The organism is Pannus brasiliensis CCIBt3594, from assembly GCF_036688125.1.
Lineage (GTDB): Bacteria > Cyanobacteriota > Cyanobacteriia > Cyanobacteriales > Microcystaceae > Pannus > Pannus brasiliensis.
The window spans coordinates 1-54,700 of record NZ_JBAFSM010000012.1 but is presented as its reverse complement, the minus strand read 5'-3'; the positions used below and the strand labels follow the sequence as shown (position 1 = coordinate 54,700).

The following is a 54,700-nucleotide window of genomic DNA, read 5'->3' as shown; positions in this document are numbered from 1 at the left end:
TTTTTCAAGCTTAAATCTTTTTTCAGGGTGCTATCCGAGATCTCGATGATCCAATAGATATCTTCGGGATGGGGGTGACGATTTCTGTAGTTAGTAATAGGAAGACGAATTATCGCGATATCGGGTTCTGGTTCTGAATCCGGCAACGTGATGGGATGAGCTTCACTGATAATCGCCTGTTGTCCTAATAACGATCGTAAATAAGTAACACCACTCATATTCAGAAAATGGTGAAACGGACTCTCCGGACTCATGTCAATAATTTCTCCCTTCATTAATTCCACGGGACGATCTTCTAAAATTCCCGCTTCGATTATGCGGTGATAGTCTTCCACTGTCCATCGAGTTAGAGTGTACATCGTTGTCGGGGTAGGAGAAAATCGAAAGTAAAGCCCTAATAAGATTTTAAAAGAATTTTAGGGATTCGGTCAAGGCTGGAGGCGGCGATCGAGGGAAAAAACGGATCGGCAGAGTTTACCGTCACCGAACCCGTCACCCCGATCGCTTTTTGATAATTGTCAGGGTTCGCGTCTATCGATCGAGTGATTTACAAAGCGGTCGATCGAGTGCAAACCGCACAACTACAACCGATATGTCGGAAGATCGGGTTTTCCTCGCGATTGGCCGGGTTAAGAATCGCCATTTCTAGGCTTGTATTCATTCCCTGTAGATGAACCGGGGAAGATTCGGGGGAAGCCTGTACCGCGTTGGTCAAAATTAACAGCGATAATAGACTACTAGAGGCGGTGGATAGAACGAGCATTTTTCGGGTCATAGTTTCTCGGAAAATTCACGTTAATTTATCGCTAATTGTAACGTTAGTCGATGGAAATCGCCAGATCGCGCCATGAGTCGTTATTCCTTCACCGTCCCGGATTCGATCGAGTCCGCGAGAGAGATCCAGCAACAAGCTCGATCGCTCGTGATCCCCGAAGATCGGCTCGATCCGGTAGGATTGGTGGCCGGGGTCGATGTCGGTTTCGAGGAGAACAACACCATCACCAAAGCGGCGATCGTCGTGTTAAACTTCCCCTCGCTGGAAGTGGTGGAAACCTCGATCGCCCGAATGCCGACCGGTTTTCCCTACGTGCCGGGTTTCCTCTCTTTTCGGGAAATTCCCGCGATATTAGAAGCATTAGAACATTTAAAAACGAATCCCGATCTCTATCTCTGCGATGGGCAGGGAATCGCCCACCCGCGGCGCCTGGGGATCGCGTCCCATTTAGGGGTCGCGATCGATCGACCGACGATCGGCGTGGCGAAATCCTTACTGGTGGGCAAACACGCGCCGCTAGGGGAAGAAAAAGGCGCGTGGACACCCTTAATCGATAAAAAAGAAACGATCGGCGCGGTTTTCCGCTCCCGTACCCGCGTGAAACCGTTGTATATCTCGATCGGGCATCGGGTGAGTCTGGAAACGGCGATCGATCGAGTCTCGCGATGTCTGACGAAATATCGTTTACCAGAACCCACCCGTCTCGCGGATAAATTATCGAAAAAAGAGGGAGGAGAAGTCAGAAATCTAGGAACCTAGAAAGGCAGAATCTATCATCGAGGATCGAGTTTCCCCAATCAAGCCCTGTCCACTAACCTAGCGTTAAATATCCCCTGAAAGCTGGAAATCAAGATACTCGGTTTTGTAACTCTCGATCGAGTAATTTTCGTTTACTTTATTTTCTTAAATATATTCGATGAGTTCCTGAATTTACAGGGTGGTTCGATTCCTGTACGGACGGGTTGGGAAGCCCGCCCCTACCGTTCCTACCTCTGATAAACTTCTTCCCGTAACACCTCGCTCGGCTCGAAGCCGTAGCGGTCGCGCACGAGATAGAGAGGTCGTCCCTTGACTTCCTCGTACACCCGGCCGATATACTCGCCGATGATGCCCAGGGTGAGTAATTGAATTCCCCCGAGAAAGAGGACGGCTACCATAGTCGAAGCGTAGCCCGGTACGTCGATGCCGAAAACGATCGTTCGGGCGATCAAAAACAGCGCGTAGAGGAGAGCCGGACAAGCGATCGAGAATCCCACGTATGTCCAAACTTTTAGGGGGAGAAAACTAAAAGAAGTAATGCCGTCGAGCGCGAAATTCCATAACTTCCAGTAATTCCATTTGGTTTGTCCCAGATGTCGGGGTTGTCGATCGAAAAAAATCGCCGTCTGTTTATACCCCACCCACGCGAACAGGCCTTTCATAAACCGGTTGCGCTCCGGCATCTTCTTGAGCGACTCTACCACCTGTCGATCGAGCAGGCGAAAATCGCCCGTATTCGGGGGAATGGGAAAATCGCTCACTTTATTAATAATTTTATAAAAAGCGCCCGCGGTGAAGCGTTTTAACCAGGTCTCTCCGTTTCTCTCCCGACGGGACGCGTAAACCACGTCATAGCCCTCGCGCCATTTCTCGACCATTTCGGCGATCAATTCCGGGGGATCTTGGAGGTCGGCATCGATGGGAATGACCGCCAATCCCCGCGCGTAGTCGATTCCCGCCGTCATCGCGATATCCTTGCCGAAATTCCGCGACAGATTCACCACTTTAATACTCGGGTACCGGTAATGATAATCGAGCAACCCCGCGAGGGTATTATCGCGACTACCATCGTTGACGCAGACGATCTCGTAGCTCTTGTCGAGGCCGTCGAGAACCGAGAGAAGTCGCCCGAATAAAGCGTCGAGATTCTCTTCCTCGTTATATACGGGAACGACGACGGAGATTTCCACGAGGCCGGGAGAATATAACATACTTTATACCCAAGAGCTTCAAACAAATCTTAATGTTTTTCCCCGATCTTGGACAAGATGTTAGTGGCGATTTTGGACAATCCGTTACAAGCCTTCCACCAGAACTCTCTCGTATTCGGCTCCCGCCCGTTCCCAAGTATACTTTTCTTCGATTAACGCGCGACCGTTCCGGGATAGGGTTTCTCGTAAATCGGCGGATTCAAATAAACGGGAGATTTCCGTCACGTACTCGCCGACATTATTGGCTCTTAACGCCCGTAACGGTACGTTTTCCCCGTCTACGGCCAATCCTTCTAATCCTCGATCGCTCGCGACCACCGGGGTTCCCGCGGCCATCGATTCTAAGGTTTTAAATTTCATCCCGAAACCTGTCCGGAGAGGGAGGACAGCCACCGTCGCCCGATGTAAATAATCGGCGATCGAGGGAACCCGTCCCGTCACCGTCACACCGGGCGATTTTTCTAACTCCCGCACTTCCGCGGCAGGATTCGCCCCCACCAGCGTGACCGTCGCGTTCGGGTATTTTTCCCGCAAACGGGGTAGAATTTCCCGTGCCAGAAAACAGGCCGCGTCGATATTGACAAAATAATCGAGTCCGCCGACGAAAATTAAATGATGGCCGCCCGGATCGCGGGGACGGTAGGGAAATAGGTCGAGATCGACCGCGTTGGGGATGAGAAACACCTCGCCATCGGGGACGAATTCTTTCATCTGGCGCTCGTCGTCGTCGGTCGTCACCACGACGCGGGAGAATTTGCGCGCGCTATCGCGTTCGTAACGGCGCAGGAGGGGCAGATAGAGGCGATCGCGCGCTTCCCGGCTAGAAACGCCGATCTCTAGCTGATTTTTGCAGGTTTGATACACGGAACTATGGATATCGATCACGGTGCGAATCTGTCCTTTCCATTCCGGGCGCACGTAGATCTCGTTGACGCTATGCTCGCTGGTAATCACCGAAAACCGCTTCTCGCGAACCGCGGTATCGATCCAGTCCTGCATTTCCCGCGAGTAGCCGAAAAGAACGTTCGGAGGGGTTCCTTTCTGTACAAACCGCCCGAACCGACCGATTTTTGCCAAAACACTGTTATTAACTCCCGTCGGACGGGGAAAAACGACGAGATCTTCCACGAAATGACGTAATTTTTCCACTTCCTCGTCGGTCACGTCGGGGGCGCGTTGTACCAGTAGGGTGATCGCGTGATTTCGGGCGAGGATATTGAGTAAATTAAAGGTTCGCCCGTGGGTTCCTCCCTTGGTCGGCGGGTAGGGAAAGGTAGAACTGAGCATTAAAAGGTTCATAATGACTTCTCCTGGCGAGTTTTGACCATTTCGCGGACGATATCGGGCATGGTATACCGCGCCTGCCAACCGAGTTTTTCCCTCGCTTTGGTCGGGTTGCCGCGGCTGATGGCGAGATCGGTGGGACGGAGGAGACTTCGATCGCTAATGACGTGATCCTGCCAGTTCAAGCCCACGTTCGCGAAAGCCTCGGCGACGAAATCCTCTAATCGGGAACTGACCCCGGTGGCGATCACGTAATCGTCGGGTTCGTTTTGCTGGAGCATTAAATACATGGCGCGGGCGTATTCCGGCGCCCATCCCCAATCTCGTTGAATCTCGATATTCCCTAGATGTAGGGTTTCCGGGCTACCGTCCGCGATCCGGCAGGCGGCGGCGATGATTTTCTGGGTGACGAAACGTTCGGGACGCAGGGGGGATTCGTGATTGAACAGGATGCCGGAACAGGCGAAGAGTCCGTAGGCCTCGCGGTAGTTAGCGACCTCCCAGAAGGCGGCGGCTTTGGCGACCGCGTAGGGACTGCGGGGACGGAAGGGGGTGGTTTCGTCCGCGGGTCGATCGCCGATATCGCCGAAACACTCGCTCGATCCGGCGTTGTAGAATTTAATGGCCGCTCCCGTGAACCGGATCGCTTCGAGAAGGTTCAAGGTTCCGGTGGCGATACTTTCCAGCGTCTCGACCGGTTGCTCGAAGGACAGGCCGACGGAACTCTGTCCCGCGAGATTATACACTTCATCCGGTTGGATTTTTTTCAAGACTTGGAGGACACTGCGGAAGTCGTTGAGCGCCATCGATTCCAGTTTGACCCGTTCTTTGATGCCGAGACGGGTTAGATTGGAAAACGAGGACATGGCCGCGTCCCGCGAGGTTCCGCAGACGGTATAACCTTCCTGTAAGAGGATTTCGGCAAGATACGCCCCATCCTGCCCCGATATACCACAAATCAACGCCTTTTTACTCATTCATTTACAAATATTTATTTTTTAGCCGTGAATAAAGATTTAACGACCTCGCCTAGATAACCGACCTGACCGTAGGCGTAGAGGAGGTTATCGAAGCGTTCCGCGGGTTCGTTGATAAATTTCAAGGATTTATAGAGACCGCGGGCGAGACGTTCACCACCTCGTTTAAATTGAATGAATCCCGTTCTTCCCGCCACCTCCTCGCGATAGTGTTCGCTAACTCCCTGCCACCAACTGCGCTCGATAAACCATCGCGGATGGGTTCGTTCCGGGGCGACATTGTGTTCCACGAGCGCGTCGGGAAAGTAGGCTACCTGCCAACCCCGATCGAGCGCCAGTTCGGTCATGTATAATTCCTCGTTGGAGAGGAGCCTTTTGCCGATCCGTCCTAAATTCGGGTCGAAACCGCCGACTTGTTCCAGGAATTCCCGCCGTATCGAGTAATTCACGCCTCTAGGGGTAAGATTGGCGTTCGTGATATAGACTACCTCGTCACCGAGATCGAAAGCGCCCAAACCGTCGGCCAGACTATCGGAGAGCCAATCCGGTCGCGGTTGTCCCGGCGGCCAGATCAGGGTGACTCTGCCGCCGGCGATGGCTAGTTTGTCGTTGGACTCGTAGGCGTTTACAAGGATCTGTAACCAGCCTGGACTGGCCACGGCATCGTCATCGAGATAGGCGAGAAAGGGAGCGGTCGTTTCTCTCGCGCCGCGGTTGCGGGCGGTAGAGAGTCCTAAAACGGGTTCGTAGACGTATTGAAGACGGGAATCGCCGAGACGGGCCTCGACTACCGAACGGGTGTTATCGGTCGAGGCATTATCGACGACGACGATCTGGAAATCGGCACAATCTTGCGCGAGAAGACTATCGATCGCTCCCGCTAGATAATGATCCCGATTATGGGTGCAGATAATCCCGGCAATTTTCGGCGACATGGATATCGAGGTTGTCGGTGAACACCCTAAAACTTACCATCCCTGACCGCAAAAGAGAAGGGCGAGCGGGTATCGATCGCCGGGAGTCCCGTTTTAAATATTCCGCCAGTACCAACGGGTCACGTCGGTCAAGCGCCGTTTGACCCCGCGAGGTAGGGTAAACGTTACTCCCATCCATTGATAGGGTAATTCCCCGATCACGTGATATTTGGAAGAAATCGTCATATTGGACGGTAGTTCCATTTTCCAGCGCTTGAAACTGGCGACGCAATTTTCCGTGATCTCCCCCCGACTGGTGCTTTCTCCGAAAACCACTAAATTGTTTTCCACCATGAGTTGTTTTTCTCCGGGGAGTTTCGGCAGATCGAAACTATCCATCGTTTTGGCGACAAACGGGCGATCGGGAAAACTTTCAAAAATTCTCCGTATCCCTTTCACCCGGATAAATTGATGCGACCAGGTATCGGGTAAATAGGTGCCATCCGAGTACACGGTCTCTCGTAAAATCTGTCCTTTGGGGGTTAAAATTTCTACGCCTTCTTTAATATATTTATCGCTTTTAAAATATCCGCCAGCGCGATTGCGCGCGTAGTTAACGACCAATACATCCGGCCCGGCGTGGTCGATCACGAAATCGTGAATATCATTGACTTTATCTTCTTGAATACGCATAATATAGCGATCGTCCATGCACCAGAAAATCCATTCTTCATCGGGCAGGTCTTTTAAAAGCGTTAAAACGGTTTCTTTGATAGGATTAAAGAGCTTGGGGGATTTCTCGATCTCGGCGGGCGATAGCGCTCTCGCGCAATCCATCTGTACGAGTTCTACCCGATCGCCGAAGCGCGAGCGATCGAGCGGATTCTCGCCGTAGGGAACTCGAAAAGTAAAAGGATGACTCGGCCAGAACTTCTGATAGGTGTAGATCGTGTGTTCGGCGAACTTCATGTATTTATCGTAGGTTAAAACAATCGCTTTCATCGATATACTCCTAGGGCGACGATGGGAACGTCGCGATTAATTGGAAAAGATAACTCTGTTCGGGGAAATTGACAATCCCGAACCGTTCGGGCGAGGTGAACTTTCGTTATCGATCGCCCCTCGATTTACCCGCGAGAAAGAGGCTCCCTCTCGCTCGATCCGCTGAATACCCGGAGCGGATCTCGCCCGCGCCGACGCTAGGATAACGCGAGAATCGGACGGGGGAAAGGCGCGCTCCTATCCGGATCATCTGTCGATCGCCGGGAGCGGGAAAGAGCGGGAATTTGTGGTTCCGTCTGTTTACATTGAGAATGAATCTTAGCATAACCGTCGCGAGATAGAAAATATTCCCCGTCGCGCCGGTAGAAATCGTCCGCTACCGTTCTCCCGATCGATCGATTGACAACCTCCTCGATCGACGCGATGATCGGGTCGAGATCGCCCGAATCCCGATCGCCGCCCCCTCTCTATGCCGAAAGTTTCCGTTTGTATTCCCACCTATAACCGCGCGGATTATCTCGTCTATTCGATAAATAGCGTCCTCGCGCAAACCTACCCGGATTTCGAGTTGATCGTCTGCGATGATGGCTCGATCGATCGAACCCCGGAAATGATGGCGGGATATACCGATCCGCGAATTCGCTATCTCCGCCACCCGAAGAATATCGGCCGCAGTTTGAACATGAAATCGGGTTTCGAGGCGGCTACGGGCGAGTATTTTATTAAATTCGACGATGATGACGGGTTAACGCCGGAATTTCTGGCGAGAACGGTGGCGGTACTCGATCGAGATCCAACAGTCGATTTCGTCTGTAGCGATCACTGGATTATCGATCGCGACGGGCAACGCGCGGAAGCGGCGACGAAAGCAAATTCGGCGAAATGGGGCAAGAATAAACTAAAAGAAGGAATTATTCCCGATCTAGTCCGCCAGACCTTTCAATACCAAAGCTTACAGGTAGGATCGACCCTTTTCCGGCGCGCCGCTCTCGCGGAGGTGGGGTATATGCGCTCCGAGGCGGACGGGTGCGAGGATTTCGATCTGCTCGTCCGTCTGGCGCTGGCGGGTAAACGGGGGTATTTCCTCCCGGAATTGCTGATGGAGTACCGTTTTCACGGGGGACAAACCAGCGTCCGGCAGGCGATCCATTTTCTGAGCGCGAAATCTTTCTGTCTGGAGAGCTATCGTTTCGACGATGCCGAGTTAGAAAAAGAACGGGTGAAACGGTTGGCCGTTTTGCGGGAATCTCTGGGCTTGAGGCTGATCGAGCGGGGAGATACCGAACGAGGACGGGAATTGTTAGAAAAAGCGGCGGAAGTGCTGGGAAAATCGCGTCGATCAAGCTTCGGTCTCCTGCTGTCCTATTTCCCGGTCAATCTCCGGGGAATGGCTTTCGAGACTTTCCGGAAACTGCGCCCCAAAGATTATACCGAACGGGTACGGGAATCCGGGTGAGGTGAGGGAGATGGGGGAGTTTTTGGGGGAAAAGGGGAAGGGGAAAAGGGAAAAGACTATTTTTAAGCCGTTCACCTTTACTCTTTACTCCTGCCTCCTGCCTCCTGCCTCCTGCCTCCTGACTCCTGCCTCCTGCCTCCTGACTCCTGACTCCTACCTCCCGCCTCCTGCCTCCCGCCTTAGAGAACGGGAACTTCCGGGGCGATCGGGTTATCGAGATCGATCGGGTTCGCCTCGCGCTCGGCTAGGGGGATAGTGACCTCGACCTTGGTACCGAAACCCTTTCCCTCACTGAATAGGGAAATATCGCCGCCCATCAATTCCATCAGATTTTTGGAAATCGCCAATCCTAAGCCCGTACCGCCGAATTTTCGGGTGGTGGAACCGTCGATCATCACGAAGGGGCGGAATAGTCGGGATTGTTGACTCGGGGCGATGCCGATTCCCGTATCGATCACCGTGACGACGGCCCGATCGTCTCTGGCTTCTGTAGAAATCGAGATTTCCCCGATCTCGGTAAATTTCGTGGCGTTAGACAGTACGTTCAGGATGACCTGTTTGAATTTCGCGGGATCGGCGTAAATTTTGAGATTTTGCCGGCTCTCCCGTACCGTTAACCGGAGTTTTTTGTGCTGGATCTGGATTCCCTGTAAACTGACTACTTCGGTTATGATATCGTGTAAATTGACGATTTCAAGGTTTACCGATTGTTTTCCCGCTTCTATTTTGGCTATATCGAGAATATCGTTAATAATTCCCAATAAATGAACCGCCGCCCCGTCGGCCTGTTGTAAGAACTCGCGCGCTTCTTCCTCGCTATCGCATAGTCCATCTTTGACACAGCGAATACAACCGATAATCCCGTTGAGCGGGGTGCGTAATTCGTGGGAGGTGGTGGCGAGAAACTCGTTTTTCAGACGGTTGGCGTTTTGGGCCTCTTTCCAACTGAGGACGATTTCTTCCCCCCAGTCGCGTAGGCGCCCGATCATTTCCTCCAGGGCGCTCGATAGCTGGTTAATCTCGCGGATATGGAAATCTCGCGGGAGCGGCTGTTTAAAGTGAATATTATCCGTATTGATGGCGTAATCCCGTAATTTTTCTAACGGACGGGCTAACTCGCGGGCGATGAGGAGAATGGCGATGAGAGAGGCGATCGATAGAGCGGAAACGAGATAGAAAATGGTCTCCCAGATCTGTCCCAGGGGCGCGAGCGCGGTATTCACGGTACTGACCGCCAGAACCACCCATTTTTCCCCGGATTCCCCGGTTATCGGGCTGGGAATCGCGCTGTATCCCGCCACCAATTCCTCCCCGTCCCGCTCGAAAGAGAATAGGTGTAGAAAGTCCCGTCGCCCCTGGATCGCGTTCTCGATGATGCTTTTCAACCGGCTCGCGTCCGCTTCTCGATCGATATGCCGACCGATCCGATCGCCGTAGGGATGGGCGAGAATCGTGCCATTTTGGGCGATCACGACCGGGTATCCCGATAGAGTTCCCGATCGAACCGTCTCCCCGTAGAGCGGGGAAGCTTGCCAGATCAGAACCTGTTGCAATTTTCCCAGGCTATTGTAGACGGGAGCGGCGAAAAGTAATTCGAGTTGATGGTTTTTGGCTTTATCGCCCCGCTCGCCCGCCGGGAGGACATTTTGAATGAAAATGTCGTCGGTATCGGCCCGACCTTCCCGCGAGAGTTTCCGCCAACGTTCGATCGGGAATCCGGCGGTAGGGACGGGGACGGGGGAAGATTGAAACAGGGGGCGCCCCGTCCCGATATCGAGGAGCGTGACGCGATCGACGGGAATCGGGAAACGCTCGATCGTCCGGCGTAGAAATTCCTTCTTCCGCGGGAGGGATTCCTGTTCGAGTACGGCGCTCTCGCTAATACTGAGGAGATTGGCCGATAGTATCTCTATCTTTTGATGGATACCGTCCGCCTTCCGGATAGCACTCTCGGTGAGGTTTTGGCGCGCCGTTTCTAGAAAGGCCGATCGGGCCTTACGATAGGTAACGTAGACTCCCATCAGTAACACGGGAACGCTAACTAGCAGAAGACGAGAGAGAAGAATACGGCGAAAGGAAGACTGACCCATAGGCGTAGAGAGGAGGTTTCGATTTTTGCCGTCAGAGAAGGCGGAAAATGGGAGGTAGAAGGCGGGAGGCTTTTAGCTATGGCTTTCGAGGGGCGAGTTTCTTAGCTCTAGCTACTATTAGAGATCTAGTAGCTGACGGCTGACCGCTTAACAGGAGAGGCTTGTAACCCGTCGGTTTACGGTCAAACTCTAGAACATAGTAACGTATTCTATCGGTAGTACCGAGTGATATCTCTCATCGTTTTTATGAACCGACCTCACACTTCGGTAGTTCTCGCCACGAGCGCGGACGGTAAAATAGCGGACGCGAGTTCTAACCCGGCCCGATTTCCCTCCCAAACCGATAAAAGCCGTTTAGAAGCCCATTTAGCGGGGGTGGACGCGGCGATCTTCGGCGCGGGAACTCTACGCGCTTACGGGACGAGTCTATCGGTTCGCGATCCGGCCCTGTTACAACGACGACAACAACGGGGACTTTCCCCGCAACCGATCCAGATCGTTTGTTCCGCGTCCGGCGATCTCGATCGGGATTGGCGATTTTTCCGACAACCGTTCCCGCGTTGGTTGCTCACGGGTCCCGAGGGCGCGCGAAAATGGCCGGAGGGGTTCGATCGAGTTCTGATTCTCTCTTCGTGGCGAGAGACTTTAGACGAGTTCACCCGTCTCGGTATTCGGAATCTGGCGGTTCTAGGGGGAGGGGAATTGATCGCCTCGCTGTTGGAGGAGGGAGCGATCGACGAGATCTATTTAACGATCTGTCCCGTTCTGATCGGGGGGAAAAACGCGCCGACTCCGGTGGGGGGAAGGGGTTTTCTCGCGGGCGATTTTCCGGGGTTAGAACTGGTGAGCGTGGAATCGCTCGAGGGGGAGATTTTCGTACATTACCGTCTCGCGAGGGATATAGAAAAGGTTTCTTCCGTCCGGGAATCCTAGATCTCGTTATTTTTCTTCCGGTTCGGGAGCGAAAAGGAAAACACAGAAAGGGTTCAGGCTATGCAAACCGCGAAAATCAGTACCGATGGAACTCATCAGATCGTGATCTTACCGGAAGATTTTCCGAATTTGGGGAGTGAGGTTTATATTAAGAAAGTGGGTCAAGCGATCGTTCTAATCTCGAAAGATAATCCTTGGCAATCCCTATTCGATAGCCTAGATCAATTTTCCGAGGATTTTATGAGCGATCGAGAATGAAAGGAGAATTCGAGACTGTTATGACGATTACCTCGATCGAACTACCGATGGACGAGATCGCGGAATTTTGCGATCGCTGGCAGATTACCGAGTTCGCGCTTTTCGGTTCCGTCCTCCGCGATGATTTTCGCCCCGATAGCGATGTTGATGTTTTAGTCACCTTTTCCCCTAACGCTAGACGGGGTTTAACGGAAACTTTCCAAATGCGCGATGAACTCGAAGGGATGTTCGATCGAAAGGTGGATCTGATCGTCAAAGCGGCGCTCGATCGGAGTGAAAACTGGCTCAGACGGAAAAATATTCTAGAATCGGCAAAAATTATCTATGAATCGCGATCGAGAATCCCTCATTGATATTACTGTCGCCATTGAACGTATTCTACGTTATAGCGCTAACATCAGTCGGGCTGATTTAGAGGCGAATGACGAAAAGCTATCCGCCATTCTTTACCAGATCACGATTATCGGGGAAGCGACCAAGCGATTATCCCAAAGCTTTCGTTAGGAACATCTGGAAATTCCCTGGCGAGAGATGGCGGGAATGCGAGATATAATCGTCCATGAATACGATCAGCTTGATTTTGATGTGATATGGGATGTCGTTCACAATAAGTTATCAGAACTTCAAAGCGGTCTCTCCCTTCTACTTTCCCGATAAGTTTCTTATTTACGATGACGATTATAGAACGGGAAATTAGTACACTTCATCATGGGTTCCGATGTCGATTAAGAAAATTTCCTCTTCTTGGGTGTCTGGATTTTGAGAAAAACTGAAGACGATACGACAATCATACTCGATCGAACAAGCCCAAGCGCCCGATAATTGACCCTTGAGCTTGTGAGTCCGTAAACTAGGATCGTAGGGATCGATCTCTAATAGTTTTAGCTTTTCAGCGATTTTGGATTTTAACGCGGGATTCCGTTTAATAATCGCTTTGTAAGCCCGTTTAAAGGGCGAACTAAAAACTAGAGTTTTCATCGCTCTAATTCGGCGATAATATCATCGGCCGTTCCTCGAAAGACTTTTCCTTGTTGATATTCTTGATGAGCTTCGGCGATACTTGCGGCGATCTCCGCTCTTCTACGCTCGATCTGTCGGTTCCGAACGATATTGATTAAGTCGTCTAACTCTTCAGGGGAGAGAGTTTCGATGATTTCTAGGAGTTGGTTAAAGGGGATAGTCGGGGGCATGATCGAGAATGCGAGTGTTTACTGTATATTTTAATAAATTAATTCGCTTAGTTTTTTTTCAAAGACTGGGCTTTTAGAATTTTCTTTAATCATTAAAAAAATTCGTTCTTTGTCTTCATTCGGAATCTCTTGCAAGAAATTTATTATTTCGTGTCGAATAAATTCTTCTTGTATTATTACAGGTGAAATATTTATGGCTAAAAATATACCGTATTGATAATTATACTTCGCAACAAATTGTCGAAGCTTTCTTAAGTCACTTATAATATCTGTAGCTTGTAACTCTGGATTGCTCTTGACCTCCATAACTACAATTTGATAATCAGTGTCTGAGGGAGAATGAAACAAAAAATCTGGAAAATAATTTTTATCAAGTCGCTCAATTCCTCGCTCTTCAAAAAAAGCTCGATGAGCGTCTAAAATTTTACGCTTACTTAATTCTGCGTTTAAAAAAATACGATTGAAATGATTTTCGTATAGGTGCGACTTATTGTTTCGATGCCAGTGCATCGCGACTCTCATATAATGGTAGAGTTCGTAACAGAAGCCTCGCTCCCCATTTGTCTGTAAATAATGCTCCATATTAATATAGTCTGGAGGGATATATCGCATCTCTTGCCACCAATCTCTACCGTAATAAATCTGCTCAACTCTTTGTAAAGCATAATCTAACCAAGATTTAAATGTTTCAAATTCCATGATTTTTTTTAAATAATTTATTTGAAAAACTTTAAAAAGATGATTTATCTCTAGCGATCACCTAAAATAATCGACCGTTCGGGTACTGGTTCATGATTACTTTCCATTTCCGCTACCACTCCCTTAACTAAATTTATAATCCCTTGCAATGCCGCGACAGGAGTTTCATCGAGATGGGAGAGACTAGGAAACTCGGTACATAAACCGACAAACTCTCGATCTTCTTGCGACCAAATAATTCGATAGGTGTAATGTTTGGGATCGATCATTGTTGTCTTCGCTCACTTTTCTAGAATAGTACAATTTTAATACGATGTCAACGATATACAAAAGTTAAGAAACTTCGCCCCCTCCCCCCGCGACAAGTACATCGAAAATACCAGCGCCGCGCTCACTAAATACCAGTGCGGTACTCGGTAAATACTAGACCCCCGCACCTGAAAAAAACTCGGAAGCCTTGCCCGGTCTGGCTCGCGGGCGCGAGTGTCGGGGTAATCAGTTTAAACAACCTAACCGAGTGCAAGATAACCGCCGCCAAAAAGCCGGATGGTATAAAGGTTTCATCAATTCTAACCCTCTCGCATCGCCCTAGCCCCTCGATGATTGTCGTCGTAGGAGCGCGGGATTCGGTATACTCCCACGGAATTCAGTCGAGCCAGCTTTATGAAAGTCACCCAGGGCAAGATTAACGAACTGCTGACGCAATCGGGTTGCGAGCATAACCATAAGAAAGATCAGAAAAAGAATAAATCCTGTACTCAGGTCGCTCAACCCGGCGCCGCTCAAGGTGGTTGCGCGTTTGATGGAGCCTCGATCGCCCTCGTACCCGTTACCGATGTAGCGCATTTAGTCCACGGGCCGATCGCCTGTGCGGGCAACTCCTGGGGAAGTCGCGGTAGTCTTACCTCCGGCCCGACGATGTTCAAAATGGGGTTTACCACCGATATTAGCGAGAATGATGTGATTTTCGGCGGTGATAAGCGTCTCTACAAAGCGATTAAAGAAGTCGCGCAACGTTATCAACCCGCCGCTATTTTTGTCTATTCCACCTGTGTTACCGCGCTCATCGGCGACGACATCGACGCGGTTTGTAAGGCCGCCAGCGAGAAATTCGAGATTCCCGTTATCCCCGTTAACTCCCCCGGTTTCGTCGGCAGTAAAAACCTCGGCAACCGTCTCGGGGGAGAAGCTTTACTCGAATACGTGGTGGGGACGAAAGAACCCCCCTATACCACTCCCTACGACATTAACCTGATCGGGGAGTACAATATCGCCGGCGAGATGTGGCCGGTGATCGAACTGTTCGAGAAAGTCGGTATCCGCGTGTTGGCGAAAATCACCGGGGACGCGCGTTACGAGGAAATCTGCTACGCGCATCGGGCGAAATTGAACGTGATGATCTGCTCGAAAGCGCTGATCAATATGGCGACCAAAATGAAGGAACGCTACGGCATTCCCTACATCGAGGAATCCTTCTACGGTATCGCCGATATGAACCGATGTTTACGGAATGTGGCGGCGCAATTGGGAGATCCGGCGCTACAGGAACGGGTAGAACAGTTAATCGCCGACGAAACCGCTAAACTCGACATCGCCCTCGCCCCCTACCGCGAACGTCTCAAGGATAAGCGGATGGTACTCTACACCGGCGGGGTAAAAAGTTGGTCGGTGATTTCCGCGGCGCAGGATTTAGGGATGAAAGTTTGCGCCACTAGCACGAAGAAAAGCACCGAGGAAGATAAGGCGAAAATTAAAGAATTGCTCGGTGAAGATGGCATGACGTTAGAGAAGGGAAGTCCGGCGGAATTGCTGAACGTGATCGAGAAAACCCGTGCCGATCTTCTCGTGGCGGGAGGACGGAATCAATACACCGCGCTGAAGGCGAGAATTCCTTTCCTCGATATTAACCAGGAGCGTCACCATCCCTACGCCGCTTATTCGGGAATGGTCGAGATGGCGAAAGAGATTGATGAGGCTTTATATAGTCCCATTTGGGCGCAAGTCCGCGAGGTCGCGCCCTGGGATCGCTAACGGTAGAAACGCGAATTCGTGTCCGCTAACGAGTAACCAATCAGGAACCATGACTACTATCACCACTCCGAAAAAAGCGGTCGCCGTTAATCCTTTGAAATTAAGCCAACCTTTCGGCGCGGCTTTGGCTTTTTTAGGATTGAAAGGAACCGTTCCCTTATTTCACGGTTCGCAGGGTTGTACGGCTTTCGCCAAGACTTTATTAGTGCGCCATTTCCGCGAGGCGATTCCCCTGTCTACCACGGCGATGAACGAGGTGAGTACGGTTTTAGGGGGCGAGGACAATATTGAAACGGCGATCGCTGTCCTGCTCGAAAAGTCGAAACCCGCGATGATTAGTTTACTAACCACGGGTTTAACGGAGACTCGCGGGGAGGATATGGTCGGTATCCTGAAATCTATCCGCAAACGTCGCCCGGAATGGGACAATATACCGATTATTTACGTTTCTACCCCGGATTATAAGGGGGCGATGCAGGATGGATTCGCGGCGGCGGTGGAATCGATCGTCGCGACGGATTACGGGACTAATCCCGAAATTTACACGAATAACGTTCTCGTTACTCCTCCGGCTGGTTATTCCGCGCTTCCCTGCCCCCCGTCGAGCCACACGCACCCGCAAGTCACTATCCTCGCCAGTCCGATGTTAGCGCCGGGTGACGTGGAGGAGATTAAGGAGATGGTCGAGGCTTTCGGTTTGAAACCGTTGATGATTCCCGATCTGGCGGGTTCTTTGGACGGGCATTTAGAGGATGATTTTCATAGTGTTACGACCGGGGGCGCGACGGTGGAACAATTGCGACAGATGCACTGTTCTATTTATACGCTGGCGATCGGGGAATCGATGCGTACCGCGGCGGAAATTCTGAAAGCGCGTTTCGGGATTCAGTATGAATTGTTCCCTCGGTTAGCGGGGTTGAAAGCGATCGATAGTTTCCTCTGGCGATTGGCACAGATCGTCAACTCCCGCCACGATCCTCATGTAGAGATCCCCCCGCAGGTTCCCGATAAATATAAACGTCAACGCCGACAACTACAGGACGCGATCCTCGACACGCATTTCTATTTCGGTCGCAAACGGGTCGCGCTGGGATTGGAACCGGATTTACTCTATCAAACCAGTTGGTTACTGCACGAGATGGGGGTGGAAATTCACGCCGCGGTAACGCCGACGAAATCGCCTCTTTTAAAGGATTTACCGATCGAATCGGTGACGATCGGCGATCTGGAAGATTTGGAAATGATGGCCGACGGCGCGGATTTATTAATCACCAATTCCCACGGTGACGCGCTGGCGAAAAAGCTCGGAATTCCCCTCTATCGCATGGGTTATCCCATTTACGATCGACTCGGTAACGGTCATCGTCGTCACGTCGGCTACCGGGGAACGATGCAATTCCTTTTCGACGTGGGGAATATGCTTCTCGATTACGAGGTCGCGAACGCGCATCATTAGGAGGAGTTAGGAGTTAGGAGTTAATTTTTCTGCGAATATTTCGATCGATCTTTTCAATCCCGTCACGGAATCCCAGGTAAATCCAATGAATCGTCTAGCTGTCTTAGAGAAACCGAAAAAAAGCCCCCCAAAAAGTCCCCGTCTCCGGGTTGTTCCCGCACCCGTAGTCCCGCGAGAAGATGGTGAAGATCATCCTTTTGTCAAGGAATTAATCCGAGAATTTCGCCAACAAGATCCGTCGGGAAATTATCGGCAGTATTCTACGGAATCTCTGTTACACTCCTGGGTGATTTCGGGAAAGCGATCGAATGTGAAAAATCCGGAGATCGATCGATTGATTTCCCTACGGGTAGCGGCCTACTATCAGGCGATCGCCAAGACGATCGAGCGCCAAACCGGACAACTTACCCGCGTCTTTCTCAACCTTAACCATCAGGGAGTTAGTTCCGCGTTAATCTGTTGCGGGAATTTACTGGTGGTCAATGAATTATTGCCGAAAATTCAAAGTTTCGGGTTTGACTCGATCGACAGGCTTGTTATCGAAGCGGAAAAACTCATCGATTCCGCCGTGACGAGAATCCATCAATTTTACTAATTCTATCAGGAGTAAGCTGATGAAAGTTGCCTTTACTACGAGCGACAACGTACATATCAACGCTCACTTCGGCTCGGCTAAACAGATCGATCTCTACGATGTTTCGCCCGATGGATTTAACTTTCTCAATACCTTTGTCTTCGGGGGTGATTTAGAAGAAAACGGAAACGAAGATAAATTAGTTCCCAAGATCGAAGCGTTAAGCGATTGCGCCATTGTCTACGTCTCCACGATCGGCGGTAGCGCGGCGGCGCGGTTGATCAAACACAAAGTCACCCCGATTAAAGCCCGAAGCGAGGAAGAGAAAATTGACGACATTCTTAACGAATTAGTCAAAACCCTCAAGGGGAACCCTCCCCCGTGGTTACGCAAAATTATCCAACAGGAATCGAAGTCTTTAGACTTTGACGATGAGGATTGATTCGCTTTCAGCGTTCAGCTTTTAAAACCACTAAAAGTTGAATGATGGCAGTTTATAGAGAATAGATGATGAATTTTACCGAGTGAACTTCTGTTCTCTATTTCCTATTTTTCCCTATCACTTAATTCACGAACCGAACAACTATGACCACGACAATTACCCCCGAAATCGAAGCTTTAAACGCCTTTGTCGCCAACAACGCTTTCCTACAGGAACTCACTCGCCAGATGCGCGCCCAAGACCATTACGGAACGTTCCGCAGTTGGGAAGATCGCGTGGTTCTCGCTTCTTTCGTGGTGAGTAAAAAGAAAAAGAAAGAGATCTCCGTCGATGGCGATGTCGATCCCGTAACCCAATTACGAGTCCTTTCTTTCTACCGCGCGATCGCCGCTAATATCGAGAAAGAAACCGGTAAATTATGCCAGGTAGTTATCGATCTAAGCCACGAGGGATTCGGTTGGGCGTTAATTTGGACGGGTCGCTTAATGGTCGTTAGCCGTACCCTCCGCGACGCGCAACGCTTCGGATTCGAGTCCTATGAAAAGCTCGCCGAAGAAGGAGAAAAATTAACCAAATCTGGCGTTGAATTTATCCAACGTTTCCCCGAAGCGGCCGACGTTTAATCGAGAGATTATATCGCTCGTAATTCTAAAGATATACCGAGGAAGTACGGGCGATCGAGCCAGAGTTGTATAGCATCGAAAAGGTAATCTGTATGAGCGCTGAAACCATACCGACCCGAGAGGAAATCGATAGCCTGAAAGATCGGATCAAACGTCTGAACAGTAAAGCGGGTCAGATGAAAATGGACTTGCACGATCTCGCGGAAGGTTTACCGACCGATTTCGAGAAACTTCCCGAAGAAGCGGCGAAGACGTTCGAGATCTATCAGGAGATCGATCGACTGAAAACCCAACTCAAACAATGGGAGAAGCAAACACGATGACTAGCACTACCTTGACGAAAACACTGACCGACTTTAAAGCCCTGACTAACGCCGAAGATTATCTCAATTTCTTCGACATCTCTTTCGATCAACATTTTGTCAACGTCAATCGGTTACATATCCTCAAACAGTTCTCGATCCTGTTAAAACAAGTCGATGAAGCTTTTCCCGATCTCGACGAAACCGAAAGACTGGAAAAATATAAATTAGCCCTAACGGAAGCCTACGAGGTTTTCCTCTCCTCTAGCCCTCTCGAAACCAAACTGTTTAAGGTCTTCAACGATCGACCGAAAAATATCGTTTTATTGGGCGATATCGGCGGCGTAGAAACCACCGCGACACCGGGAGTAATGTAGCGCGATGAGTGAATTAACCCTCCACGAACTAGAGCGTTATCAACGCCAGATCATGCTTCCTGGATTCGGCGAAGCGGGTCAGAAAATCCTCAAATCTTCCACGGCGTTAGTCACCGGGGTAGGTGGTTTAGGCGGAACCGTCGCCCTCTATCTCGCGGCGGCCGGTATCGGCAAATTGATATTAGTTCGCGGGGGGGAATTGCGCCTCGACGACATGAACCGTCAGATATTAATGACGGATGATTGGGTGGGAAACCTACGGGTTTTTAAAGCGAAAGAAACGCTCGCAAAATTTAACCCCCACATCGAGATCGAGGCCATTCCCGAATATGTTACCGCGGAGAACGTCGATCGATTGGTGCGCGACGCGGATATCGCCATCGATTGCGCCTTCAACTTCGATGAACGGGATCTGCTCAACGATGCTTGCGTTCGTTGGCGTACCCCGATGGTCGAGGCGGCTATGTGCGACATGGAAGCGTATCTCACCACGATCGTACCCGGTTTTACCCCCTGTCTCTCCTGCATTTTCCCGGAAAAACCCGCTTGGGATCGCTGGGGTTTCGGGGTACTGGGCGCGGTTTCCGGAACCCTCGCCTGTCTCGCTGCGCTGGAGGCGATCAAACATCTGACCGGATTGGGACAACCCCTCTACGGACAACTGTTAACGATGGATCTCGCCAACACCACCTTCGCCAAACGTCGCCCCTATCACGATCCCGACTGTCCCGTGTGTGGTCGGGTAAGGGTTCAGGATAAGGTCAACGCGTGCGCCCTCGAACCGGAGTTAGTCCGACTTTAACCCCGCTTTTCTAACTAAAATATTCCTTTTTTTACTACCCAAGGAGTCCCCGACAATGACCGTGATTCTGACCGAAAAAGCCGCCTTCCGTTTGCGTACTTTCCTGAAAACGGCCGTCACCGAAACGAGCGAAAAAGGCGTTCGAGTCGGGGTAAAAGATGGCGGTTGTAGTGGCTACGAATACGCCCTCGATATCGTTGACGCGCCCAACAGCGATGATTTCGTTTACGAACAGGACAGAGTACCGATCTATGTCGATCCCAAAAGCGATCCCCTCATCAATGGCGTGGTGATCGACTTCGTGGAAAGCCTCACTCAAAGCGGTTTCGTTTTTAGCAATCCCAACGCGACCGATAGTTGCGGTTGTGGGAAATCTTTTTCCGCCGGTGATTGCACCCCCGCCGCCGAACCTTGTAGTTAAATTTTTCTAACTTTTCCCCACACTAAAGGAGAACAAAACCATGACCACGACTTACAAAGTTCGCCTCATCAAAGGCAAGAAAAATAAACCCGCGGAAATCGATGTGACGATCGATGTCCCCGACGATACCACGATTTTCGACGCGGCGGTAGAAGCGGGATTAGACTTACCCTTTTCCTGTCATTCGGGTTCCTGTTCCAGTTGCGTCGGTCGTATCGACGAGGGCGAAGTCAACCAAGACGATCAGGTTTTCTTAGATGAGGATCAGATCGGTAAAAAATTCGTGCTGTTGTGTGTGGCTTATCCCCGTTCCGATTGCACGATCCGCACCCACCAAGAAGCCTATCTAGTGTAAAGCCTCGTTTACAATGTGGCGCGGGGATCGCCTTCCCGCGCTTCCTCGATCGCTAAAGAGATTTCATCTTGAAAAAAAGCTGAAAGCTAAACACTCATCCTTTATAACCACGGAATTTCAAATGATTTTACTCATACTCACCTCTTCAGATTTACCTCGAAAATATTATGACAACCCTACCCGAAAAACTCGCTCAAGAATACCTTGAAATTATTCATAAATACTATCCTCGGGCGGGTAGCTTAATCGATTATTGTCACGTAAAAGTTATAGATTGTTTTATAGAAAGATTGGGCAAGCGTTGTTATTACATCGGGATTTATTGTCCGGACGAATTGATTCAATCGGTATACAAGCACCATCGAGATCTTCGAGAAGTGGCCGAAAATATGGGATTAACGGACGCGGTGTTAATGAACGCCTCGAAAATCATTCGCGATCCGATGTCGAAATTAAAAGAACAGAATCCCCGTCTCTGGCTAGAGATCTATTGGGTCGCGCTTCAAAGATTTAATTTGTAAATCCAAAATGTTCGGAAAAAACTTTTTCGATCTCTCCAAGAAAGCTAGAATTCAAGTAGTAGCGTAATCTCTCTTGAATCGTTAGTGAAAAACTGACGAACCCCGATCGAACACCTATCCCTACCAGGAGAACACTATGGCCACGTTAACTGGAACTACCCAAGGCGGACTAACTTGGGAACCGAAATTCGTTAAAGAAATCGATCAGGAAAAATGTATCGGTTGCGGTCGTTGTTTTAAGGTTTGTGGACGGAATATTCTGGAGTTACAAGCCTTGAACGAAGATGGAGAATTTATCGACGAGGACGACGGGGAAATCGTGCGGAAAGTGATGACGATCGCTAACGGTCATCTCTGTATCGGTTGTCAGGCTTGCTCGCGGATCTGTCCCAAAAATTGCTACACCCACGAAGCGCAGAATAATTAGAGGACGAAACGACTACCCATGCCAGCCACAGCCACCAAAGAACAATATTCGTGGTACGATGCCCCTCCCGAAGTGAAAGAACTTTTAGTTCTCGCGGCGGATAACTGGGAAAATACCGAACTCTCGGAAAAATACATTAACGAGGCATTAGCCCTAGCGGGGAAAAATGCCAACGTTTTAATCGGCGCATATCGTTTCTTTTTCTATAAAAGTAAAGCGGCGATCGCCCTACAAATTGCCGATCGAGTTCTGAATATGGTTCGAGAAGACGAGAACTTACCCGACTCTTGGGAAGAACTCAAACCGATTCTCCTCACCCGAGGGGGAGAACCCGCTATCCGTCTCTTTACCAACGCTTACGCGGGGAAAGGTTATCTTTTAGCGAAACTAAATCGCCTAGAAGAAGCCACCCTGATCACCTCTCGAATTAAAGAGATCGATACTAAGCGGGAATTCTGCGCCACCACGGTTTTCGAGGTTTTAACCGCGGAACCGGAAGCGGACGATTAACTCTATTATCCGGACAGGAAAACACCATGACTCAAGCGATCGATACCCCCACTACCACCATTCCCGAAGAACGTCTCGAAGCCTATTACGATCTCATCACCAAATTGATGAATTGTCCCAGTGGAGAAGAACCCGGAGTGTTAGACTCGCATCTCGATCTGATCGATCCGGGCTTTATTACTACCCTAATGCGCGTGGCTACCATGATGGCTCACGAGGATAATCAAGACGGCGCGAGATTCCTAATTTTTATCGCCCGTCAACTCTCGATCGAACTAGGTTTATACGAACCCGCACCCGCTACCGTGTAATCAGATTCGGTGGGCAATGCCCACCCTAATTTTTTCTATGAAAACCTATTCACTGGCGAAAAATACCCTGCAATGGTTAGAATCTAATCGCTATAATCCCGATGATTTAAACTGGAAGGGAGAAAACGGCGACACGGCTTTAATGAAAGCCACGAGGCAGGGAGAGACAGCGATCGTTCGGGATTTAATCGAGGCAGAAGTCGATCTGGATCTGAAAAATAATGACGGGAATAACGCCCTCTGGTTCGCCTGTTTCGGCAACTATTACGATTTAATTCAAATCCTCATCGACGCGGGAATTCCTATCGACAACCAGAACGATAACGGGGCGACGGCTTTAATGTACGCCGCGTCCGCCGGGAAAACACCCGTCGTTCAACTTCTCCTAAAAGCGGGTGCGGATTTGAACCTAAAAAATCTCGACGATTTTCAAGCAGTGGATTTCGCGAATAACGTGGAAATTTTGAGGCTCTTGCGAAATGCTACAGCAAATTGAAAGCCTCGGGAAAACCTATCACGATCGAACCAAACATTCCTATCTCTCCGTCTCGATCGATCCCAATTACGTCGATTCCTCGACACAACCCTCCGTTTATAAACGCTATCCCCGTTTCTACCGTCGATTCCCTCTAGAACCCGATAATCCCGTTCACTCTTTTATCCGCCACACCAGCGCGATCAGTTTCCGGAAAAGTTATCGGGACGGCGATTATTTTCTACGGGTAAATCCCTCCGCGGGTGCGCTGTATCCCACGGAAATCTATATCCAGATTCGTGGCATTAAAGGAATGATCGACGGGATCTATCATCTGGAAATAGAGACAGAATGTTTAACGTTAATTTATGAATTAATCGACGATGGCATCGATAGCTATCTTTTTGAGAATACCTTAATTAATGGCTTGACTTTTTTGATAGGTTGTGCATATTTCCGTTCGAGTTGGAAATATAAAAACCGGAGTGTACGCTATTGTTTCCTCGATAGCGGGCATCATCTCGGGGCGATCGAGGCATCGGCGATCGCCCACCAACGCGATATACAAATCCTTTTCGACTTCGATAAAATCGGCTTGAACACCGATCTAGGGTTAGAAAATAAAGAATTCATCACCGCTTGCGTCATCGCGGGAGAGGGGAAAGAAAAATCCGTCCGACGACTCCGGGAGAAAATTCCTTTCGTCAGCGCGACCGATTATTTTGAACCGAATTCTTTTGTCGAGATGGGCTATCGGGAAACCACCACGAATCAAACGATTCCCTATAAACGGATTCGATCGATCTCTCCCTACACGGATTTAAACTTAGAAACGATCCTGAACCGTCGATCGGCTCGTTGTTTTCGGAAAGGTTCGATTTCCCTAGCCGATTATCAAGAAATTTACCGGGTTTTAACCGCGTCGATCCCCACCGAAAGCGAGGAATCGATCGAGATTTATTCCGTCATCCATCGCGTTGACGGCTTAGAAATGGGGCTTTATCGGGGTGAAAAACTATTACAAGCGGGAGACTTTGGCGAGAGAGCGAAATATCTCTGCGTCAATCAAGCGATCGCCAGAGACAGCGCGGTAACATTCTTTTTCGCGTCCCGTTACGAAAACTATCAAACCGCGGTACAGATAGCGGGTTATATCGGTCAAAGATTGTATCTAGCCTCGCGCGTTTTGGCGATCGATTGTAGCGGGATCGGCGCGTATTTCGATGATGAGACCGCGGAGTTTTTAGGAACCGATCGAGATATTCTCTACGCGATGGCGATCGGCAGATAAAACGGAAACAATAAATGGCAAGGAAGTCGGCGTTACTTCTCTATCTCTTCCGCTTCCCTGCCGCTTTCACCTATAAATTAATTCTCCCCGTCGTTATCAATTGATACCCACCAGCAAAACTAGCGGCTGATAGACAAAATTGCCATAAGCTAGTCGGATTCAGGATCGCTCGACTACTGAGAAATACGAGTAGAATTCCCACCGCCAGAGCGATCCATCCCAAAGATTTCCCAAAACCTGGTAGGAAAAATAATAAGACAATTCCCGCGGTTAAAAACAGAATCGAGCCATCGGCCGCGATCCCCCGCCACCAGTAAGGAGAAACATTGGTGGTGAAGTAAATATTCTGACCGAGCAGGTAAATGGCGAGTAGGATGAAGACTAACCCGATAAATCTAGCTAACATAATCTCGATCGTGGATGGAAGTTACATGATCTATATCTCCACTTCGCGGCGCCGCATTCCGGAAATTTTATCGAGCGATCGACATCAACCGCGAGAGACCCATCTCTAGAATAACGGTTCTCTCGCCCCGATCGCTTCGATCGCCATCTCTCTTCACATTCCTTCTCGAACGGAAACACGAGGTTTTGCAAGGCTAAATCGAGTAATCGATGACTTCTTCTAACTTGTGTCCTTTTTTCTCGAAATCACTCAAGAAAGTCGCTTTTTTCGGTTTAATACACACTTGCTTACCGGGTTCTAACTGCAATCGGTTGTACTCTTCGCGACCGAGACACGCCATCACGATCGAACCGTCCACCAGCCCTAACTCTACTTGAATCTCCCAACCGAGATGGATCACCCGTTTCACCGTCGCGCGGCTACTTTCCCCGTCTTTTTCCGGGAGAATTTCCAGATCGTGGGGACGGATAAACACTCGCGAGTTCGAGGAATGCTGAGATAAACCCGTCATTCCGTGTAAAATATTCACCTCGCCGATAAATTCCATCACGAAAGGAGTCGCGGGATGATCGTAAATTTCCGCGGGAGATCCCACCTGTTCGATCTGTCCGTGATTCATGACAACGATCGTGTCCGCCACTTCCATCGCCTCCTCTTGATCGTGGGTGACGAAAACGCTGGTAACGTGGACTTCCTCGTGTAAACGCCGCAACCACGCCCGTAATTCCTTCCTCACCTTGGCATCCAGCGCCCCGAAAGGTTCATCGAGGAGTAAAACACTCGGTTGGATGGCGAGGGCGCGGGCTAGGGCGACTCTCTGCCGCTGTCCTCCCGATAGTTGCGCGGGATAGCGATCGCCCAATCCTTGTAGTTGGATCAAGTCTAATAACTCCTCGACCCGTTTTTTAATGCCCTGTGGCTTATGCTTGCGAATTTCCAAGCCGAAAGCGATATTCTGGCGGACGGTGAGGTGTTTAAACAGGGCGTAATGTTGGAAAACGAAACCGATATTTCGCCGCCGGGGATCGATCCGCGTGGTGTCCTGACCGTTGATAATAATCGAACCGGTGTCGGGATTCTCTAAACCCGCGATCGATCGCAACAGCGTCGATTTCCCCGATCCCGACGGCCCCAACAGCGCGACCAACTTTCCCTCGGGAATCGTCAGATTAATCTCGTTTAAAGCCTGAAAACTACCGAAACGTTTAGAAACTTGATGGACAACAATACTCATAATTTTTTTGGAGTGTAAAGTTTAGGTGTAAGGGGGGTTAGCGAAGCGTAACTCACCGACGGGAGAGGGAAAAAATATCGATCACGATTTTCCTTTGAGTTTTCGATCGGTTTTCCGTTCGAGAATTTCTTTAATAATCAAAGTAACTCCCGCCAATAACGCCAAGATCGCCGCCGCGCTAAAAGCCGCCTCGGTGAGATAATTTTTATAAGCCTGTTCGACAAAAATCGGTAACGTAGCGGTTCTGCCGAGAATACTCCCGGAAACCACCGAAACCGCGCCGAATTCGCCCATCGCCCGCGCGTTCGTCAACAGGACACCGTACATCAACCCCCAACGAATACTCGGCAGGGTAACGCGCCAGAAAATCTGCCAGTCACTCGCCCCCAAAGTCCGCGCCGCTTCCTCCTGTTCCGAACCGATTTCTTCTAGAACGGGAATCACCTCCCTCGCGACAAAGGGCATGGTCACGAAAATCGTCGCTAGAACCATTCCGGGCAACGCGAAAAGGATTTTAATGTCGGTATTTTCCAGAAACGGGCCGAACCAGCCGTTACGACCGTAGAGAAGGACGATCATCAAACCCGCGACCACAGGGGAAACGGCGAAAGGAAGATCGATCAAACTGATTAAAAAAGTTTTCCCGCGGAACTGATTTCGGGCGATCACCCACGCCGCGCATAGTCCGAAAATGGTATTTAAAGGAACCGAGATCAGGGCGATAATCACGGTTAATTTTACCGCCGCGATAAAGTCCGGGGTTCCCGACGCTTCTAGAAAGGCTTGAAATCCCTTTCGGAAGGCGTAATAAAAAACCGCCGCCGCGGGGACTAATAACAGTAAGGCGAGGTAGATCAGGGCGATGGCGATCAAAATCGGTTTAAAGTTAAACGATTTCGATCGCTCGATTTTCGGTGTCGGGTTTTCTAAGGGAATCGTACTCATACTCGATCGTGTAGGCTAACTCAATTTTTACTAGCGTTTTTATTCCGATAAGGTTTCAATGGTAAAATCTACAGATTACAGGCGGTTTTACTCCTGCCCCCTACTTAATCGTGTATTTCTGTCCCCATTGCTGTAGGAAGTTAATCACGAACAGCATGAAGAGGGAAACCAGTAATAAAACCATCCCGATCACCGTCGCCCCGGTGTAATCGTATTCTTCCAAACGTTGAAAGATTAAAACGGGCGCTATCAGGTCATTGAAGGGAATATTAGAAGAGATAATTACCACCGAACCGTACTCGCCGATCGCCCGCGCGAAACCGAGCGCGACTCCCGTTAAAATCGCGGGTAAAAGCGGGGGGAAAATCACCCGGATGAAAGTTTCAAATTCCGACGCACCCAACGACCACGCCGCTTCTTCGACTTCCTTTTCTAGTTCCTGTAAAACCGGTTGTAATGTCCGCACCACGAAGGGAAGCGCGATAAATAACATGGCGACAAATACTCCCAAACGGGTAAAGGCGATCTTGATGCCGAAAGGGGCGAATAACTGTCCGATCCAGCCGTTATCGCTATACACGGTCGCCAAAACTAAACCCGCCACGGAAGTCGGTAACGCGAAGGGAAGATCGACACAGGCATCGATAAATTTCTTCCCGAAAAATTGATAGCGAACTAACACCCAAGCGATTAAAGTTCCGAAAACCCCATCAATTAATCCCGCCGCTAAAGAAGTCACGAAGGTGACATTATACGCGGATAGAGCGACGGGTTGAGTGGCGATCCGCCAGAATTCGGAAAATTCTAACGTCAGGGATTTAGTAAAAAGTGCCAGCGCGGGTAAAACGAGGAGGATCACGAGATAACTAACCGTGATCGCCCAGGGAATAGAAATTATTTTGAGGGGATTGGTTTTCGATATAGAAGTTTGTGGGTTAGTCATTCTGTTCGTAATTTTTAAAGATTAATAATCAGCTTTTCGAGTAAACCAATCCATGAAAAGCTGATAGCCGATCGCTAAACTTTACCAATCATCGGATTCATCGAGAACGTGCGCGGAATCGTACCAGATCTCGATGTCCCGTTCGGAAAGATAGAAGATCGCGTCCTCGATCGCTCTCGAATTTCCCTGTAATTGTAAATCGAACCAACCATCATTCCTGTTCGGCGAACCGAGTAACGCGGAGATAATATTCACGTCCAGATTGTGATGGGACGCTAACCGGGAAATAATCGGTTCATCGATATAACTTTTGGGAACGCGAATCTTGATCCGTCGGCTGGTCGGTCGATCCAGTCCGGAGTGATCGAGATGTAAATCCGTCTCGGGATTATTTACCGGTTGCCACTGTCGATCAATCGTCATACTCTTACCCTCCTTGGATTATTTCTAAGCCGCTATCCGATTACTTTTTACCCGCTTTCGTGAGAATTTTATCGAAAGTAGCCCCGTCCTCGAAAAATTGTTTTTGAATCTTATCCCAGCCCCCGAGATCGGCAACCGTAAAAAGATTTTTAATTTTCGGGAATTTCTCCGCGTACTCTTTCGCGACCGTGGGATCGACGGGACGGAAACCGACTTTCGCGAACTCTTCCTGTGCTTCGGGAGTGAAGAGAAACTCTACGAAAGCTTCCGCAACTTTACGGGTGCCGTGTTTATCGACATTCTTATCGACAACGGCGACGGGACTATCGATCGAGATATTGTAATCGGTGGGAACGGAGTAGAATACTTTCTGCCCTTTCTGTCCCGCGAGAATCATCTCGTTCTCGTAGTTAATCAACGCGTCTCCCTGTCCCTGTTTAAAAAACACGTCACTAGCCTCGCGCGCGTCTTTCGGCAGAACCGGGACATTTTTAAACACGTTCTCGACGAAAGTTTCCGCGGCCGGTTCGTTTCCCCCGGCTTTTGTTACCGAACCCCAGAGACCGAGAAAATTCCAGCGCGCTCCCCCGGAAGTCTTCGGATTAGCGGTAATTACTTTAAATTTTCCACTGCCGAGATCCGACCATTTATCGATTTTCACGCTCGGATCGCGGGTAACGATCGCCCCGACAGATTTCGTCACGATCGAATCGTTCGGCGCTTCTTTTTCCCATCCTGGCTGTATTAAACCCGCTTGCTCGATTTTCTTCGTGTCCAGTGCCAGCGCTAGAGCGACCACATCCGCCTCTAAGCCGTCGATCACGGCGCGGGTTTGCGAACCCGATCCCCCGTAACTCTGCTCGAAAGTCACTTTCTGCCCGGTCTTCTTCTCCCACTGCTCGACGAACTTGGGAATGATTTTCTCGTAGGCGCTTTGAGTGACGGCGTAGGAAACCAGCGTTAGGTTGACCGGTCCCTCGCTATCGGTCGCGGTATTGGCGGTATTGGCGGTATTCGAGGAGGAACTGCAAGATACCAGCGTTCCCCCGACAATCGCGCCCGTCAGCACTAGGGATAAAAAAGATCGCGATGGTTGCATGGTCGTTCACTCCCGGTTCACAGTTCGTTCGTTTCTTTTTTCAGACGTGGTTCAATCCTATAGTATATCGACTCAAATTTCAATACATTTACGATTCAATTCCAGAACGCGACGGGCGATCGGGGAACTGTGCGAAGATAGAAGTGTCTCCAGCGTTACGATCGAGAGTATGGCTAAGAGTGCCAAAGCGACGAAACCCAACCCCATCCAACAACTCGTTCGGGGCAGTTTTCTGTTCAAGGGGTTAGAAGAGGCTTGGTTAAGCCAGTATTTAAACGCCGACGCGCTCAAGGTAGAGAAGCTGTTTTCCAACCGTCCCGTCTACACGGCGTTTCTTCCGGATGAATTTCTAGATGTTTTGTATGTCATTTTGGATGAGGGATTGGTGATCGTTCGCAGTACCCCGCTCGATCGGGTGATCGCCATTACCTACCCCGGCGGCTGTTTCGGGCAACGGAGTCTACCGTTTAGTTACGGATTGGCGAGCCGGGCTTTTCCCTGTCTCGTGGAATCCTATAAAACCACCAACGTGATCAAAATCCCCCTAGAGGCGATCGAGCGCATCCACGCCGATAACGAACTCTTCCGAGAACGTTACCGTCTTCTCTTTGAACTCCGGCAGAAATTCGAGTATCACCTGCTCAATTGTGGCAGTTATCCCCCGCAAGCGGTCGCCACCTTACTGCGCGCCCTCATCTATCAGGAAAGAGAGTTAGGCAGTCAACCGGATAAAGAGGGAATTTACACCTTCGATCTGCCGGTGGACGTGATCGCCCGCGCTTGCCAACTCAATCAACGCACCGTGGAACAGGTATTAAAAGGAATGCAACAGGTAGGAGCGATCGAGATCGATCCCTCCGGCGACGCGATCCGGGTTCTCGATCCGGAAGCCCTCAAGGAAGTCTACAGCGCCACGCGGGATAAAGTGAACTGGTGGCCTCTACGGTAACTCGCTCCCGAATCGTTAACGGGGCGAGATACACTAGAAAGGAATCTCTGGAACGAGGCTATCGGGGGCCGATCGATGAATAACAATTTTTTCCGTACCTATTCTGTCAACGATTCGGGGTTAGGGTGTCTGGTTTCCCTGATTTTGATGGGATTATTGTTAGGCTCGATCGGGTTGGGCTGGATCGTCAACGGTTTTTTAATTTTCGTCGCGTTTTTAACGATCGCTCCCGTTATCGGCTGGTGGGGGTTCCGTTGGTGGCTCCGGAAAAATCTCGTCGAGGATCGCTGTCCGGCCTGCAATTACGAGTTCACCGGTTTTAATCGGAGCGAGTGCCAGTGTCCCAACTGTGGCGAACCGATTAAAGTCGAGGGTGGAAAATTCACGCGGGTTCTACCCCCCGACACGATCGACGTGGAAGCGATCGAGATTCCCGTCCAAGCGATCGATGTGGAAAGAGAATCGTAAACGAAAAGTACCCTGCAAACCGCGCCCCGAAATCTCACTTTAGAGGCATTTTTACAACTTCCCGAAACGCGGCCGGCCTCCGAATTTATTCACGGAAAAATTTACCAAAAAGCCATGCCGCGAGGAGAACACAGCCGCTTACAATACAAGTTCTGTTCGACGGTCAATCAAATAGCCGAACCCGCGAAAATTGCCTGTGCATTTCCAGAATTACGCTGTATATTCGGCGGTCACGCTATCGTTCCCGATGTGGCGGTATTCCGCTGGGAAGGGATTCCCCGCGACGCGAGCGGACGGGTAGCGAACCGTTTCGAGAGCGCTCCCGATTGGTCGATCGAAATACTATCTCCCGATCGAAGCTTGACCAAAGTATTAGAAAATCTATTATTATGTTCGCGGTACGGTACCGAATTAGGGTGGTTAATCAACCCGATCGAAGAAATCATTCTCGCGATCTTTCCCGAACAGCGAATTGAAATATTCCGGGGAGAGACATCCTTACCGATTTTACCCGGCATCGAAATCGAACTAACCGTCGATCGGGTGTTCGCGTGGTTACAGATCTAGTCAACCGAGAGATACGGGAAATCGATCGGGATTCTCGTCCCATCGATAGCGTTGAACCCGCGTTTTTCCCGACCGCGAGAACAGGAGAATCTCCCCGTTTTATTCGAGTCCATCGTCGAGTTGATCTTCGAGTTCATCGAAGAGAAGTTCTTCGAGAATCGGCTGGAGTTCCTCGTCATCGGGAGAAAGCAATTCTATTTTTTTTCTATCCTCGTCCGAAGTGGCCAGGAACAAAAGCGGAGCGAGCGGGGTATAGATCGAGTATTTTTGATCCTCGAAAAAGAAGCTCGCCAAGAATTGTAATTCTTCCGGCTCTTCGGTGGTTTGTCCCTCGGAATCTATCTCCAGACTAAGAACATTATCGTCCTCTAGCGGGGGTAATTCACCGCTCACCGTCAAAGTATGGGCGGTAAATTTTAGCTGGAGATCCAACTCCGCCAAGACCGCTTTCGCGTCCGCGAAAATCTTCTCGATCTCCTCGCTATCCTCGATTAAAAACGCGTCGGATTCTTCATCCTCGGCCTCTTCTTCCCAGGCTAGGATCATCACGGGAGTATCGACGGGAGCGAGGAGAATATAGGTGAGAGCGTTGCGGCCGGGAGGGGTATATTCTTTGTCAAGATAGCAATCCAGCGATCGACCTTGTTCATCCCATAAGGTCACGATCGGCGTTTCTTCAAATTCTTCTTCAAAATCAAATTGAGAGGGGGCCATAGGAGCGCGAACGGTATTGATTGAACCAGAATATCACGAGATGTATCCCCTAGGGGTCAAACCAAGGATTCTCCTGTAGGTGTTGAAAACCGCGAGCGTCGGTCAAATTGTATTGCAGGGGGGTGATAGTAATAAAATTCTCGCGGATCGCCCGCACGTCCGTGGGAACCTCCGACGGTAGGTGCGTGTAGTCCGGCTGTTCTATATCCTCGACCACCTCCCCCACCAACCAGTAATAGCTTTTTCCCCGCGGGTCGAGACGTTTCTCGAAGGTTTCCTCGTAGCGCCGCAATCCCTGACGGGTGATCCGCACCCCCCGGATGGCCGACGCGCTCACCGCGGGAACGTTGACATTGAGTAGGGTGGGAACCGGAAAGGGATGACGGGCGATTTTCGTCACCAGCGACAGGGCGAAATCGGCGGCCGGTTGGAAATCGACAACGGTAAAACTGGCCAGACTGATGGCGATGCTGGGAATCCCCTCGATCAAGCCCTCCATCGCGGCGGAAACCGTCCCCGAATAGAGAATATCCGTGCCGAGATTGGAACCGTGATTGATGCCCGCGAGAACGAGATCGGGACGTTCTTTTAAAACGCCACTGAGCGCGAATTTCACCGAGTCCGCGGGAGTCCCGGAACAGGACCAGGCGACCGCGTTCGGATGGAAAATGCCCTCCACTCGCTCCGCGCGGATGGGATGGTGTAGCGTTAACCCGTGTCCGGTGGCCGATCGCTCCCCATCGGGACAGACCACGGTGACACGATGCCCCGCGCCCGCCAGCGTGTTCGCCAAAGTCCGGACTCCGAGCGCGGAAATCCCGTCATCGTTACTGATCAGTAGGTGGAGCGATTCGGTGGTCATGCCGGAGAGAATTTTTACCGCGTTCGATCGTAGTATTCTATAATAGTATTCTGGAAAGTTATCGTGGGTACGTAGCTCAGAGGATAGAGCACCAGGTTCCGGTCCTGGGTGTCGGGGGTTCGACTCCCTCCGTACTCGTTTTCCCTAAAATCAATCGAGCTAGGGACTCTCTCGCCCAACACGCGCGACCGAAACCTAGTCGCTCTCTCTCAACTCTCTCCCTTAAGCGACTTGCATAAAAGTGAAAATTTGTCAACTACCTATCGGTAGCGGTCGATAATCACACCGGGAAGTCTCTAGGCGGTAACGCGATCGCCCCGAAAATAGCCCTGACAGACACGGTACCCATCCCGGTGAGGGAACGTGACTGGCATGGTCTCCACCATTTCGACACTCACGCTATCACGATCGCCGTCGCGATATCTCTCTCGGTTTGACTATTCGGTTCACGCTACTTAGGTCAACTCTAAGCGTATTACGTCTGTCAAGAGTGCATAGCATATATGTAGTGCGCGTGTATCGACCGAACCCTTGCTATAGATACCTTTCAGCCATTTCGCCGTTCAAGTGCGCGATCTCGGTCGGTACGGTTTCCCCTTCATTCAGTCCCCTATCGTGTCTTCTAGGGGGCGAAAACCCATCGTAAAATCGATGTTTGTTTAGCACCTAGGAATTTATCAAACTTAGATCTATTTCCCTATCAGCTTTACTGATAGGTACTGCCTCCCGCTCGGGGAATGGGGGAGGGAATTGACAAATTTTTCCTAGTAGGCTTATAGTCGAGCCGAGTGACCCCGCCTTAGAAGCTGGATGATGGGCGTGGAAAATACCTGACGACGAGTAATGCAAGGGATGGGCGTTGAGGGATTTGAACCCCCGGCATCCTGCTTGTAAGGCAGGCGCTCTACCGCTGAGCTAAACGCCCGAATGCACTTTATCTAGTATAGCATAGATTTTGAAAAAAGTATCTTTTTTTTCGATCGATGCCTTCTGGTAAAACTCACGATCGCCTGACGCTCCTCTTTTTACCCCCGATCGCCGGGATGGGTTTCCTCGTCAGCGGTAGCGGGGCTTTAACCCTGTTATTAGCGGGAAGTTACCTGTTTAGCGGCTTTATGTTCGGGCCGGATCTCGACATCCACTCCGTACAGTACAAGCGCTGGGGAATCCTACGCTGGCTATGGCTTCCCTATCGATCGATGATCCGCCATCGCGGTTGGCTGTCCCACGGGCCGATCGTCGGTACGCTGTTCCGTCTGTTTTACTTCGGTAGTTTTCTCCTCTTGGTCGCGATCGTCGCGTTGGGGTGTCTGCAACTATTCGGGGCGATCGTTCCCGATTGGCGCGCTTTCCCGGAACGAGCGATCGATTTCTACGCGCGATACCCCCGCGAATCGATCGCTTTTCTCGTCGGCCTGGAATTGGGCGCGATGAGTCACAGCCTCAGCGATTGGATCGGTTCGGCGATCAAACGGAAAAAACGAGCGAAAACCAAACCTTCCCGAAAACGATCCCCTTCGCGGACGCGACGGAAATAAACTCGCGGGCGAAAAACCGAATCTCCCGACGGGAGAGAATTCAAGAGCCGGAAGTTGGAAAAATCCCTCGCTAGTTCGGGAAACCGTACCGATCGAGCGGTTGCCGGGAGAATCCCAAGTTCGCTAAATTAGCACTCGGAAGGGAAGAGTGCTAATCTAAAAAAGCGACACTTACCCTCGATTGAAGAAACACGGAGGATCTTTCATGGCAGCAATCAGCATCAACGTGGCGACCGTTAAACCCCTAGGCGATCGAGTTTTCGTCAAAGTTAGCCCCTCGGAAGAAAAAACCGCCGGTGGTATTTTACTCCCCGACACCGCCAAAGAGAAACCCCAGATCGGCGAAGTGGTCGCGGTCGGCCCTGGCAAACGCAACGACGATGGCAGTCGCGCCCCCCTAGAAGTGAAAGTCGGCGATAAAGTTCTCTATTCCAAATACGCCGGAACCGACATCAAACTCGGCGGTGAAGAATACGTTCTCCTGTCCGAAAAAGACATTCTCGCGGCTGTTGCCTAATCTGGCTTAGATTCCAGCATTTTTCGTCGGGATGAGGAGTCAGGAGCCAGTCGTCAGGAGTCAGGAGTTTCAAACTCATCGAGCTTCGATCCCGACGGATTAACCGGATAGTTCCGATTCCTTCTACCGCCCGATTCTGAACGATAGTTCATTTTTCCGAAACCACTACAACTCGCACGAATAACGATAACCTATGGCTAAGTCAATTATCTACAACGAAGATGCTCGCCGCGCCCTGGAAAAAGGCATGGACTTACTCGCGGAAGCCGTCGCCGTAACCCTCGGCCCCAAAGGTCGTAACGTGGTGCTAGAGAAAAAATTCGGCGCGCCCCAGATCGTTAACGACGGGATCACGATCGCCAAAGAAATCGAACTCGACGACCATATCGAAAACACCGGCGTAGCCCTGATCCGTCAGGCCGCCTCGAAAACCAACGATGTCGCGGGAGACGGAACCACTACCGCCACCGTTCTCGCCCACGCGATCGTTAAAGAAGGTTTACGCAACGTGGCGGCGGGAGCCAACCCGATCGCCCTGAAAAAAGGTATCGACAAAGCCACCGATTTCCTCGTCAGCAAAATCGCCGAACACGCGAAACCGGTAGAAGATTCCAAAGCGATCGCCCAAGTCGGCGCGATTTCCGCCGGTAACGATGATGAAGTCGGTCAGATGATCGCCTCCGCGATGGATAAAGTCGGTAAAGAAGGCGTGATCTCCCTCGAAGAAGGGAAATCCATGACCACCGAATTAGAAATCACCGAAGGGATGCGCTTCGACAAAGGGTACATCTCCCCCTACTTCGTCACCGACACCGAGCGCATGGAATGTGTCTTCGACGATCCCGCCATCCTGATCACCGATAAAAAAATCGGCCTCGTTCAAGACCTCGTTCCCGTTCTCGAACAGGTCGCGCGTCAGGGTAAACCCCTCGTGATCATCGCCGAGGACATCGAGAAAGAAGCTCTCGCCACCCTCGTGGTCAACCGTCTGCGCGGCGTTCTCAACGTCACCGCGGTGAAAGCCCCCGGTTTCGGCGATCGCCGCAAAGCCATGCTCGAAGATATCGCCGTGTTAACCGGCGGTCAAGTGATCAGCGAGGATGCCGGTCTGAAACTGGAAGCTACCAAGCTCGACAGCCTTGGAACCGCCCGTCGCATCACCATGACCAAAGATACCACCACGATCGTCGCCGAAGGTAACGAGGCCGGTGTGAAAGCCCGTTGCGAGCAAATCCGCCGCCAGATCGAGGAAACCGATTCTTCCTACGATAAAGAAAAACTGCAAGAACGTCTCGCCAAACTCGCGGGCGGTGTGGCCGTGATCAAAGTCGGCGCCGCGACCGAAACCGAGATGAAAGACCGCAAACTCCGCCTGGAAGACGCGATCAACGCGACCAAAGCGGCCGTGGAAGAAGGGATCGTTCCCGGTGGCGGCACCACCCTCGCGCACCTCGCGCCCGAGTTAGAAGGCTGGGCGAAAGATAGCCTCGTCAACGAAGAGTTAACCGGCGCGCTGATCGTCTCCCGCGCGATCGCCGCTCCCCTAAAACGCATCGCCGAGAACGCCGGTCAAAACGGCGCGGTTATCGCCGAACGCGTCAAAGAAAAACCGTTTAACGTCGGTTACAACGCCGCCAGCGGAGAATTCTCCGATATGTTCGAGTCCGGGATCGTTGACCCCGCGAAAGTGACCCGCTCGGCCCTGCAAAACGCCGCCTCGATCGCCGGGATGGTTCTCACCACCGAATGTATCGTCGTCGATAAACCCGAGAAAGAAAAAGCCGCCGCGCCCGCCGGTGGTGGTGACTTCGACTACTAATTCCCGTCGTTAGTCCCCTCGTTCAATTTAACGTGAGTTAACGATCGACTCGATCTCTCGATATAGAGATCGGGTCTTTTGATTTTGCGGGTAAAATAGAAGTAGACAACAGCTTGCTTCTTCACACTTTTTAGCGTCGGATGACCAACGTGATTTTTTCGAGAGCGAACGGTCTCGCGCTCTCCATCCCGTTTTTGCCTCCTGTACGGACGTGACTATCTCGTAGCTCTACCTTGCCTTTCCTAACCTTTCCGCAACCGATCTCATGAAACCCTGTTACTGGCCGATCGAGAACTTACCGGGTTTGAGTTCCCAGCAATCGACGGATCTCAAAACCCGCGGCATCGTCAACACCCGCGAATTGTTACTCGAAACGAAAACCCCCCGGCTAAAACAATCTCTCGCGGCGCGACTACAAATTCACCTGCAATACATCAATAAATGGGCCGCCCTCGCGGATCTCGCCCGTTTACCCAGCGTGGGCTGTCAGTATTGCGGTTTACTCCTACACTCGGGGATCGCCTCGGCCTTACAACTCACGAGCGTTCCCGTCCCCCGTCTCCACCGTCAGATCCTCCGTTTTCAGGTGGCCACGTTTCAAAGTAAAGACTTTTGCCCCCCCGTCGAGTTAGTTCGGAAATGGATCGAGGAGGCGCGTTCTTTGGAAACGGGCAGAAGATTAAATGTCTAGACGCTGGTAAATCGTGTCGAGATGTTTGAGGTGAACGGTCGGATCGAAACACTCCTCGATTTCCGCGGTGGAGAGAATCGCTTTCACCCGTTCATCGCCGGCGATAAAATCGTGAAAATTGCCGTTCTCGGTGTTCCAAGCTCGATGGGCGTTTTCCTGAACGATTTTATACGCCTCCTCGCGGCTGATTCCCTTACCGACGAGGGTTAATAGCACCCGCTGACTGAAGATCACCCCCCCGTAAACGTTCATATTACGTTTCATGTTCTCGGGGTAGACGAGGAGATTCTTCACCAGTTCGGTGATCTCGTATAGCATAAAGTGCGTTAAAATGCAAGCGTCCGGCAACATGACGCGCTCGACGGAACTATGGGAAATGTCCCGCTCGTGCCAGAGGGCGACGTTTTCCAGCGCGGCGACCGTGTGCGCGCGCACCATTCTCGCCATCCCGGTCAAGCGTTCGGAGCGGATGGGGTTGCGTTTGTGGGGCATCGCGGAAGAGCCTTTCTGCCCCTTGGAGAAAAATTCCTCCACTTCCAGCACGTCGGTTTTTTGCAGGTTACGGATCTCGACGGCGAAACGCTCGATCGAGGCGGCCAGTAGCGCCAATTGTTGCACGAATTCGGCGTGGCGATCGCGCGAGATCACCTGAGTCGAGGCCGTATCCGGTTCCAGTCCCAATTTCTGACAGGTGAGCGCCTCGATACGGGGGTCGATATTGGCGTAGGTTCCCACCGCGCCGGAGATTTTACCGATGGCGATATCCTTGCGGAGACGGATAAGACGATCGCGACCGCGGAGAACTTCCGCCAGCCATCCCGCCAGTTTAAAACCGAAAGTAATCGGTTCGGCGTGAATCCCGTGGGAACGACCGACCATCACCGTGTTCCGATGCTCCTGCGCCCGATAGCGGAGCGCCTGGATAAAATCCTCTAACTGTTCGAGAATCAGGTTTAAACTCGCCACCATTTGCAGGGATAGGGCGGTATCCAGCACATCGGAACTGGTTAACCCGAGATGGATATAGCGTCCCGCGTCCCCGACGTACTCGTTCACGTTCGTCAGGAAAGCGATCACGTCATGACGCACTTCCTTTTCAATTTCTAACACCCGATCGGGATCGAAATTCGCCCTGGCTTTAATTTCCTCTACCGCTTCCCGCGGGATGTACCCTAATTCCGCTTGTGCCTCACAGACGGCTATTTCGACTTCTAGCCACGTTTGATACTTATATCTATCCGTCCAAAGATTCCCCATCGCGGGGAGGGTATAACGCTCGATCACGTTTATCTCATGGAATACAACCGATAATTGTATCGGATCGGGGGGGACGGGGGAAGAGGAGTCAGGAGTCAGGAGGCTTTTAGCTATCAGCGTCCGGCTATCAGCTTTTAAGAGGCGAGTTTTTTAGCCTTAGCTACTATTTAAGAGCGATTAGCTGAATGCTGACCGCTGACCGCTTTTCGGCAGGAGTTAGGAGGAGGAATACAGAAAAATTCGCTCCAAAATTTTACGTGAAACCGATTTATCTTTACTTGAGCGCGCGATCGAATCGGAATTTCGCTCGCGTTTATTACTTCCGAAAATCGATATAATATACTGAATATAGCAATTTTCCCGATTATTTATAGCGACGCTCCGCGGTTCGGTTGTTTTTCTCCCGACCGCTGACGATCGACCGTAATCCCCAGGAGAGGTATCGTGATCGCCACCGAAACGCCCAAGATGAATCTATTGGTGACTCCCACTTCCGGGGAGTGGATCGAACAGGCGATCGCCAACCTGGACACGATCCTGCTCGATCATTCCCACTGCGAGCGGAAAGCGGCGGGAGTGGCCCTAAATTTCATGTTCCGCTATCCCTCTCTCGCTCTCCTGGTGCGGAAACTGACGGCGATCGCCAGCGAGGAGCTAGATCACTTCGAGCGGGTGAATCAATGGCTCGATCGCCGGGGAATTCCCCTCGCTCCCCTGAACGCGCCTCCCTACGGAGCGAGATTAAAAGCGCGGATCCGTCCCGCGGAACCCGATCGCTTGTTAGACTCCCTGTTAATCTCCGCGCTGATCGAGGCCCGATCGCACGAGCGCTTGGGTTTGCTGGCCGAACACTGTCCCGATCGGGAACTGGCGGATTTCTATCGGGAATTGATGGCCTCGGAGGCGCGTCATTACGGCATTTATTGGGTACTGGCCGATACCTACCACGATCGAGCCGTCGTCGCTCAACGTCTGGAGGAACTCGCGGCGATCGAGAGCGAGATCCTGTCCACCCTTCACCCCGAACCGAGAATCCATAGTTGAGGGAAAATCGTGTCGATCGTTAAAAAAGCCCTGATTCCCGCCGCCGGTTTCGGTACCCGTCTTTTTCCCGCCTCGAAGGTCTTTAAAAAAGAGTTTTTCCCGGTGATCGATCGCGACGGCCGGGCCAAACCGATCGTTCTCAAACTGGTCGAGGAGGTCTTGAGCGCGGGGATCGAGGAAATCGGCATTATCATTCAGGAGAGCGATCGGGAGCTATTCGAGGATTTTTTCTACCGTCCGGCACCCGAGGAACTACAGCGCAAACTATCGCCGGAAAATCGCGAGATCGATCGCTATCTCGTCGATCTCGGCCGGCGGATCGCCCTGATCCCCCAGCGCGAACAGGAAGGCTACGGCCACGCGGTGTATCAGGGGAAAGATTGGGTCAACGGCGAACCTTTTTTACTAACCCTCGGCGATCATCTCTACCGCTCCGATAGCGAGATCTCTTGCTCGAAACAGCTAATGGAAGCTTTCGAGAGCTATCGGGTGAGTACGATGGCACTGACCCAGATGCCCGAGGAAATTCTCTATAAAGCGGGTATTGTCGGCGGTTGTTGGTTAGAGGGAGCGGAAATCCTGAAGATCGATCGCATGGAGGAGAAACCGACCCCGGAAATCGCCCGTTCCGTCCTGCGCGTGGATGGGTTACGAGAAAATGAATATTTAGGAGCGTTCGGATTATATATTTTAGAATCGGTAGTTTTCGAGCGTTTAGAAGCGCAAATCTCTACTAATCAACGCTATAAGGGAGAATTTCAACTCACGACCGCCCTAGACGCGTTGGCGAGCGAGGGAAAGTTACTCGGTCGGGTCATGCGCGGGCGCTATCTGGATACGGGAATGCCCGATTTTTACCGACAGACGATCGTTGATTTTCGATCGTGACAAAAGCGCGCTTCGATCGGGTCTCGATGTCGCTTGGAATTGACCCATTTTTACGGGATGTGACAACGCGACCCTGAAGATATGACTTTTGTTGTGACAACTTTTATTGACGAAATCTATAGAATTAAACTATGGGCGAGAGTGATTTATCCCTCGTTCAACAATGTTTAGAAAATATTGTATCGAGGCAATGGAACCGTCATGTTGGATATTGTTAGCAACAATCATAACGAGGAGCAATTACCCCGCGGCGAACGTGTCGTCCAGCTAAAAAACGTGATCGATACCCTGCGAATCGCTGATGAAGTCGCCAGGAAAGGCTACTTGATCACTAGCTCGGAACTGGCGGATTTAATGGATATCAACGCCAGCGCGGTCACGGCCCGGGGCGATCACTGGCCGTGGCGGAATTGGGTCGTGTCTAGAGTGCGACGGGAGGGCAACCAAATTCTCTGGCAACTGGAAAGAGTCGACTAACCCGATCGGGCCTCGATGTCAAGCTCGTAACCGAGACCGAAAAAATCTAGCAGGGGAGATAGATTCAGTCGTATTGTTTCCTAACTTTAGTTGTCCGTAAATTCACCGATCATTTCCTCCGGCTCTCCCACTAAATAGCGGGCGAAATGTTTTGCCAGAGGAGGGGCGGCCACGAGGGTGCTAGTAAAGCCCGAAAAGACTTGAATTCCCTCGAATCCGTCGATCGGGCCGATGACCGGACGATTGAAAGGAGCGAAAGCTACCAGACATTCCCGGTACGTTCCGGGTAAATCCCGCAGTGCCGGCAGAAATTGACCCACCAGATTCCGAATATTCGCCTCCGTACTTTCCGCGTCTAAACGGGCGAAGGGATCGGTAACGATGGCGCTAACCTGACCGATATAGAGACTTCGATCGCCGAATTGAATCGCGCCGGGTTCCAGGACGCTATCGATCGCCTCCGCGGTGGTTTCGTCCCAGATTCCCTCTCTCTCTCCCTCGCTCACCTGCCGTTCCAGAAAAATCCGCCGTCCGGTGGCCGGCATGACGAGGGTACGCAGTTCGAGATCCGTCGGTTCGAGCGCGATCATCGCGGCGCGCGTGAAGTAGCATCTGACCGAAATTCCCGCTTTTTGTAGGAAAGAACGGGTTAATCCGCCCGCGCAGACGATCGTGGTCCGGGCCCGATACTCGCTAACGGGAGTTCTAACCCCGCGAACGATTCGATCGTCGAGAATTAATTCGATCGCCGGTTCGATGGCGATCGCTCCCCCGTGACGACGGAAAGCGTCTTGATAGGCGCGGTTGGTTTTGCCCGCGTTGATGTGACCGTGGGGCAGTCGCAGAACCCCGGATATCGCGTCGGGGTCGAGAAGGGGTTCGAGTTCGATCGCCTCGCGAACGTCGAGTAATTCCGGGCGGATGTCGAATCCCTCGAAACTTTTCGCCACCGCCACCGGATCTTCGCCCGCCCCGATCGTCAGGACGAGATCGATCTCGCGAAATTCCGTATCCGCCTCTAGTTCATTACATAAATTGCGGTGAATGTCAATACCTTCTCGGTATAATTTTCGGGTGATTTCCGTCGTTCCCGACCAGTAGGCCAGACCCCCGTAACTATACATCGTGGCGTTACCCGGCGCGGGTTCTCGCTCTAGGAGTAAAACTTTTTGTCCTTTCCGGGCCAGTTCATAACCTAGGGCTGACCCCGTGATCCCACCACCGATGATAAGGTAATCGTAAGTTGCTGTCATTACAATTCGGTTGTTTTTAGGCTCGTAGGGTGGGAATCGCGCCGACCCCACGAGCCTAGTTTATCATTAGACTTCTCGGGGACTTCAAAAATTGTCCCGTGGCCAGGTAGTCAGGAGCCAGGGGGAGAAATCAGGAAGAAAATACTCTATAGTCGGCAAAAAGCCCGATCTATTCTCCAAAACCCTAATTCACTAGGTTTGGATTCGATCGGGAAGAGACCTCTGGCGGAATTCATTTTCGAGAATCTAAAATCGAGAAAAAATCCGATTGAAAAAATCAATCGGTTTCGATCGGGATTTTAGAGCGAATTATTCCGTATTCCCTCTTCTGCCTATTGCCTTCCTTAGCCGGGGGTTAATCGAGGGATTACCGGATGTTTACCTTGGCGCGGTAGAGTTACGGTGAAACCCATCCTCTTTCGATACCGAGAGATCCGCCGCTCATGTTGCTGACCCCGATTCCCCTCACCGCGCCGTTTCGAGAGGACTTTAGCGAGACTCGCCGTTTACATTATTACGATCGAGGGGAAAATATTCCCTTGAGTCGGGATGGTTTCTGGCAATTGTATCGGGGAACGGCGCAGATCGGACAAGTATCCCAGGGGGGGGAAGAGATTTTACTCGGTTGGTTACAACCGGGGGCGTTTTTCGGTCTACCGCTCACCTATTTGGAAGCCTATCACGCGCGGGCGCTCTCGGAAGTGTATTTACGCCGGTACACGGCCGCGGAGATGGAAAACTCGATCGAGCTAACGCGGACGATGTTCGAGCAGTTAATCCGTCGTCAGCAACAAACGGAGGCGCTTCTCGCGATCGCCGGGCTAAAACGCGTCGAGGAGCGGTTACAGCAACTATTACAGCTATTAAAACGGGAAATGGGACAGCCGATCGCCGGGGGAAGTCGGTTAAGTGTGCGACTAACCCACCAGAATCTCGCCAACGCCATCGGCACGACGCGGGTAACGGTGACGAGACTGCTGGGAGAGTTCCAGCGTCAGGGTTGGATCAGTTTGGATAGCGATCGACACCTGATCGTTCATGATTAAGAAAATGGCACGATTCGCGCGTCGGGAAACCGATCGGGCAACGGAAAGCTAGAAACGCTCGATCGGAAAGGATCGTTTCGCGGAATCCCCGCGCTCGTTCGCGATTCTATCGTTAGGTCTGGTAAAATAAGGTTCGCGTAGTAACCATTCCCGTATCGATCGAGCCGTGTTCGAGGGCCGAGCGCGAAGACCGATAAGCGATTGCTCCAGATATCGTGTAAAGATCGCTGGAAATTCCAACTTCACTTTTCGGACTTTCCCGCGCGCGTTTTTACCCGAACCGTATCGTTATCGATCGCCCGATTTTAGTTGAACGAACCGTATATTACCGATCTAATTATTTCTATGGTTGATAATGTTTGCCTGTCACGCTCGCTCACCGAATTCCAACAGAATTCTTTCGATTTAGAAGTTCATTTACAGGATTTTCTCCAAATCGATCGAGAAATTTTACAGGCGAAATTAGCCCTCGCCAAACAATCCCTAGCCAATCTCGCCCATCATGATTTTTCTTGGACAAATCCCGAGGATTTTTATCGAGATAAAGTCAAAGAAAATTATTTATTTGAATTATCCGCCTGGCATTTATCGAGCCGGGACTATATCGGCGAAACCCTGAAATTAATCGACGAGCGCGCGCGGGGAGAGGTGTTAGAATTCGGCGGCGGGATCGGGACTCACGCCATCGCCGCCGCGATGAATCCCGCGGTCGATCGAGTGACCTATTGCGATCTCAATCCCCTCCATCATGAATTCGTGCGTTTCCGAGCCGAGCGATTAAACCTCGATTCTAAAATCACGTTCTGTTATGAAGTTCCCGTCGAGCGAAAATTCGACACGATTGTCTGTTTAGATGTCCTAGAACATTTACCCGCGCCCCACGCGCAACTACAACAATTCTATCAATGGCTACAGCCCGAGGGAACCGCTATTATCAATTGGTACTTTTTCAAGGGATTCGACGGGGAGTATCCCTTTCATCTGGACGATCCACAAATCATTACCGTATTTTTTCAAACCCTGCAACGGAATTTTTTAGAGATTTTTCATCCCTATCACATTACCGTTCGCTGTTATCGGAAAAATCCGCTCGCGCCCGACTCGCAACGGTAAGATGAGGGAAGACGTTGGCCGGAAATAGCGATACGACCGCTAGATATAGCGCTACGGCTTTCGATTAAGACAGAGAAAAAGACTGTAACCCTCGATCGCTCAACTTTTAGCCCTCACCCGGAAATCGTGATTCGGGCGCGGGGGTCTGTTCTATGATGGGGAGAGTGAAACTTTAGCCATCGAATTTCTATGGACGTGAGAGCGGCTGTTGCCCTGGAATCGGGAAAACCCCTGAGCATCGAAACCGTACAACTCGAACCCCCGAAAGCCGGCGAGGTACTGGTGGAGATTAAAGCGACCGGCATCTGCCATACCGACGCTTATACCCTATCCGGGGCCGATCCCGAGGGATTATTTCCCGCCATTCTCGGCCACGAGGGCGCGGGGATCGTGGTAGAAGTGGGCGAGGGTGTCACCAGCCTTCAGGTGGGCGATCACGTCATTCCTTTATATATACCCGAATGTCGTCAGTGCGAGTATTGTTTGAGCTTTAAAACCAATCTCTGTCAGGCGATCCGCGAGACGCAGGGACGGGGGGTAATGCCGGACGGTTCCAGTCGCTTTTCCCTCGACGGACAGAAACTCTATCACTACATGGGAACCTCTACCTTCGCCAACTATACGGTCGTCCCCGAGATCGCCCTGGCGAAAATCCGTCCCGACGCGCCTTTCGACAAAGTTTGTTATATCGGGTGCGGGGTGACGACGGGCATCGGCGCGGTGATCAACACGGCGAAAGTGGAACCGGGATCGAAAGTGGTGGTTTTCGGTTTGGGGGGCATCGGCCTGAACGTGATTCAAGGGGCGCGGTTAGTCGGCGCGGATATGATTATCGGTGTGGATATTAACCCCAAGAAAAAAGAACTCGCGGAAAAATTCGGGATGACCCATTTCGTTAATCCGACGGAAGTCGGGCCGGATCTGGTGAAATACCTAGTCGATCTCACCAAGGGGGGCGCGGATTATAGTTTCGAGTGTATCGGCAACGTGAACGTGATGCGTCAGGCTCTAGAGTGCTGTCATAAAGGGTGGGGCGTTTCCACGATTATCGGGGTCGCGGGCGCGGGACAGGAGATCAGTACCCGGCCGTTTCAGTTAGTGACCGGGCGCGTCTGGAAAGGAACGGCTTTCGGGGGGGCGAGAGGACGTACCGACGTGCCGAAGATCGTCGATTGGTATATGGACGGGAAGATTAATATCGACGATCTGATCACGCACGTTTTACCTTTAGAGAGAATTAACGAGGCGTTCGAGTTGATGGAAACGGGGGATTCGATCCGGAGCGTGGTGACGTTTTAGGCGCGTTCGATCGCTTCTTCTTGAAAGCGTTCGTTTTCATCGAGTCGCCACGATCGCGCCTCGATCGCCTTCCCGTTACCGATCGAAACAATCACGTAGGAATAACCCGGCCAGGCCAATTCTCGATCGGTGGACGAGGGGATCGCCGGGTGATCCGGGTGGGAATGGTACACGCCGATAATCTCTAACCCCCGCTCGCGCGCCGTTTTTTGCGCCCGGAACATTGCTTCCGGCGCGATCTCGAAGCGCGTTTTTTTATCTCCCGTCCAGGTGTTTTCCGCGGGCCACGCCTCGATCGCCCTCGCCCCCGTCTCCGTCAATTCACCTAGTAGTAAACCGCAACCTTCCTCCGGGTACAGGGATTCCAGCCACGTACAAATACAGTTGTCAAGATTAGGGGGAATGAGGATCATAGGGGAAAGCCTTTACAGATCGTGACAGTATGGTGATATAGATCATTGATTTTAGTTCCCTTTCGTTATCACCGAAAATTGAAAAGCTCGCCACACTTCACCCGTCCCAGAAATACCGCTCGCGTCGGACGTGTCCTCGGCTAAAATTCGCTCGGGAAAAAAATTCTCAATCTATCTAATCAAGGAGACTAATCATGAGCAAAGGGATCGAAACATCTTTAAACACGGACACGAGCGCGTCGCTTCCGTGGTGGAAACGCCCTGTCTTCGGAGAGGGAGGAATTATCACCCGATTATTGGGAAAATTATTCGGGGGGGGAAAATTGGAGATTCCCGAAACCGTTCAGAGTGTTCATGACGCGGAAATGATGGCCCTGCGGATCTTCGCCAAATCGATGGAGGCGATCGATAGCTACAAGTTTAGCAATCAAGAGTTTATCCTCTATATCAAAATTAAATACTGTCTGGACAAAGGGATCGACGAGTACGAGGGGTTAGCGCAAAGTTTAAAATTCCTGCAAGCGGCGATCGAGGCGAAAGATAGTTTCTTAAGACTCGACCAAACCGAACTCCGATACCGGAGTCTAAAACAACAGGAATTCTATCAATACATCGAGAGTATCCTAACCGATCACGAAGATAGAGACGCGTTTAACGCCAAGGTGAAAGCGAAACTAGCCGAGATCCTGCCCGAGGTGAAAACCGAAGAGGGCAAAATCGCGCTACAGGAATACCAAAAAGAACTCGCTCGTCTCGCCAAATTCGAGTTAGGATTGAAACTTTTCTCGCTGTTCAAAGCCTATCAACTGGCGGACTACACGATTCTGACGACGATCTCGAATATGGTGGTGTCGATCCGGGAGAAAGACGTGATCGACTATAAAACCTTATCCGCTTTGGTCATCGGGAAGTACGATGTTTTCGACAAACTCAAAACGATTATCGGGGTTCCCGATCGCAAACACAAACCCGACACCTACGCTCGAATGCTCCAAGTGATCGCGCTCGGTTATCGACATCAAAAATCCTACCCGATCTTCGCCGAGTTACTCCAAATCCTGCGTCAATGGTATCGACCCTATCAAGCGATTCTCGGCATCCGCGGCGAGTATCCCGCGGCCCAATACAAGCTACCGAAACCCTTTACCGAGCAACTCGTGGGCGTGGAAATTTACGATAAATATCGCAAAGCCCTCACCGATCAGAAAACCGGTGTCAGCTACGTCGATTTCGGGGAAGAAACTTAGGACGGAAAGGGCGGATTTTCTCTCCGTCCTCCCGTTACTATCCGCGGGTCAACAACAGGGGACGAGGTGTAGTGTAAGGAGTCAGGAGGCGAGAGAGGGGAAAGGATGAAGAAAGCTCTTTTCCCTTTTCCCCTTCCCCTTCTCTCCGAAAAATCTCCCCGTCTCCCCATTTCCCCACACCCCATACGAGGGGGCTTGCTTATCCCTCTTCGTTGACGATCGGCCGATTCCGTTCCAGCCATTTTTCCCAGAGATCCGGCCGACGTTCCCTCGTGCGCTCTAGCTGTTGTCGGTGGCGCCACTCGGCGATATCGCGATGGTTACCCGATCGCAGGACGGGGGGAACCTCCCAACCGCGGAACACCGGCGGTCTCGTGTACTGGGGATAATCCAGTAAATCCTCCTCGAAACTTTCCGATTTTAACGATTGCTCCTTACCCACCGTCCCCGGTAACAGTCGCGTCACCCCGTTCACGATCGTCAGCGCCGGGATCTCGCCGCAGGTTAACACGAAATCGCCCAGAGATACCTCCCGCGTCACCAGGTACTCCCGAACCCGCTCGTCGATGCCCTCGTAGTGACCGCAGATCAGCACCAGTTGATCGTAATCGGTGACGAAAGTTTTCAACAGGGCTTGATCGAGGGGTTGTCCCTGGGGAGTCGTCAGGATAATCTCGCGACGGGGGAGAACCGGCAGGGACTCGATCGCCTCGAAAATCGGTTCCGGCTTCAGTAACATCCCCACACCGCCCCCGTAGGGTTCATCATCGACCCGGCGATGTTTATCGTGGGCGAAATCTCGTAAATTCACCAGATTCACCCGGGCGATCTCCCGCTCTAACGCCTTGGCTAACAATCCCGATCGCAGGGGAGAGGTAAAAAAATCCGGGAATAACGTGATAATGTCGAAGCGCACGGGAATAAATAGGAAACGCCTAGATAGGGATCGGGTTTACTGTAACATTTTCCCGCGGGCCCTTTCGGGCCCGTTTCGGGAATTTTCTTTCGGGACTATCTCGTGAACGTGATACACTAAGCTGTACTATCTCGCGACCTATCCGGCTATCGTGGCGACCTTCGACTCTCTCGAAGCCCGGCCCGAACCCGCGATCCGGTTCCGAGAGATCGACCGACGCGCCGGGGAAAGTCTTTGCCGATCTCCCTCTTTTAGTAGAAGGCGATTATCTCTCCCGATACTTTATCCGGGAACTTTTTCCCGATATAATCCCGGACGATAGTACCCTCGCCCGCGCGATCGGCCCCGATGAAAGTATTGAAGCGAATCCGCCCCGTTTCTCGCCTCGAAACCCCTTCCCTTACCTAGAATGCTTACTCGTTCAGCGACATGATCATCGATCTCGAAACCCAACAACCGGACAACCCCAGCCCGACACCGCTGAAAACAGCGATCTTGGTGATCGGGGGCGCGGAAGATAAAGTCCACGGCAAGGAAATCCTGCAAACCTTTTGGGCGCGATCGGGGGGAACGGAAGCGGTACTGGCGATCGTCCCGTCCGCCTCTAGAGAACCGGTCCTGATCGGCGATCGCTATCAACGGATTTTCGAGGAAATGGGAGCGAAATACGTCAAGGTAATGGATATCCGCGATCGCGTCCAGGGAGAAGACCCGCAATTTCAAGCCTATATCGAAGAATGTACGGGGGTGTTCCTGACCGGGGGCGATCAACTGCGTCTGTGCGGACTACTCGCCGATACCCCCCTCATGGAACGGATTCGCCAACGGGTACAACAGGGAGAGATGACCCTCGCGGGAACCAGCGCCGGGGCCGCGGTGATGGGACATCACATGATCGCCGGGGGCAGTAGCGGCGAGGCTCCCAATCGCGCCCTCGTCGATATGGCGATGGGATTGGGCATTATCCCGGAGGTGATCGTCGATCAGCATTTCCACAACCGCAATCGGATGGCGCGTCTCCTCAGTGCCGTGTCCGGTTATCCCGAACGCATCGGCATCGGCATCGACGAAGATACCTGCGCCATGTTCGAGCGCGACGGAACCCTCACGGTGATCGGTTGCGGGACGGTCACGGTACTGGACGCGCGGGAGATGTCCTATACCAATCAGGCGACGGTGACGGCCGCCGAACCTTTGAGCCTGCACAATTTACGCTTACATATTCTTTCCTACGGTGACTGTTATCATTTGAAAAAACATCGACCGATCGCCAAAACCGTTTAACGAACTCTCCTAGAAACTGTTCACCATGAACAGTTTGTGGATCTCCCCGGACAAGACAATAAAAAACGGCTTCCTTGTTGCTTCTCGTCAGCGAACGTCACCTCAACCATGAAAATTCTCCGAACCCAAACCCTACGCGGCCCCAACTACTGGAGTATCCGCCGCGAAAAGCTTATTGTCATGCGCCTCGATCTCGAAAACCTGGCGAACCGGCCGTCGAACGAGATACCCGGATTTTACGAGGGATTGGTGGAGGCTCTGCCGAGCTTGGTAGAACATTTCTGCTCGCCGGGCTATCGGGGGGGATTTCTGGAACGGGTGCAGAAGGGAACCTACATGGGGCATATTATCGAACACGTCGCCCTGGAACTACAGGAACTCGCGGGAACGCCGGTCGGTTTCGGTCGCACGCGGGAAACCGCCACGCCGGGAGTCTATAACGTGGTGTTCGAGTACGCCGACGAGCAAGCGGGACGTTACGCGGGACGGGCCGCCGTGCGGATGTGTCAGTCGATCGTCGATACGGGAACCTATCCGAAAGCGGAACTGGAACAGGATCTCGCCGATTTACGGGATCTCTGCGCCAACGCCTCGCTCGGCCCCAGCACCGAAACGATCGTCAAGGAAGCGGAAGCGAGAAATATTCCCTGGTTGCTATTAAGCGCGCGGGCGATGGTGCAGTTGGGCTACGGGGTTCACCAGAAGCGCATCCAGGCAACTTTAAGCAGTATGTCGGGGATTCTGGCGGTCGAGTTGGCCTGTGATAAGGAAGGCACGAAAACGATTTTAAAAGACGCGGGGATTCCCGTTCCCAGGGGAACCGTGATCCAGTATCTCGACGAGTTAGACGACGCGATCGAGGAGGTGGGCGGGTTCCCGATCGTCGTGAAACCCCTCGACGGTAATCACGGCCGGGGGATCACGATCGATGTGAATAGCCGTCCGGAAGCCGAGGAAGCCTACGATCTCGCCAGCGCGGCCTCGAAAACGAGAAGCGTGATCGTGGAACGGTTCTATCGCGGGAGCGATCACCGTGTTTTGGTTATTAACGGCAAAGTGGCGGCGGTGGCCGAGCGGATTCCCGCGCACGTTGTCGGGGACGGTCGATCGACGATCGAGGAACTGATCGAGATTACCAACCAAGATCCCAACCGCGGCGAGGGACACGCCAACGTTTTAACCAAAATAACGATTGACAAAACGGCACTAAATGTGCTAATGCGGCAGGGTTACGATCTGGGAACCGTGTTACCCGAGGGAGCGATCGCCTACCTGAGAGCGACGGCGAACCTGAGTACCGGCGGGATCGCGGTCGATCGCACCGACGAGATCCACCCGGAAAACGTCTGGATCTGCCAACGGGTCGCGAAATTAATCGGTCTGGACATCGCGGGGATCGACGTGGTGACTCCCGATATCCGCAAACCGTTACGGGAAGTGGACGGGGTGATCGTCGAGGTCAACGCCGCGCCCGGATTCCGGATGCACGTCGCCCCCAGCCGCGGCCTACCCCGCAATATCGCGGCGCCGGTGATCGATATGCTGTTCCCGGAGGGGACTCCCAACCGCGTGCCGATTATCGCGCTCACGGGAACGAACGGAAAAACGACGACGAGCCGCTTAACCGCGCATATTTACCGGCAGACGGGAAAAGTGGTCGGTTTTACCACCACGGACGGCATTTATATCGATGAGTATTTAGTGGAGAAGGGCGATAATACCGGCCCCTACAGCGCCAGCGTGATCCTGAAAGATCCCACTGTAGAGATCGCCGTGTTAGAGACGGCGCGGGGGGGGATTCTGCGATCGGGATTAGCCTTCAATCAGTGCGATGTGGGGGTGGTTCTCAACGTGGCCGCGGATCACTTGGGAATCGGCGACATCGACACGATCGAACAGATGGCGAAAGTGAAAAGCGTGGTCGCGGAAGTGGTCAGCCAGAAGGGTTACGCGGTACTCAACGCCGACGATCCCCTCGTGGTCGGCATGGTCCCGCAGGTGAAGGGGAAAATCGCCTATTTTTCGATGAATCCGGACAATCCGATTATTAAGGATCACGTCCGTCGCGGCGGTATGGCGGCGGTTTACGAGAATGGGTATCTGTCGATTCTCGAAGGGGAATGGACGCTACGGGTCGAGGAGGCGGTGAATATTCCCGTGACGATGGGGGGAATGGCTCCTTTCATGATCGCGAACGCGTTGGCGGCCTGTTTGGCGACCTTCGTGCAGGGGGTGGATATCGAAGTGATCCGTCAGGGGGTGAGAACGTTTAAACCCTCGGCGGCGCAAACGCCAGGACGGATGAATCTGTTTAATCTCGGACACCATCACGCGCTCATCGATTACGCGCACAATCCCGCGGGTTACGAGGCGGTCGGCGGTTTCGTCCGTAATTGGAAAGGGGAGAAAGTGGGGGTAGTCGGCGGCCCCGGCGATCGACGCGACGATGATTTAATTCTGTTAGGGAAATTGTCGGCGGGAATGTTCGATCGGATTATCGTGAAGGAAGATAACGATACCCGCGGTCGCGCGCGCGGCGAGGTGGCGGATTTAATTCTCAAGGGGATTAACGAGGAGAATTCGAGTCTACACCCGGAAGTGATTCTCGACGAGACGGAAGCGTTAGAGAAGGCGTTAGCGACGGTTTCCGAGGGGGGATTGGTGGTGATCTTCCCGGAAAGTGTCGGCCAGTCGATCGCTTTGATCAAGAAATACCAACCGGTCTCCGAGGAGGAAGGGTAAAAGCTAGAAATTGCAGTCCAACAACTTATAGAATAGTTATACTGAAGTGTTCGGTATTATCTGATCATGATTACTATTTAATTGAATAGTAATCATATCTTTTATTTTTTCGAGGCTTTTCGGAATGAACAAGATTTTTAAACAACGTTTTGATGAATTAGAAATTCAAGCAACTAAAGTAGAAGTATCTAATAGTTCTAATGGCAGTGATATCGATTACCATGTTTTACTCAACTGGAAAATAAAAGTTAAAAACTTATTGTCGAAAGTTTGTGGTGAAAATTCACAATATTATCAGCAGTTCGAGAAAGAGGAAGAGAGTTCAGATTGGACGAACCACACTAGCTTCAAGAGTTTGAAAGCTATATTTTTAGCGGCAAAAGAAGATTTTGAAGGAGGCTATCTATCATCAATCAGATCACTTGTACAGGCGGAAGTGTTTGAGTCCGAGCTTGAACAAGCCAACGAGTTATTAAATAATGGTTATCTGACAGCCGCGGCTGTGATCGCTGGGATTGTATTAGAAACAGCATTGCGAGATTTATGTGATAGAAAAGGTATCGAACGAGGAAAGCAAGATTCGATGGATAAGATGAACGTTGATTTGGCTAAAGCGGGAGTATACAATAAGCTGATGCAAAAACGGATAACCGCATTAGCCGATATACGAAATAGTGCGGCTCATGGAAAGCCCGACGAGTTTACGAAACAAAATGTGATAGATATGATTAGAGAGGTATCCCAATTTTTAACTAATTATCTTGAAAGTTAAGTAAGTGTTACAGCCTAGACGGTAAGAATTCTGAAAGATATAGGTGATCGTCGCGCGGGTTCTTTACTCTCGCCAAGTAAAGATAATTCGTTCTTCCGCTTGTCTGAACTCGATATTAAAGCGATCGAATACTACTTCACGGCCGAGTAATAATTGTTCGCCATCTGTAGGATTTTGTAACCAAGCGACGGGAGCGATAAAAGAGCGCTCGTTAATTGTCATCTCTACATCTCGAAGAACATATTCCACGCGACCGCCAATCGTTTCCGCGAGCAACCGTGATTCTGAATCCGCTAAAGTGAATCCTAAATCTCGACCGATTTTGTACGATATTAGGCTTAATTCCGCTCCAGAGTCTACCAGCATAGGGTTCGTTAGTTCCTGCTCTCTATGGGCTAATCTGACATGATAATTCGGTTGCCAGTCGTGACGAGCGATCGAACGGAAATAAACCGGTAAAATCTGAACGGAAGCGCTTCGGGGGGGGACTAGATAAACTCCGAAAAGTTCTCCCGTGGCGGACGCGGCGGCTAGTACCTCGTCTAGATTTTCACCGTGAGCGAGCATTCGATCGAACGTATAAGCCACGTATTGATTCTTGTACAACCTCAGTAGTTCTCGACGGTTGCGGTGAAGCCATTTTAATAATTGATAATTCTCTTCCGGTGACATGATGTTATCGAAACCGACGCGGTTATTAAAATTGTAACAAGTGTTCGGGGTTAAATGGGACGGGATAGCGATCGAGTCTACCAGATCGGCACTAGGCTTAAGAGGAAGTTCGGTAATACATCCTCACCCGATCGAGTTGGTGGGTTTTCTAGAATTTCTACTTCCTGTGCTTGATAGTCAAGAGCGATCGAGCGCGAATCGGGAACCGATCGAGCGAAAAAATCGACGATCCCGGTAATGTGAGAAAAGTGCGCCGATTTTGCCGGAACCCGATCGAGTCTGCCGGGGACGCGCGAGATCTTTCACTTTTCTCTACACACGAAGGGAGCGCTCCGGTTCTAGGAGTATTCTTTTTACAAAAAAACTACCTCGCGAGGGATGTATGTTGAAAAAAACGGTCATTGTTTCTTCACTATTGCTAGTTGGCGTGGCTTTACCCGCTCTAGCGGCTAGAGAGCGATTATTAGGTTCGGCTAGATTAGCTTATCAAGAAGAGGATAAGGCGGTTCTTAACATTGCCACTTGTCCGAATCCCGCTTATACTCACGTCCAGCTTCGGGTGAAAAAAGGGGACGCGGATATTACCGCTCTTTTATCACTCTAGGGTCGGGGAAGATAGAAACCTCGCGGAAAGAT

Annotated in this window: 64 protein-coding genes, 2 tRNA genes and 1 pseudogene (1 of these 67 cut by a window edge); 41 read left to right on the top strand and 26 right to left on the bottom strand. The window is 51.3% G+C overall.

Annotated features, from left to right (window positions below; all coding sequences use genetic code 11):
* Positions 1 to 359 carry the 5' portion of a Uma2 family endonuclease gene (locus V0288_RS07960; protein WP_332864543.1) on the bottom strand. Its footprint begins 190 nt before the window's first position, so 359 of the gene's 549 nt are visible here — the first part of the coding sequence; it begins with the start codon at positions 357 to 359; its stop codon lies off the left edge, out of view.
* 188 nt (positions 360 to 547) lie between these two features.
* Positions 548 to 775 (bottom strand): hypothetical protein, encoded by a 228-nt coding sequence (locus V0288_RS07955; protein WP_332864542.1) that lies wholly within the window; start codon positions 773 to 775, stop codon positions 548 to 550.
* Between the two features lie 72 nt (positions 776 to 847).
* Between V0288_RS07955 and nfi the strand changes: the two genes are divergently transcribed.
* Entirely contained in the window at positions 848 to 1,534 is a 687-nt protein-coding gene (gene nfi, locus V0288_RS07950) for a deoxyribonuclease V (protein ID WP_332864541.1), read from the top strand.
* Between the two features lie 227 nt (positions 1,535 to 1,761).
* On the opposite strand, the gene V0288_RS07945 is transcribed toward nfi, so the two are convergent.
* From V0288_RS07945 to V0288_RS07925, 5 genes are all read right to left on the bottom strand, one after another.
* A complete protein-coding gene (locus V0288_RS07945; RefSeq protein WP_332864540.1) occupies positions 1,762 to 2,745 on the bottom strand; it encodes a glycosyltransferase family 2 protein in 984 nt (327 codons plus the stop codon).
* Positions 2,746 to 2,829: 84 nt separating this feature from the next.
* Positions 2,830 to 4,044 (bottom strand): glycosyltransferase family 4 protein, encoded by a 1,215-nt coding sequence (locus tag V0288_RS07940; RefSeq protein WP_332864539.1) that lies wholly within the window; start codon positions 4,042 to 4,044, stop codon positions 2,830 to 2,832.
* Complete coding sequence (locus V0288_RS07935) at positions 4,041 to 5,006, bottom strand: GDP-mannose 4,6-dehydratase (RefSeq protein ID WP_332864538.1); 966 nt, start codon at positions 5,004 to 5,006, stop codon at positions 4,041 to 4,043. The genes V0288_RS07940 and V0288_RS07935 overlap by 4 nt, the downstream gene beginning before the upstream one ends.
* A 14-nt stretch (positions 5,007 to 5,020) precedes the next feature.
* Entirely contained in the window at positions 5,021 to 5,941 is a 921-nt protein-coding gene (locus tag V0288_RS07930) for a glycosyltransferase family A protein (protein WP_332864537.1), read from the bottom strand.
* Between the two features lie 93 nt (positions 5,942 to 6,034).
* On the bottom strand, positions 6,035 to 6,922 hold the full coding sequence (locus V0288_RS07925) for a hypothetical protein (RefSeq protein WP_332864536.1): 888 nt from the start codon (positions 6,920 to 6,922) through the stop codon (positions 6,035 to 6,037).
* A 469-nt stretch (positions 6,923 to 7,391) separates the two neighbouring features.
* On the opposite strand from V0288_RS07925, the gene V0288_RS07920 reads away from it, so the two are divergent.
* Complete coding sequence (locus tag V0288_RS07920; RefSeq protein ID WP_332864535.1) at positions 7,392 to 8,378, top strand: glycosyltransferase family 2 protein; 987 nt, start codon at positions 7,392 to 7,394, stop codon at positions 8,376 to 8,378.
* Positions 8,379 to 8,557: 179 nt separating this feature from the next.
* On the opposite strand, the gene V0288_RS07915 is transcribed toward V0288_RS07920, so the two are convergent.
* Positions 8,558 to 10,468, bottom strand: a complete 1,911-nt coding sequence (locus V0288_RS07915) for a sensor histidine kinase (RefSeq protein WP_332864534.1) — start codon at positions 10,466 to 10,468, stop codon at positions 8,558 to 8,560.
* A 246-nt stretch (positions 10,469 to 10,714) separates the two neighbouring features.
* On the opposite strand from V0288_RS07915, the gene V0288_RS07910 reads away from it, so the two are divergent.
* From V0288_RS07910 to V0288_RS07895, 4 genes and pseudogenes are all read left to right on the top strand, one after another.
* Positions 10,715 to 11,401 (top strand): RibD family protein, encoded by a 687-nt coding sequence (locus V0288_RS07910; RefSeq protein WP_332864533.1) that lies wholly within the window; start codon positions 10,715 to 10,717, stop codon positions 11,399 to 11,401.
* A 60-nt stretch (positions 11,402 to 11,461) separates the two neighbouring features.
* Positions 11,462 to 11,659, top strand: a complete 198-nt coding sequence (locus V0288_RS07905) for an antitoxin (protein WP_332864532.1) — start codon at positions 11,462 to 11,464, stop codon at positions 11,657 to 11,659.
* A gap of 47 nt (positions 11,660 to 11,706) precedes the next feature.
* The gene (locus V0288_RS07900; protein ID WP_422661932.1) at positions 11,707 to 12,012 is read left to right on the top strand and encodes a nucleotidyltransferase family protein; all 306 of its coding nucleotides are present in this window, start codon (positions 11,707 to 11,709) and stop codon (positions 12,010 to 12,012) included.
* Positions 11,984 to 12,316 (top strand): annotated as a pseudogene (locus V0288_RS07895) (HepT-like ribonuclease domain-containing protein). The gene V0288_RS07900 and the pseudogene V0288_RS07895 overlap by 29 nt, the downstream one beginning before the upstream one ends.
* A gap of 36 nt (positions 12,317 to 12,352) precedes the next feature.
* Here the strand turns inward: V0288_RS07895 and V0288_RS07890 are convergent.
* The 4 genes from V0288_RS07890 to V0288_RS07875 are packed head-to-tail and all read right to left on the bottom strand — an operon-like array spanning position 12,353 to position 13,817.
* Entirely contained in the window at positions 12,353 to 12,637 is a 285-nt protein-coding gene (locus V0288_RS07890; protein ID WP_332864530.1) for a type II toxin-antitoxin system RelE/ParE family toxin, read from the bottom strand.
* Complete coding sequence (locus tag V0288_RS07885; RefSeq protein ID WP_332864529.1) at positions 12,634 to 12,849, bottom strand: hypothetical protein; 216 nt, start codon at positions 12,847 to 12,849, stop codon at positions 12,634 to 12,636. Before V0288_RS07885 ends, V0288_RS07890 begins: the two co-directional genes overlap by 4 nt.
* Before the next feature lie 30 nt (positions 12,850 to 12,879).
* The gene (locus V0288_RS07880; protein WP_332864528.1) at positions 12,880 to 13,548 is read right to left on the bottom strand and encodes a hypothetical protein; all 669 of its coding nucleotides are present in this window, start codon (positions 13,546 to 13,548) and stop codon (positions 12,880 to 12,882) included.
* A 50-nt stretch (positions 13,549 to 13,598) separates the two neighbouring features.
* Entirely contained in the window at positions 13,599 to 13,817 is a 219-nt protein-coding gene (locus V0288_RS07875; RefSeq protein WP_332864527.1) for a hypothetical protein, read from the bottom strand.
* A 394-nt stretch (positions 13,818 to 14,211) separates the two neighbouring features.
* On the opposite strand from V0288_RS07875, the gene nifE reads away from it, so the two are divergent.
* The 16 genes from nifE (at position 14,212) to V0288_RS07795 (ending at position 24,466) form a co-directional block, all read left to right on the top strand.
* Complete coding sequence (gene nifE, locus V0288_RS07870) at positions 14,212 to 15,579, top strand: nitrogenase iron-molybdenum cofactor biosynthesis protein NifE (protein ID WP_332864526.1); 1,368 nt, start codon at positions 14,212 to 14,214, stop codon at positions 15,577 to 15,579.
* Positions 15,580 to 15,628: 49 nt separating this feature from the next.
* Positions 15,629 to 17,035, top strand: a complete 1,407-nt coding sequence (gene nifN, locus V0288_RS07865; RefSeq protein WP_332864525.1) for a nitrogenase iron-molybdenum cofactor biosynthesis protein NifN — start codon at positions 15,629 to 15,631, stop codon at positions 17,033 to 17,035.
* A gap of 85 nt (positions 17,036 to 17,120) precedes the next feature.
* Positions 17,121 to 17,630: a DUF269 domain-containing protein gene (locus tag V0288_RS07860; RefSeq protein ID WP_332864524.1), complete on the top strand. Its 510-nt coding sequence runs from the start codon at positions 17,121 to 17,123 to the stop codon at positions 17,628 to 17,630.
* Positions 17,631 to 17,649: 19 nt separating this feature from the next.
* The gene (gene nifX / locus V0288_RS07855; protein WP_332864523.1) at positions 17,650 to 18,051 is read left to right on the top strand and encodes a nitrogen fixation protein NifX; all 402 of its coding nucleotides are present in this window, start codon (positions 17,650 to 17,652) and stop codon (positions 18,049 to 18,051) included.
* Positions 18,052 to 18,194: 143 nt separating this feature from the next.
* The gene (locus tag V0288_RS07850; RefSeq protein WP_332864522.1) at positions 18,195 to 18,674 is read left to right on the top strand and encodes a NifX-associated nitrogen fixation protein; all 480 of its coding nucleotides are present in this window, start codon (positions 18,195 to 18,197) and stop codon (positions 18,672 to 18,674) included.
* Positions 18,675 to 18,766: 92 nt separating this feature from the next.
* Entirely contained in the window at positions 18,767 to 18,997 is a 231-nt protein-coding gene (locus V0288_RS07845; protein ID WP_332864521.1) for a CCE_0567 family metalloprotein, read from the top strand.
* Positions 18,994 to 19,353, top strand: coding sequence for a nitrogenase-stabilizing/protective protein NifW (nifW, locus tag V0288_RS07840; protein WP_332864520.1), 360 nt, complete (start codon positions 18,994 to 18,996; stop codon positions 19,351 to 19,353). The genes V0288_RS07845 and nifW overlap by 4 nt, the downstream gene beginning before the upstream one ends.
* Positions 19,354 to 19,357: 4 nt before the next feature.
* Positions 19,358 to 20,155 (top strand): HesA/MoeB/ThiF family protein, encoded by a 798-nt coding sequence (locus V0288_RS07835; protein ID WP_332864519.1) that lies wholly within the window; start codon positions 19,358 to 19,360, stop codon positions 20,153 to 20,155.
* 55 nt (positions 20,156 to 20,210) lie between these two features.
* Positions 20,211 to 20,576, top strand: coding sequence for a HesB/IscA family protein (locus tag V0288_RS07830; RefSeq protein WP_332864518.1), 366 nt, complete (start codon positions 20,211 to 20,213; stop codon positions 20,574 to 20,576).
* A gap of 40 nt (positions 20,577 to 20,616) precedes the next feature.
* Positions 20,617 to 20,931: a 2Fe-2S iron-sulfur cluster-binding protein gene (locus V0288_RS07825; RefSeq protein WP_332864517.1), complete on the top strand. Its 315-nt coding sequence runs from the start codon at positions 20,617 to 20,619 to the stop codon at positions 20,929 to 20,931.
* Between the two features lie 167 nt (positions 20,932 to 21,098).
* A complete protein-coding gene (locus tag V0288_RS07820; protein ID WP_332864516.1) occupies positions 21,099 to 21,452 on the top strand; it encodes a hypothetical protein in 354 nt (117 codons plus the stop codon).
* Positions 21,453 to 21,588: 136 nt separating this feature from the next.
* Positions 21,589 to 21,879 (top strand): ferredoxin III, nif-specific, encoded by a 291-nt coding sequence (gene fdxB / locus V0288_RS07815; protein WP_332864515.1) that lies wholly within the window; start codon positions 21,589 to 21,591, stop codon positions 21,877 to 21,879.
* A gap of 18 nt (positions 21,880 to 21,897) precedes the next feature.
* Positions 21,898 to 22,389 (top strand): hypothetical protein, encoded by a 492-nt coding sequence (locus V0288_RS07810; protein WP_332864514.1) that lies wholly within the window; start codon positions 21,898 to 21,900, stop codon positions 22,387 to 22,389.
* Between the two features lie 26 nt (positions 22,390 to 22,415).
* Positions 22,416 to 22,700 carry a hypothetical protein gene (locus tag V0288_RS07805; RefSeq protein ID WP_332864513.1) on the top strand — a complete coding sequence of 95 codons (285 nt, stop codon included), beginning with the start codon at positions 22,416 to 22,418 and terminating at the stop codon, positions 22,698 to 22,700.
* 37 nt (positions 22,701 to 22,737) lie between these two features.
* The gene (locus V0288_RS07800; protein WP_332864512.1) at positions 22,738 to 23,196 is read left to right on the top strand and encodes an ankyrin repeat domain-containing protein; all 459 of its coding nucleotides are present in this window, start codon (positions 22,738 to 22,740) and stop codon (positions 23,194 to 23,196) included.
* Positions 23,180 to 24,466: a nitroreductase family protein gene (locus V0288_RS07795; RefSeq protein ID WP_332864511.1), complete on the top strand. Its 1,287-nt coding sequence runs from the start codon at positions 23,180 to 23,182 to the stop codon at positions 24,464 to 24,466. Before V0288_RS07800 ends, V0288_RS07795 begins: the two co-directional genes overlap by 17 nt.
* A gap of 70 nt (positions 24,467 to 24,536) precedes the next feature.
* Here the strand turns inward: V0288_RS07795 and V0288_RS07790 are convergent, their stop codons facing one another.
* The 6 genes from V0288_RS07790 to V0288_RS07765 all read right to left on the bottom strand — a co-directional run bounded on the left by V0288_RS07790 (position 24,537) and on the right by V0288_RS07765 (position 29,516).
* Positions 24,537 to 24,872 (bottom strand): hypothetical protein, encoded by a 336-nt coding sequence (locus V0288_RS07790; RefSeq protein ID WP_332864510.1) that lies wholly within the window; start codon positions 24,870 to 24,872, stop codon positions 24,537 to 24,539.
* Between the two features lie 193 nt (positions 24,873 to 25,065).
* Positions 25,066 to 26,106 carry a sulfate/molybdate ABC transporter ATP-binding protein gene (locus tag V0288_RS07785; protein WP_332864509.1) on the bottom strand — a complete coding sequence of 347 codons (1,041 nt, stop codon included), beginning with the start codon at positions 26,104 to 26,106 and terminating at the stop codon, positions 25,066 to 25,068.
* 81 nt (positions 26,107 to 26,187) lie between these two features.
* Positions 26,188 to 27,051, bottom strand: a complete 864-nt coding sequence (cysW, locus tag V0288_RS07780) for a sulfate ABC transporter permease subunit CysW (protein ID WP_332864508.1) — start codon at positions 27,049 to 27,051, stop codon at positions 26,188 to 26,190.
* Between the two features lie 100 nt (positions 27,052 to 27,151).
* Complete coding sequence (cysT, locus tag V0288_RS07775) at positions 27,152 to 27,994, bottom strand: sulfate ABC transporter permease subunit CysT (protein ID WP_332864507.1); 843 nt, start codon at positions 27,992 to 27,994, stop codon at positions 27,152 to 27,154.
* Positions 27,995 to 28,075: 81 nt separating this feature from the next.
* The gene (locus V0288_RS07770) at positions 28,076 to 28,417 is read right to left on the bottom strand and encodes an NIL domain-containing protein (protein WP_332864506.1); all 342 of its coding nucleotides are present in this window, start codon (positions 28,415 to 28,417) and stop codon (positions 28,076 to 28,078) included.
* Positions 28,418 to 28,457: 40 nt separating this feature from the next.
* Complete coding sequence (locus V0288_RS07765; protein ID WP_332864505.1) at positions 28,458 to 29,516, bottom strand: sulfate ABC transporter substrate-binding protein; 1,059 nt, start codon at positions 29,514 to 29,516, stop codon at positions 28,458 to 28,460.
* A 169-nt stretch (positions 29,517 to 29,685) separates the two neighbouring features.
* Between V0288_RS07765 and V0288_RS07760 the strand changes: the two genes are divergently transcribed.
* The 3 genes from V0288_RS07760 to V0288_RS07750 all read left to right on the top strand — a co-directional run bounded on the left by V0288_RS07760 (position 29,686) and on the right by V0288_RS07750 (position 31,500).
* Positions 29,686 to 30,465 carry a Crp/Fnr family transcriptional regulator gene (locus tag V0288_RS07760; protein WP_332864504.1) on the top strand — a complete coding sequence of 260 codons (780 nt, stop codon included), beginning with the start codon at positions 29,686 to 29,688 and terminating at the stop codon, positions 30,463 to 30,465.
* A gap of 75 nt (positions 30,466 to 30,540) precedes the next feature.
* Complete coding sequence (locus V0288_RS07755; protein WP_332864503.1) at positions 30,541 to 30,933, top strand: hypothetical protein; 393 nt, start codon at positions 30,541 to 30,543, stop codon at positions 30,931 to 30,933.
* A 12-nt stretch (positions 30,934 to 30,945) separates the two neighbouring features.
* Entirely contained in the window at positions 30,946 to 31,500 is a 555-nt protein-coding gene (locus V0288_RS07750) for a Uma2 family endonuclease (protein ID WP_332864613.1), read from the top strand.
* Positions 31,501 to 31,599: 99 nt separating this feature from the next.
* Here V0288_RS07750 and V0288_RS07745 read toward each other — a convergent pair whose 3' ends face one another.
* Complete coding sequence (locus tag V0288_RS07745) at positions 31,600 to 32,214, bottom strand: DUF3727 domain-containing protein (protein WP_332864502.1); 615 nt, start codon at positions 32,212 to 32,214, stop codon at positions 31,600 to 31,602.
* Between the two features lie 49 nt (positions 32,215 to 32,263).
* Positions 32,264 to 33,076: a 5'/3'-nucleotidase SurE gene (gene surE, locus V0288_RS07740; protein ID WP_332864501.1), complete on the bottom strand. Its 813-nt coding sequence runs from the start codon at positions 33,074 to 33,076 to the stop codon at positions 32,264 to 32,266.
* Between the two features lie 65 nt (positions 33,077 to 33,141).
* Between surE and V0288_RS07735 the strand changes: the two genes are divergently transcribed.
* Positions 33,142 to 33,214: transfer RNA gene (locus tag V0288_RS07735), tRNA-Arg, on the top strand.
* Between the two features lie 715 nt (positions 33,215 to 33,929).
* Here the strand turns inward: V0288_RS07735 and V0288_RS07730 are convergent.
* Positions 33,930 to 34,001, bottom strand: a tRNA-Val gene (locus V0288_RS07730).
* Positions 34,002 to 34,059: 58 nt separating this feature from the next.
* Between V0288_RS07730 and V0288_RS07725 the strand changes: the two genes are divergently transcribed.
* The 4 genes from V0288_RS07725 (at position 34,060) to V0288_RS07710 (ending at position 37,641) form a co-directional block, all read left to right on the top strand.
* Entirely contained in the window at positions 34,060 to 34,614 is a 555-nt protein-coding gene (locus V0288_RS07725) for a metal-binding protein (RefSeq protein WP_332864500.1), read from the top strand.
* Between the two features lie 205 nt (positions 34,615 to 34,819).
* Complete coding sequence (groES, locus tag V0288_RS07720) at positions 34,820 to 35,131, top strand: co-chaperone GroES (protein ID WP_332864499.1); 312 nt, start codon at positions 34,820 to 34,822, stop codon at positions 35,129 to 35,131.
* Between the two features lie 193 nt (positions 35,132 to 35,324).
* Positions 35,325 to 36,950, top strand: coding sequence for a chaperonin GroEL (gene groL, locus V0288_RS07715; protein ID WP_332864498.1), 1,626 nt, complete (start codon positions 35,325 to 35,327; stop codon positions 36,948 to 36,950).
* Between the two features lie 265 nt (positions 36,951 to 37,215).
* Positions 37,216 to 37,641 carry a DUF4332 domain-containing protein gene (locus tag V0288_RS07710; RefSeq protein WP_332864497.1) on the top strand — a complete coding sequence of 142 codons (426 nt, stop codon included), beginning with the start codon at positions 37,216 to 37,218 and terminating at the stop codon, positions 37,639 to 37,641.
* Here V0288_RS07710 and purB read toward each other — a convergent pair.
* On the bottom strand, positions 37,630 to 38,925 hold the full coding sequence (purB, locus tag V0288_RS07705; protein WP_332864496.1) for an adenylosuccinate lyase: 1,296 nt from the start codon (positions 38,923 to 38,925) through the stop codon (positions 37,630 to 37,632). The genes V0288_RS07710 and purB overlap by 12 nt on opposite strands.
* 441 nt (positions 38,926 to 39,366) lie before the next feature.
* Here purB and V0288_RS07700 point away from each other — a divergent pair, with 441 nt between their 5' ends.
* The 3 genes from V0288_RS07700 (at position 39,367) to V0288_RS07690 (ending at position 41,307) form a co-directional block, all read left to right on the top strand.
* The gene (locus tag V0288_RS07700) at positions 39,367 to 39,942 is read left to right on the top strand and encodes a MiaE family protein (protein WP_332864612.1); all 576 of its coding nucleotides are present in this window, start codon (positions 39,367 to 39,369) and stop codon (positions 39,940 to 39,942) included.
* A gap of 9 nt (positions 39,943 to 39,951) precedes the next feature.
* The gene (locus V0288_RS07695) at positions 39,952 to 40,830 is read left to right on the top strand and encodes a sugar phosphate nucleotidyltransferase (protein ID WP_332864495.1); all 879 of its coding nucleotides are present in this window, start codon (positions 39,952 to 39,954) and stop codon (positions 40,828 to 40,830) included.
* Positions 40,831 to 41,031: 201 nt separating this feature from the next.
* Entirely contained in the window at positions 41,032 to 41,307 is a 276-nt protein-coding gene (locus V0288_RS07690; protein ID WP_332864494.1) for a hypothetical protein, read from the top strand.
* 86 nt (positions 41,308 to 41,393) lie between these two features.
* Here V0288_RS07690 and V0288_RS07685 read toward each other — a convergent pair whose 3' ends face one another.
* Positions 41,394 to 42,560: an NAD(P)/FAD-dependent oxidoreductase gene (locus V0288_RS07685; RefSeq protein WP_332864493.1), complete on the bottom strand. Its 1,167-nt coding sequence runs from the start codon at positions 42,558 to 42,560 to the stop codon at positions 41,394 to 41,396.
* Positions 42,561 to 43,003: 443 nt separating this feature from the next.
* On the opposite strand from V0288_RS07685, the gene V0288_RS07680 reads away from it, so the two are divergent.
* The 3 genes from V0288_RS07680 to V0288_RS07670 all read left to right on the top strand — a co-directional run bounded on the left by V0288_RS07680 (position 43,004) and on the right by V0288_RS07670 (position 46,018).
* Positions 43,004 to 43,606 carry a Crp/Fnr family transcriptional regulator gene (locus tag V0288_RS07680; RefSeq protein WP_332864492.1) on the top strand — a complete coding sequence of 201 codons (603 nt, stop codon included), beginning with the start codon at positions 43,004 to 43,006 and terminating at the stop codon, positions 43,604 to 43,606.
* A 345-nt stretch (positions 43,607 to 43,951) separates the two neighbouring features.
* A complete protein-coding gene (locus tag V0288_RS07675; protein WP_332864491.1) occupies positions 43,952 to 44,719 on the top strand; it encodes a class I SAM-dependent methyltransferase in 768 nt (255 codons plus the stop codon).
* Positions 44,720 to 44,908: 189 nt separating this feature from the next.
* Positions 44,909 to 46,018 (top strand): S-(hydroxymethyl)glutathione dehydrogenase/class III alcohol dehydrogenase, encoded by a 1,110-nt coding sequence (locus V0288_RS07670; RefSeq protein ID WP_332864490.1) that lies wholly within the window; start codon positions 44,909 to 44,911, stop codon positions 46,016 to 46,018.
* On the opposite strand, the gene V0288_RS07665 is transcribed toward V0288_RS07670, so the two are convergent.
* Positions 46,015 to 46,431 carry a M67 family metallopeptidase gene (locus V0288_RS07665; RefSeq protein ID WP_332864489.1) on the bottom strand — a complete coding sequence of 139 codons (417 nt, stop codon included), beginning with the start codon at positions 46,429 to 46,431 and terminating at the stop codon, positions 46,015 to 46,017. The genes V0288_RS07670 and V0288_RS07665 overlap by 4 nt on opposite strands.
* Before the next feature lie 194 nt (positions 46,432 to 46,625).
* On the opposite strand from V0288_RS07665, the gene V0288_RS07660 reads away from it, so the two are divergent.
* The gene (locus V0288_RS07660; protein ID WP_332864488.1) at positions 46,626 to 47,678 is read left to right on the top strand and encodes a hypothetical protein; all 1,053 of its coding nucleotides are present in this window, start codon (positions 46,626 to 46,628) and stop codon (positions 47,676 to 47,678) included.
* A gap of 199 nt (positions 47,679 to 47,877) precedes the next feature.
* Here the strand turns inward: V0288_RS07660 and trmD are convergent, their stop codons facing one another.
* Positions 47,878 to 48,594 carry a tRNA (guanosine(37)-N1)-methyltransferase TrmD gene (gene trmD / locus V0288_RS07655; protein WP_332864487.1) on the bottom strand — a complete coding sequence of 239 codons (717 nt, stop codon included), beginning with the start codon at positions 48,592 to 48,594 and terminating at the stop codon, positions 47,878 to 47,880.
* Between the two features lie 429 nt (positions 48,595 to 49,023).
* Between trmD and V0288_RS07650 the strand changes: the two genes are divergently transcribed.
* From V0288_RS07650 to V0288_RS07640, 3 genes are all read left to right on the top strand, one after another.
* The gene (locus V0288_RS07650; RefSeq protein WP_332864486.1) at positions 49,024 to 49,878 is read left to right on the top strand and encodes a cyanophycinase; all 855 of its coding nucleotides are present in this window, start codon (positions 49,024 to 49,026) and stop codon (positions 49,876 to 49,878) included.
* 108 nt (positions 49,879 to 49,986) lie between these two features.
* Complete coding sequence (gene cphA / locus V0288_RS07645; protein WP_332864485.1) at positions 49,987 to 52,620, top strand: cyanophycin synthetase; 2,634 nt, start codon at positions 49,987 to 49,989, stop codon at positions 52,618 to 52,620.
* A 124-nt stretch (positions 52,621 to 52,744) separates the two neighbouring features.
* Positions 52,745 to 53,392 (top strand): HEPN domain-containing protein, encoded by a 648-nt coding sequence (locus V0288_RS07640; RefSeq protein ID WP_332864484.1) that lies wholly within the window; start codon positions 52,745 to 52,747, stop codon positions 53,390 to 53,392.
* Between the two features lie 63 nt (positions 53,393 to 53,455).
* On the opposite strand, the gene V0288_RS07635 is transcribed toward V0288_RS07640, so the two are convergent.
* Positions 53,456 to 54,064 carry a retropepsin-like domain-containing protein gene (locus V0288_RS07635; protein WP_332864483.1) on the bottom strand — a complete coding sequence of 203 codons (609 nt, stop codon included), beginning with the start codon at positions 54,062 to 54,064 and terminating at the stop codon, positions 53,456 to 53,458.
* 382 nt (positions 54,065 to 54,446) lie between these two features.
* On the opposite strand from V0288_RS07635, the gene V0288_RS07630 reads away from it, so the two are divergent.
* Positions 54,447 to 54,668, top strand: coding sequence for a hypothetical protein (locus V0288_RS07630; RefSeq protein WP_332864482.1), 222 nt, complete (start codon positions 54,447 to 54,449; stop codon positions 54,666 to 54,668).
* Positions 54,669 to 54,700: the final 32 nt, after the last annotated feature.

Coding starts and splice junctions, on each gene's coding strand:
- V0288_RS07955 (WP_332864542.1), bottom strand. CDS start 775: ATGACCCGAAAAATGCTCGTTCTATCCACCGCCTCTAGTAGTCTATTA.
- nfi (WP_332864541.1), top strand. CDS start 848: ATGAGTCGTTATTCCTTCACCGTCCCGGATTCGATCGAGTCCGCGAGA.
- V0288_RS07945 (WP_332864540.1), bottom strand. CDS start 2,745: ATGTTATATTCTCCCGGCCTCGTGGAAATCTCCGTCGTCGTTCCCGTA.
- V0288_RS07940 (WP_332864539.1), bottom strand. CDS start 4,044: ATGAACCTTTTAATGCTCAGTTCTACCTTTCCCTACCCGCCGACCAAG.
- V0288_RS07935 (WP_332864538.1), bottom strand. CDS start 5,006: ATGAGTAAAAAGGCGTTGATTTGTGGTATATCGGGGCAGGATGGGGCG.
- V0288_RS07930 (WP_332864537.1), bottom strand. CDS start 5,941: ATGTCGCCGAAAATTGCCGGGATTATCTGCACCCATAATCGGGATCAT.
- V0288_RS07925 (WP_332864536.1), bottom strand. CDS start 6,922: ATGAAAGCGATTGTTTTAACCTACGATAAATACATGAAGTTCGCCGAA.
- V0288_RS07920 (WP_332864535.1), top strand. CDS start 7,392: ATGCCGAAAGTTTCCGTTTGTATTCCCACCTATAACCGCGCGGATTAT.
- V0288_RS07915 (WP_332864534.1), bottom strand. CDS start 10,468: ATGGGTCAGTCTTCCTTTCGCCGTATTCTTCTCTCTCGTCTTCTGCTA.
- V0288_RS07910 (WP_332864533.1), top strand. CDS start 10,715: ATGAACCGACCTCACACTTCGGTAGTTCTCGCCACGAGCGCGGACGGT.
- V0288_RS07905 (WP_332864532.1), top strand. CDS start 11,462: ATGCAAACCGCGAAAATCAGTACCGATGGAACTCATCAGATCGTGATC.
- V0288_RS07900 (WP_422661932.1), top strand. CDS start 11,707: ATGGACGAGATCGCGGAATTTTGCGATCGCTGGCAGATTACCGAGTTC.
- V0288_RS07890 (WP_332864530.1), bottom strand. CDS start 12,637: ATGAAAACTCTAGTTTTTAGTTCGCCCTTTAAACGGGCTTACAAAGCG.
- V0288_RS07885 (WP_332864529.1), bottom strand. CDS start 12,849: ATGCCCCCGACTATCCCCTTTAACCAACTCCTAGAAATCATCGAAACT.
- V0288_RS07880 (WP_332864528.1), bottom strand. CDS start 13,548: ATGGAATTTGAAACATTTAAATCTTGGTTAGATTATGCTTTACAAAGA.
- V0288_RS07875 (WP_332864527.1), bottom strand. CDS start 13,817: ATGATCGATCCCAAACATTACACCTATCGAATTATTTGGTCGCAAGAA.
- nifE (WP_332864526.1), top strand. CDS start 14,212: ATGAAAGTCACCCAGGGCAAGATTAACGAACTGCTGACGCAATCGGGT.
- nifN (WP_332864525.1), top strand. CDS start 15,629: ATGACTACTATCACCACTCCGAAAAAAGCGGTCGCCGTTAATCCTTTG.
- V0288_RS07860 (WP_332864524.1), top strand. CDS start 17,121: ATGAATCGTCTAGCTGTCTTAGAGAAACCGAAAAAAAGCCCCCCAAAA.
- nifX (WP_332864523.1), top strand. CDS start 17,650: ATGAAAGTTGCCTTTACTACGAGCGACAACGTACATATCAACGCTCAC.
- V0288_RS07850 (WP_332864522.1), top strand. CDS start 18,195: ATGACCACGACAATTACCCCCGAAATCGAAGCTTTAAACGCCTTTGTC.
- V0288_RS07845 (WP_332864521.1), top strand. CDS start 18,767: ATGAGCGCTGAAACCATACCGACCCGAGAGGAAATCGATAGCCTGAAA.
- nifW (WP_332864520.1), top strand. CDS start 18,994: ATGACTAGCACTACCTTGACGAAAACACTGACCGACTTTAAAGCCCTG.
- V0288_RS07835 (WP_332864519.1), top strand. CDS start 19,358: ATGAGTGAATTAACCCTCCACGAACTAGAGCGTTATCAACGCCAGATC.
- V0288_RS07830 (WP_332864518.1), top strand. CDS start 20,211: ATGACCGTGATTCTGACCGAAAAAGCCGCCTTCCGTTTGCGTACTTTC.
- V0288_RS07825 (WP_332864517.1), top strand. CDS start 20,617: ATGACCACGACTTACAAAGTTCGCCTCATCAAAGGCAAGAAAAATAAA.
- V0288_RS07820 (WP_332864516.1), top strand. CDS start 21,099: ATGACAACCCTACCCGAAAAACTCGCTCAAGAATACCTTGAAATTATT.
- fdxB (WP_332864515.1), top strand. CDS start 21,589: ATGGCCACGTTAACTGGAACTACCCAAGGCGGACTAACTTGGGAACCG.
- V0288_RS07810 (WP_332864514.1), top strand. CDS start 21,898: ATGCCAGCCACAGCCACCAAAGAACAATATTCGTGGTACGATGCCCCT.
- V0288_RS07805 (WP_332864513.1), top strand. CDS start 22,416: ATGACTCAAGCGATCGATACCCCCACTACCACCATTCCCGAAGAACGT.
- V0288_RS07800 (WP_332864512.1), top strand. CDS start 22,738: ATGAAAACCTATTCACTGGCGAAAAATACCCTGCAATGGTTAGAATCT.
- V0288_RS07795 (WP_332864511.1), top strand. CDS start 23,180: ATGCTACAGCAAATTGAAAGCCTCGGGAAAACCTATCACGATCGAACC.
- V0288_RS07790 (WP_332864510.1), bottom strand. CDS start 24,872: ATGTTAGCTAGATTTATCGGGTTAGTCTTCATCCTACTCGCCATTTAC.
- V0288_RS07785 (WP_332864509.1), bottom strand. CDS start 26,106: ATGAGTATTGTTGTCCATCAAGTTTCTAAACGTTTCGGTAGTTTTCAG.
- cysW (WP_332864508.1), bottom strand. CDS start 27,051: ATGAGTACGATTCCCTTAGAAAACCCGACACCGAAAATCGAGCGATCG.
- cysT (WP_332864507.1), bottom strand. CDS start 27,994: ATGACTAACCCACAAACTTCTATATCGAAAACCAATCCCCTCAAAATA.
- V0288_RS07770 (WP_332864506.1), bottom strand. CDS start 28,417: ATGACGATTGATCGACAGTGGCAACCGGTAAATAATCCCGAGACGGAT.
- V0288_RS07765 (WP_332864505.1), bottom strand. CDS start 29,516: ATGCAACCATCGCGATCTTTTTTATCCCTAGTGCTGACGGGCGCGATT.
- V0288_RS07760 (WP_332864504.1), top strand. CDS start 29,686: ATGGCTAAGAGTGCCAAAGCGACGAAACCCAACCCCATCCAACAACTC.
- V0288_RS07755 (WP_332864503.1), top strand. CDS start 30,541: ATGAATAACAATTTTTTCCGTACCTATTCTGTCAACGATTCGGGGTTA.
- V0288_RS07745 (WP_332864502.1), bottom strand. CDS start 32,214: ATGGCCCCCTCTCAATTTGATTTTGAAGAAGAATTTGAAGAAACGCCG.
- surE (WP_332864501.1), bottom strand. CDS start 33,076: ATGACCACCGAATCGCTCCACCTACTGATCAGTAACGATGACGGGATT.
- V0288_RS07725 (WP_332864500.1), top strand. CDS start 34,060: ATGCCTTCTGGTAAAACTCACGATCGCCTGACGCTCCTCTTTTTACCC.
- groES (WP_332864499.1), top strand. CDS start 34,820: ATGGCAGCAATCAGCATCAACGTGGCGACCGTTAAACCCCTAGGCGAT.
- groL (WP_332864498.1), top strand. CDS start 35,325: ATGGCTAAGTCAATTATCTACAACGAAGATGCTCGCCGCGCCCTGGAA.
- V0288_RS07710 (WP_332864497.1), top strand. CDS start 37,216: ATGAAACCCTGTTACTGGCCGATCGAGAACTTACCGGGTTTGAGTTCC.
- V0288_RS07700 (WP_332864612.1), top strand. CDS start 39,367: ATGAATCTATTGGTGACTCCCACTTCCGGGGAGTGGATCGAACAGGCG.
- V0288_RS07690 (WP_332864494.1), top strand. CDS start 41,032: ATGTTGGATATTGTTAGCAACAATCATAACGAGGAGCAATTACCCCGC.
- V0288_RS07685 (WP_332864493.1), bottom strand. CDS start 42,560: ATGACAGCAACTTACGATTACCTTATCATCGGTGGTGGGATCACGGGG.
- V0288_RS07680 (WP_332864492.1), top strand. CDS start 43,004: ATGTTGCTGACCCCGATTCCCCTCACCGCGCCGTTTCGAGAGGACTTT.
- V0288_RS07675 (WP_332864491.1), top strand. CDS start 43,952: ATGGTTGATAATGTTTGCCTGTCACGCTCGCTCACCGAATTCCAACAG.
- V0288_RS07670 (WP_332864490.1), top strand. CDS start 44,909: ATGGACGTGAGAGCGGCTGTTGCCCTGGAATCGGGAAAACCCCTGAGC.
- V0288_RS07665 (WP_332864489.1), bottom strand. CDS start 46,431: ATGATCCTCATTCCCCCTAATCTTGACAACTGTATTTGTACGTGGCTG.
- V0288_RS07660 (WP_332864488.1), top strand. CDS start 46,626: ATGAGCAAAGGGATCGAAACATCTTTAAACACGGACACGAGCGCGTCG.
- V0288_RS07650 (WP_332864486.1), top strand. CDS start 49,024: ATGATCATCGATCTCGAAACCCAACAACCGGACAACCCCAGCCCGACA.
- cphA (WP_332864485.1), top strand. CDS start 49,987: ATGAAAATTCTCCGAACCCAAACCCTACGCGGCCCCAACTACTGGAGT.
- V0288_RS07640 (WP_332864484.1), top strand. CDS start 52,745: ATGAACAAGATTTTTAAACAACGTTTTGATGAATTAGAAATTCAAGCA.
- V0288_RS07635 (WP_332864483.1), bottom strand. CDS start 54,064: ATGTCACCGGAAGAGAATTATCAATTATTAAAATGGCTTCACCGCAAC.
- V0288_RS07630 (WP_332864482.1), top strand. CDS start 54,447: ATGTTGAAAAAAACGGTCATTGTTTCTTCACTATTGCTAGTTGGCGTG.